This window comes from Corynebacterium sp. HMSC055G02 (assembly GCF_001809065.1).
In the GTDB taxonomy this organism is placed as follows: domain Bacteria; phylum Actinomycetota; class Actinomycetes; order Mycobacteriales; family Mycobacteriaceae; genus Corynebacterium; species Corynebacterium jeikeium_D.
In genome coordinates this window covers 1-57,671 of the sequence record NZ_KV795675.1, presented here as the reverse complement: position 1 = coordinate 57,671, position 57,671 = coordinate 1, and the positions used below count along the sequence as shown (strand labels likewise).

General features: G+C 59.3%; 49 protein-coding genes, 1 tRNA gene and 1 pseudogene (1 of these 51 running past the window's edge). 29 read left to right on the top strand and 22 right to left on the bottom strand.

Features of this window, described 5'->3' with window-relative positions:
• The 4 genes from HMPREF2547_RS10045 to HMPREF2547_RS10030 all read right to left on the bottom strand — a co-directional run.
• Positions 1–877, bottom strand: partial view of an MFS transporter gene (locus HMPREF2547_RS10045; protein ID WP_083296893.1) — the 5' portion only. It extends 296 nt beyond the left edge of the window; the window shows 877 of its 1,173 coding nt (coding positions 1–877); it begins with the start codon at positions 875–877; its stop codon lies off the left edge, out of view.
• 122 nt (positions 878–999) lie between these two features.
• Positions 1,000–1,524 (bottom strand): CBS domain-containing protein, encoded by a 525-nt coding sequence (locus tag HMPREF2547_RS10040; RefSeq protein WP_070605724.1) that lies wholly within the window; start codon positions 1,522–1,524, stop codon positions 1,000–1,002.
• Between the two features lie 296 nt (positions 1,525–1,820).
• Entirely contained in the window at positions 1,821–2,693 is an 873-nt protein-coding gene (locus HMPREF2547_RS10035) for a patatin-like phospholipase family protein (protein ID WP_070605722.1), read from the bottom strand.
• 99 nt (positions 2,694–2,792) lie between these two features.
• On the bottom strand, positions 2,793–4,043 hold the full coding sequence (locus tag HMPREF2547_RS10030; protein ID WP_070605720.1) for a glutaminase: 1,251 nt from the start codon (positions 4,041–4,043) through the stop codon (positions 2,793–2,795).
• A 153-nt stretch (positions 4,044–4,196) separates the two neighbouring features.
• Here HMPREF2547_RS10030 and HMPREF2547_RS10025 point away from each other — a divergent pair.
• Positions 4,197–5,630: pseudogene (locus HMPREF2547_RS10025) on the top strand (GuaB1 family IMP dehydrogenase-related protein).
• A 311-nt stretch (positions 5,631–5,941) separates the two neighbouring features.
• The gene (locus tag HMPREF2547_RS10020; protein ID WP_317196941.1) at positions 5,942–6,247 is read left to right on the top strand and encodes a YchJ family protein; all 306 of its coding nucleotides are present in this window, start codon (positions 5,942–5,944) and stop codon (positions 6,245–6,247) included.
• A 12-nt stretch (positions 6,248–6,259) separates the two neighbouring features.
• Here HMPREF2547_RS10020 and HMPREF2547_RS10015 read toward each other — a convergent pair whose 3' ends face one another.
• On the bottom strand, positions 6,260–7,237 hold the full coding sequence (locus HMPREF2547_RS10015) for a DUF808 domain-containing protein (RefSeq protein ID WP_070605719.1): 978 nt from the start codon (positions 7,235–7,237) through the stop codon (positions 6,260–6,262).
• Between the two features lie 171 nt (positions 7,238–7,408).
• Between HMPREF2547_RS10015 and HMPREF2547_RS10010 the strand changes: the two genes are divergently transcribed.
• Positions 7,409–8,116, top strand: a complete 708-nt coding sequence (locus HMPREF2547_RS10010) for an isochorismatase family protein (RefSeq protein ID WP_070438728.1) — start codon at positions 7,409–7,411, stop codon at positions 8,114–8,116.
• Positions 8,117–8,178: 62 nt separating this feature from the next.
• On the opposite strand, the gene HMPREF2547_RS10005 is transcribed toward HMPREF2547_RS10010, so the two are convergent.
• Positions 8,179–8,733: a gamma carbonic anhydrase family protein gene (locus tag HMPREF2547_RS10005; RefSeq protein ID WP_005510604.1), complete on the bottom strand. Its 555-nt coding sequence runs from the start codon at positions 8,731–8,733 to the stop codon at positions 8,179–8,181.
• Positions 8,734–8,839: 106 nt separating this feature from the next.
• On the opposite strand from HMPREF2547_RS10005, the gene HMPREF2547_RS10000 reads away from it, so the two are divergent.
• The 4 genes from HMPREF2547_RS10000 (at position 8,840) to HMPREF2547_RS09985 (ending at position 12,473) form a co-directional block, all read left to right on the top strand.
• Positions 8,840–9,163, top strand: a complete 324-nt coding sequence (locus tag HMPREF2547_RS10000; RefSeq protein WP_038629105.1) for a putative quinol monooxygenase — start codon at positions 8,840–8,842, stop codon at positions 9,161–9,163.
• Positions 9,163–9,780, top strand: a complete 618-nt coding sequence (locus HMPREF2547_RS09995) for a hypothetical protein (protein ID WP_049189381.1) — start codon at positions 9,163–9,165, stop codon at positions 9,778–9,780. The genes HMPREF2547_RS10000 and HMPREF2547_RS09995 overlap by 1 nt, the downstream gene beginning before the upstream one ends.
• 187 nt (positions 9,781–9,967) lie before the next feature.
• Positions 9,968–10,834 carry a 3-hydroxybutyryl-CoA dehydrogenase gene (locus tag HMPREF2547_RS09990; protein WP_016423138.1) on the top strand — a complete coding sequence of 289 codons (867 nt, stop codon included), beginning with the start codon at positions 9,968–9,970 and terminating at the stop codon, positions 10,832–10,834.
• A gap of 280 nt (positions 10,835–11,114) precedes the next feature.
• Positions 11,115–12,473 carry an acid phosphatase gene (locus HMPREF2547_RS09985; protein ID WP_070605717.1) on the top strand — a complete coding sequence of 453 codons (1,359 nt, stop codon included), beginning with the start codon at positions 11,115–11,117 and terminating at the stop codon, positions 12,471–12,473.
• Positions 12,474–12,481: 8 nt separating this feature from the next.
• On the opposite strand, the gene HMPREF2547_RS09980 is transcribed toward HMPREF2547_RS09985, so the two are convergent.
• From HMPREF2547_RS09980 to HMPREF2547_RS09970, 3 genes are all read right to left on the bottom strand, one after another.
• Positions 12,482–13,633, bottom strand: coding sequence for a MalY/PatB family protein (locus HMPREF2547_RS09980; RefSeq protein ID WP_070605715.1), 1,152 nt, complete (start codon positions 13,631–13,633; stop codon positions 12,482–12,484).
• A gap of 97 nt (positions 13,634–13,730) precedes the next feature.
• A complete protein-coding gene (locus HMPREF2547_RS09975; RefSeq protein ID WP_070605713.1) occupies positions 13,731–15,314 on the bottom strand; it encodes a glycerol-3-phosphate dehydrogenase/oxidase in 1,584 nt (527 codons plus the stop codon).
• Between the two features lie 622 nt (positions 15,315–15,936).
• Positions 15,937–17,631: an FAD-binding oxidoreductase gene (locus HMPREF2547_RS09970; RefSeq protein WP_083296892.1), complete on the bottom strand. Its 1,695-nt coding sequence runs from the start codon at positions 17,629–17,631 to the stop codon at positions 15,937–15,939.
• A gap of 224 nt (positions 17,632–17,855) precedes the next feature.
• On the opposite strand from HMPREF2547_RS09970, the gene HMPREF2547_RS09965 reads away from it, so the two are divergent.
• Positions 17,856–18,815 carry a diacylglycerol kinase gene (locus HMPREF2547_RS09965; protein WP_049170694.1) on the top strand — a complete coding sequence of 320 codons (960 nt, stop codon included), beginning with the start codon at positions 17,856–17,858 and terminating at the stop codon, positions 18,813–18,815.
• 55 nt (positions 18,816–18,870) lie between these two features.
• On the opposite strand, the gene HMPREF2547_RS09960 is transcribed toward HMPREF2547_RS09965, so the two are convergent.
• From HMPREF2547_RS09960 to HMPREF2547_RS09935, 6 genes are all read right to left on the bottom strand, one after another.
• Complete coding sequence (locus tag HMPREF2547_RS09960; protein WP_070605711.1) at positions 18,871–20,787, bottom strand: ABC transporter ATP-binding protein; 1,917 nt, start codon at positions 20,785–20,787, stop codon at positions 18,871–18,873.
• Between the two features lie 59 nt (positions 20,788–20,846).
• Positions 20,847–22,199, bottom strand: coding sequence for a maltokinase N-terminal cap-like domain-containing protein (locus HMPREF2547_RS09955; RefSeq protein WP_070605709.1), 1,353 nt, complete (start codon positions 22,197–22,199; stop codon positions 20,847–20,849).
• A 32-nt stretch (positions 22,200–22,231) separates the two neighbouring features.
• Complete coding sequence (gene treS / locus HMPREF2547_RS09950; protein ID WP_070605707.1) at positions 22,232–24,043, bottom strand: maltose alpha-D-glucosyltransferase; 1,812 nt, start codon at positions 24,041–24,043, stop codon at positions 22,232–22,234.
• Positions 24,044–24,151: 108 nt separating this feature from the next.
• The gene (locus HMPREF2547_RS09945) at positions 24,152–25,471 is read right to left on the bottom strand and encodes a PH domain-containing protein (protein ID WP_070438709.1); all 1,320 of its coding nucleotides are present in this window, start codon (positions 25,469–25,471) and stop codon (positions 24,152–24,154) included.
• A 60-nt stretch (positions 25,472–25,531) separates the two neighbouring features.
• Positions 25,532–26,020, bottom strand: a complete 489-nt coding sequence (locus HMPREF2547_RS09940) for a PH domain-containing protein (protein ID WP_049170706.1) — start codon at positions 26,018–26,020, stop codon at positions 25,532–25,534.
• Positions 26,021–26,251: 231 nt separating this feature from the next.
• Positions 26,252–27,526 (bottom strand): carboxylesterase family protein, encoded by a 1,275-nt coding sequence (locus HMPREF2547_RS09935; RefSeq protein WP_049170708.1) that lies wholly within the window; start codon positions 27,524–27,526, stop codon positions 26,252–26,254.
• Positions 27,527–27,634: 108 nt separating this feature from the next.
• Between HMPREF2547_RS09935 and HMPREF2547_RS09930 the strand changes: the two genes are divergently transcribed.
• Together HMPREF2547_RS09930 and HMPREF2547_RS09925 are read left to right on the top strand one after the other, a co-directional pair.
• A complete protein-coding gene (locus HMPREF2547_RS09930; protein ID WP_016423125.1) occupies positions 27,635–29,689 on the top strand; it encodes a M3 family metallopeptidase in 2,055 nt (684 codons plus the stop codon).
• Positions 29,690–29,764: 75 nt separating this feature from the next.
• The gene (locus tag HMPREF2547_RS09925) at positions 29,765–29,980 is read left to right on the top strand and encodes a hypothetical protein (RefSeq protein ID WP_042388817.1); all 216 of its coding nucleotides are present in this window, start codon (positions 29,765–29,767) and stop codon (positions 29,978–29,980) included.
• A gap of 359 nt (positions 29,981–30,339) precedes the next feature.
• Here HMPREF2547_RS09925 and malQ read toward each other — a convergent pair whose 3' ends face one another.
• The gene (malQ, locus tag HMPREF2547_RS09920) at positions 30,340–32,559 is read right to left on the bottom strand and encodes a 4-alpha-glucanotransferase (RefSeq protein ID WP_070605705.1); all 2,220 of its coding nucleotides are present in this window, start codon (positions 32,557–32,559) and stop codon (positions 30,340–30,342) included.
• 154 nt (positions 32,560–32,713) lie between these two features.
• Between malQ and HMPREF2547_RS09915 the strand changes: the two genes are divergently transcribed.
• From HMPREF2547_RS09915 to HMPREF2547_RS09860, 12 genes are all read left to right on the top strand, one after another.
• Positions 32,714–34,546: an AMP-dependent synthetase/ligase gene (locus HMPREF2547_RS09915; protein ID WP_016423122.1), complete on the top strand. Its 1,833-nt coding sequence runs from the start codon at positions 32,714–32,716 to the stop codon at positions 34,544–34,546.
• Positions 34,547–34,751: 205 nt separating this feature from the next.
• Positions 34,752–35,438 carry a hypothetical protein gene (locus tag HMPREF2547_RS09910; protein WP_016423121.1) on the top strand — a complete coding sequence of 229 codons (687 nt, stop codon included), beginning with the start codon at positions 34,752–34,754 and terminating at the stop codon, positions 35,436–35,438.
• The gene (gene hemW / locus HMPREF2547_RS09905) at positions 35,435–36,598 is read left to right on the top strand and encodes a radical SAM family heme chaperone HemW (RefSeq protein WP_049170714.1); all 1,164 of its coding nucleotides are present in this window, start codon (positions 35,435–35,437) and stop codon (positions 36,596–36,598) included. The genes HMPREF2547_RS09910 and hemW overlap by 4 nt, the downstream gene beginning before the upstream one ends.
• Positions 36,599–36,607: 9 nt before the next feature.
• On the top strand, positions 36,608–37,645 hold the full coding sequence (gene hrcA / locus HMPREF2547_RS09900; RefSeq protein WP_070605704.1) for a heat-inducible transcriptional repressor HrcA: 1,038 nt from the start codon (positions 36,608–36,610) through the stop codon (positions 37,643–37,645).
• A gap of 2 nt (positions 37,646–37,647) precedes the next feature.
• The gene (gene dnaJ, locus HMPREF2547_RS09895) at positions 37,648–38,778 is read left to right on the top strand and encodes a molecular chaperone DnaJ (protein ID WP_070605702.1); all 1,131 of its coding nucleotides are present in this window, start codon (positions 37,648–37,650) and stop codon (positions 38,776–38,778) included.
• Between the two features lie 43 nt (positions 38,779–38,821).
• Positions 38,822–39,601 (top strand): 16S rRNA (uracil(1498)-N(3))-methyltransferase, encoded by a 780-nt coding sequence (locus HMPREF2547_RS09890; protein WP_049189612.1) that lies wholly within the window; start codon positions 38,822–38,824, stop codon positions 39,599–39,601.
• Positions 39,602–39,613: 12 nt separating this feature from the next.
• Positions 39,614–40,642, top strand: a complete 1,029-nt coding sequence (locus HMPREF2547_RS09885) for a PhoH family protein (protein WP_049189611.1) — start codon at positions 39,614–39,616, stop codon at positions 40,640–40,642.
• Between the two features lie 16 nt (positions 40,643–40,658).
• Positions 40,659–41,192, top strand: a complete 534-nt coding sequence (gene ybeY, locus HMPREF2547_RS09880; protein ID WP_005511056.1) for an rRNA maturation RNase YbeY — start codon at positions 40,659–40,661, stop codon at positions 41,190–41,192.
• The gene (locus HMPREF2547_RS09875; RefSeq protein ID WP_016423115.1) at positions 41,189–42,517 is read left to right on the top strand and encodes a hemolysin family protein; all 1,329 of its coding nucleotides are present in this window, start codon (positions 41,189–41,191) and stop codon (positions 42,515–42,517) included. The genes ybeY and HMPREF2547_RS09875 overlap by 4 nt, the downstream gene beginning before the upstream one ends.
• A gap of 4 nt (positions 42,518–42,521) precedes the next feature.
• Positions 42,522–43,463: a GTPase Era gene (era, locus tag HMPREF2547_RS09870; protein WP_042389423.1), complete on the top strand. Its 942-nt coding sequence runs from the start codon at positions 42,522–42,524 to the stop codon at positions 43,461–43,463.
• A 4-nt stretch (positions 43,464–43,467) separates the two neighbouring features.
• On the top strand, positions 43,468–44,217 hold the full coding sequence (gene recO / locus HMPREF2547_RS09865; RefSeq protein ID WP_016423113.1) for a DNA repair protein RecO: 750 nt from the start codon (positions 43,468–43,470) through the stop codon (positions 44,215–44,217).
• A 28-nt stretch (positions 44,218–44,245) separates the two neighbouring features.
• Positions 44,246–44,968, top strand: a complete 723-nt coding sequence (locus HMPREF2547_RS09860; protein ID WP_168161662.1) for an isoprenyl transferase — start codon at positions 44,246–44,248, stop codon at positions 44,966–44,968.
• A gap of 33 nt (positions 44,969–45,001) precedes the next feature.
• Here the strand turns inward: HMPREF2547_RS09860 and HMPREF2547_RS09855 are convergent, their stop codons facing one another.
• Positions 45,002–45,496: a Fur family transcriptional regulator gene (locus HMPREF2547_RS09855; RefSeq protein ID WP_016423111.1), complete on the bottom strand. Its 495-nt coding sequence runs from the start codon at positions 45,494–45,496 to the stop codon at positions 45,002–45,004.
• A gap of 190 nt (positions 45,497–45,686) precedes the next feature.
• Between HMPREF2547_RS09855 and HMPREF2547_RS09850 the strand changes: the two genes are divergently transcribed.
• Genes HMPREF2547_RS09850 through HMPREF2547_RS09840 form a run of 3 tightly spaced genes read left to right on the top strand, consistent with a single transcriptional unit; the run spans position 45,687 to position 48,045 of the window.
• Positions 45,687–47,072: a glycine--tRNA ligase gene (locus HMPREF2547_RS09850; RefSeq protein ID WP_049170727.1), complete on the top strand. Its 1,386-nt coding sequence runs from the start codon at positions 45,687–45,689 to the stop codon at positions 47,070–47,072.
• Positions 47,072–47,641 carry a hypothetical protein gene (locus HMPREF2547_RS09845; protein ID WP_049189625.1) on the top strand — a complete coding sequence of 190 codons (570 nt, stop codon included), beginning with the start codon at positions 47,072–47,074 and terminating at the stop codon, positions 47,639–47,641. Before HMPREF2547_RS09850 ends, HMPREF2547_RS09845 begins: the two co-directional genes overlap by 1 nt.
• The gene (locus tag HMPREF2547_RS09840; RefSeq protein ID WP_049189624.1) at positions 47,629–48,045 is read left to right on the top strand and encodes a hypothetical protein; all 417 of its coding nucleotides are present in this window, start codon (positions 47,629–47,631) and stop codon (positions 48,043–48,045) included. Before HMPREF2547_RS09845 ends, HMPREF2547_RS09840 begins: the two co-directional genes overlap by 13 nt.
• 8 nt (positions 48,046–48,053) lie before the next feature.
• On the opposite strand, the gene HMPREF2547_RS09835 is transcribed toward HMPREF2547_RS09840, so the two are convergent.
• Positions 48,054–50,087 carry a TPM domain-containing protein gene (locus HMPREF2547_RS09835; protein WP_222865373.1) on the bottom strand — a complete coding sequence of 678 codons (2,034 nt, stop codon included), beginning with the start codon at positions 50,085–50,087 and terminating at the stop codon, positions 48,054–48,056.
• A gap of 28 nt (positions 50,088–50,115) precedes the next feature.
• On the opposite strand from HMPREF2547_RS09835, the gene HMPREF2547_RS09830 reads away from it, so the two are divergent.
• Positions 50,116–51,408, top strand: a complete 1,293-nt coding sequence (locus HMPREF2547_RS09830) for a deoxyguanosinetriphosphate triphosphohydrolase (RefSeq protein ID WP_048732682.1) — start codon at positions 50,116–50,118, stop codon at positions 51,406–51,408.
• Positions 51,409–51,423: 15 nt separating this feature from the next.
• On the opposite strand, the gene HMPREF2547_RS09825 is transcribed toward HMPREF2547_RS09830, so the two are convergent.
• On the bottom strand, positions 51,424–51,999 hold the full coding sequence (locus HMPREF2547_RS09825) for a TetR/AcrR family transcriptional regulator (protein ID WP_048732681.1): 576 nt from the start codon (positions 51,997–51,999) through the stop codon (positions 51,424–51,426).
• 84 nt (positions 52,000–52,083) lie between these two features.
• On the opposite strand from HMPREF2547_RS09825, the gene HMPREF2547_RS09820 reads away from it, so the two are divergent.
• Entirely contained in the window at positions 52,084–52,779 is a 696-nt protein-coding gene (locus tag HMPREF2547_RS09820; protein WP_083296895.1) for a GAP family protein, read from the top strand.
• Positions 52,780–52,805: 26 nt separating this feature from the next.
• Here HMPREF2547_RS09820 and HMPREF2547_RS09815 read toward each other — a convergent pair whose 3' ends face one another.
• Positions 52,806–53,309, bottom strand: a complete 504-nt coding sequence (locus HMPREF2547_RS09815; RefSeq protein ID WP_070605697.1) for a guanyl-specific ribonuclease — start codon at positions 53,307–53,309, stop codon at positions 52,806–52,808.
• Between the two features lie 120 nt (positions 53,310–53,429).
• Between HMPREF2547_RS09815 and dnaG the strand changes: the two genes are divergently transcribed.
• Positions 53,430–55,361, top strand: coding sequence for a DNA primase (gene dnaG / locus HMPREF2547_RS09810; RefSeq protein WP_080969560.1), 1,932 nt, complete (start codon positions 53,430–53,432; stop codon positions 55,359–55,361).
• 14 nt (positions 55,362–55,375) lie between these two features.
• Here dnaG and HMPREF2547_RS09805 read toward each other — a convergent pair whose 3' ends face one another.
• Both HMPREF2547_RS09805 and HMPREF2547_RS09800 read right to left on the bottom strand, forming a co-directional pair.
• The gene (locus tag HMPREF2547_RS09805; RefSeq protein ID WP_049170745.1) at positions 55,376–56,008 is read right to left on the bottom strand and encodes an MBL fold metallo-hydrolase; all 633 of its coding nucleotides are present in this window, start codon (positions 56,006–56,008) and stop codon (positions 55,376–55,378) included.
• The gene (locus tag HMPREF2547_RS09800) at positions 56,005–57,162 is read right to left on the bottom strand and encodes an S-(hydroxymethyl)mycothiol dehydrogenase (RefSeq protein WP_049170748.1); all 1,158 of its coding nucleotides are present in this window, start codon (positions 57,160–57,162) and stop codon (positions 56,005–56,007) included. Before HMPREF2547_RS09800 ends, HMPREF2547_RS09805 begins: the two co-directional genes overlap by 4 nt.
• A gap of 276 nt (positions 57,163–57,438) precedes the next feature.
• Here HMPREF2547_RS09800 and HMPREF2547_RS09795 point away from each other — a divergent pair.
• A tRNA-Asn gene (locus tag HMPREF2547_RS09795) sits at positions 57,439–57,510 on the top strand.
• Positions 57,511–57,671 lie beyond the last annotated feature (161 nt).

Genomic DNA, 57,671 nt, shown 5'->3' with positions numbered 1-57,671 from the left:
TCTGGGTGAGTGCGACGATGAGGCTGAGCAACATTCCGACCGTCGTTAAGCCAAGACCGAAAATAGCTGGCGGGATAAAGCTGCTGGAACTGATTCGAGTGACCAGTGGTTGCACCAGAACGCCGGTGCCCATCGTGATGCAGGCGATGAGTCCGGCAAAGGCAATGGGGTAGCTGGATTCGGCGATTGTCGGAAGGACGACGAACGATGTGCACGCGGCACCGAAGACCCACGGTGCCCAAGCGGCGACTGCCCACAGGAATCTCGGGCTTAGGGTGGCAGAGGAGAAGAACCGTTGCGGGGTGTCGCTGTGCGCTGAGGTTGGCAGTCCGCCGGAAGCGTTCCATGTCAGTGGTGTGATGCCAAGCAGCAGTGCGAGATGAACAAGATAGGGGATGACATCAGGGCGGGGAGCAAACTCCGCGACCAACCCGGAAGCCAGGGGGCCGAGGGAGAACCCGGCGGAGAGCGCAACGGTTGCGCGCCGAGCGGAAATTTGAGGTGCGACGGGCGCAATCTCTTTAATCCACGAGGCGCCGGCGGCCATTACCATACCCATCGAAATGCCGACGACAAGGCGTCCTATCAGCAGTGATGGGAAGTGGAACCAGACGCCGGTGAGTAGGACGACGGAGCCGGCGGCAGAGGTTATGAGTGCGGGCCGGATGATGGCGCGACGGCCGAGTCGGTCGGAAAGTGGGCCGCAGATGAGTAGTGCGGGGATGAGCCCTGCGACGTAGATGGCGAAGAGAAAGGTGACCTGGGACTGGTTGAGAGCATCGGTTATTCGATACGCGGGCAGGAGTGGGGCAAAGAGGTTGGCGCCAAATGCAACAGCGAACATGCCCAGGGCTACCCGAATCCAGTCTCGTGCCACGATTTGCCTCCTGTCGACTCTCATCTTTTGGGGATAGAACAGTGTGGTAACAACAATAGGCCAGCTAACAAACGCTAGCTGGCCTATTGAGTTACTCGGGTTGCCTACCCAAGTTAGTCGCTCTAGTTATTGGAGGCACCGAAAAACGCGGTAATCGGTGAGAAGAATCCCTTAGACTTCTTTGCCTTCTTAGCTGCCTTAGTCCTGCCAAGAATACGCTCAGAGATGCGGTCGGTAAGAACCCCTACCAGCTTGCCACTGCTGACGACGGGCAGCTCGCTGCGACGCCCGTCGATAAGCTGGCGAGCCCTGATGGCAGCTGGATCCTCGGGCTTGACGAAGACCTTCACAGGAGCGCCGACGGTGTTCATGTAGGCACCGCGGTCGGCGTATTCGCGGAGTTCCTTCAGTGTAATATCGCTGGTCAGGTAGCCTTCATCGTCGACGAGGAAGACACAGGTATCGTCATCGAGACCAGCAAATTCAGCTGCGTAGGTGCTCAGTGCCTCACCGACAGTGATGTCCTCCGGCAGCGCAATGTAAGAATCCGTCATGTGCATGCTTACGGTGTCGGGCAGGAGGCTGTACGGGCTGATTGAAGACTTCGGCTTGAAGAAGTTGGCGATGGTGTTCTGTGTCTGTGTCATTGTGGATCCTTTTCCAGGTATCCCAGCTCCTTTGCTAGGAGGGAATTTCTGTTGATTGAAAAATTATGGCTCCTTCGCCTATGAGTGTTGGCAATGTAATGCCGTAACTAAAGGTGGCCACTTGAGATGGACCCTTGCCTCGGGAGTCTTTCGAAACTCTCGATAAAGTGCAGGGCAGCGGCCTATGTAGATATAGGAGCCTTACCTAACGAGGTTGTTCGCTACGCAAAGGTTAACACAAGGTTACGTACGCAGTAAAGAGGAATGAACGAAAAGCTTCCTAAAGGTGGCGGAAGCTACAAGCCCATGAACTCTCGAATTGCTGGCCATTCGGCATCGGCTTGCGCCCGGCCGAGCTTGTAGTTGTGTATCAGCTTCGACCGCTTCCGCTCCGCCTTTGTGATGCTCATATTATTGGCGTAGAAAACATATGCTTGGCCTTTTCGTTCAAGCTCAGCAGCCCAATCGAGAGAGGCGTTGTAGCGCTCGTGCCTGGTGATAAGTAGCTCAGCCACCACCGGGTTACTGCGGAAAATCTGTCGCAGCAGCTGTGGGCGCTTAGGGGTGGTGCGGCGGAATCCCTTCGGACGGGTCAGAACGATGAGGAACTTCTTGAAACCATCTGCTTCTGCGGCATCGATTGGGATACCGCCTGATGATCCCAGTGCACCGTCGACGAAGGGAACGCCATCAATATAGGGCATACGCATGACGCCCGGAATCGTCGAACTGGCGCGAGTGTACTTCATCAGCGTGGGTAGATCTGGGATATCGTCCGGCCCCCAGTTGATGGTCTCGCCCGTATCCGCTCGGACAGCAGAAATCCGATAGGGAGTTGGATTGTTCTTAAAAGTCTCGTAATCCAGGGGCATGGCGCCGTCGGGAAGCCCCGCGTCTTCATAGATGTACTCGGCATCGAAATAGCCGCGCCCGCGCAACATTGGGCGCCAGCCGCTGCTGGCCGGCTGTGCAATGAAGTCAGTGAAGCTATTTATAGAGCGCTGGATATCCTGGGAAAGGTAATTGACTACGTGAGAGGCACCGGCGCTTACCCCGCCGACCCAACCGACATCGATGTCCTCGCGAAGTAGCCGTTCGACGAAAGGTGCCGTGTAACTATTGCGAGTCCCTCCGCCCTCGAAGACTAATGCTACATCGCTGACCTGCATTTATATCCCTCCGGTTGCTATCGCGCTGCTGTCTTTCGGGCGTTACGATCGTTCAAGACTACCCGAACGCCATCCATATTAGATTTCGGTTAGCGTAGTTTACGGCGCATCCTGGAGAATGACCGGCAGTAGCCCCTCGCCCATATCTGGGTTCGGCAGTACGCCCTCCGGGTCGTAGAACAAGATCTCCTTGCCCTCGTGGCTCAGACGTCGCATCGCTTCCAGAATCAACGTGCGCCCCACCGGGTTGACAACGCCAACGTGGCTGACGTCGAAGACAGCTTCGCTTTCCGACGGTGTGGAAGTCGCCAACCTGTTGAGAACAATCTCGGCCGCAGTGAAGTTGACTGGCCCCTGAATCTCGATGATCGAGCGGCCATTGCTGACGCGTGTACCGCGCAGCGCACGCGAACCAATCGCATCGGCATCCATGAGATGAAGGCCCAAATCTTCGGAGAGCTTCCGGAAGATGGCAATGCTGCGGACGCTGTTGCCGTGGTCGTTCAATCGCGGTGAAAAGGCTGCGAGACCCGCCTGTCCAGGCAGCGCGCCCAGCAAGCCGCCGGCGACACCGCTCTTGGCGGGAATTCCGACTTCGGTAAACCATTCACCGGCCTCGTCGTACATGCCGGCAATAGCCATCACGGACAAGACTCGGCGAACAACCGAGCGGCCGAGCACAGTCTGGTTGGTAACCGGGTTAACGCCGCCGTTGGCCAACACTGCGGTCATCATGGCGACATCGCGGGTGTTGACCAGCACGGAGCACTGTGCGGTGTAGCCGCGGACAGCATCGTGGGGCGTGGTTTCGATAAAACCGTAAGCTGCCAGCATATGCGCGATGGACATGTTTCGATGCGCGGAGTCCATTTCGCTTTCATAGGCGTCGTAGTCAACGCGGAGCTTGCGGCCAGCCAAAGTTGAGAGAAGCTCCACCATGTGCTTGGTGCGAGTCTTCCAGTTGGCACCTGGCTGGCATACGAACTGGTTGATCGCCAGTGCGCCGACGTTAATCATCGGATTCTTTGGTCGGTGCGTGCCTTGCTCCAGCGACAATTCGTTGAAGGCCTCACCGGAAGGCTCGGTGCCCACAATACTGTCGATTTTGTCTTTGCCGTGCTCAGTGATGGCTGCGGCATAAGCGAAGGGCTTGGACATCGACTGAATCGTGAATTCAGTATCGGTGTCGCCCGCGGTGTAGGTGCGGCCTGACACCGTGGTCATAGCTAGTGCCAGGCGGTCGGGATTAGCTTCAGCAAGGGTGGGAATATAGTCCGCTACCTCACCAGACTCATCGGGGCGGACGGATTCGACGATTTCGGACAAATAATCTTTGATCGGCGTTTTCATCAGATTCTGCTAAGTATCTTTCCTGGGGCTGAAAAATCCCGGTTGAGTCAGTGGAGTCCCGTTCGAACCTACACCAGGCAAGGCCGGCCACTGATGCTCACCTCTGTGCACTCTCACCGTGCGCGCCGGAAAAATCAGCATATCCTGGGGTATGTGAAATTCCTCAACAATCAGTCCGTGCCCTACGAGCTGACCTACAGCGATGTGTTCATGGTGCCGTCGAAGTCATCCGTCGGCTCTCGCATGGGTGTCGATTTGTCCACTAATGATGGCACCGGCACAACCATTCCGATTGTGGTGTCCAATATGACGGCCATCTCCGGGCGCCGGATGGCCGAAACCACCGCCCGCCGAGGCGGAATTGCCATCCTGCCGCAGGACGTTCCAGCTGATATTGCCGCTGAGACTATTCGCAAGGTCAAGTCCGCTGGGCTGGTTTTCGACACCCCGATCGTCGTCAAGCCTCACCACACCGCGGGGTATGCGCGCCATCTTCTGCCGAAGCGCGCGCACGGTGCGGCAGTGGTCGTGGAAGACAACAAACCGGTTGGTCTAATCACCGGCCGTGATCTGGCGGGCGTTGACAACTTTGCGCAGGTGGGGACGCTCATGTCCACTTCGCTATTTACGCTTCCGGCCGATATTGAGCCCCGTGACGCTTTCGACCAGCTCACTGCATCCGGGCGCAAGCTCGCTCCGGTGGTGGACGCCGATGGTGCGCTGGTGGGTATTCTCACGCGTAAGGGCGCGCTGCGTGCGACGCTTTACAAGCCAGCTGTCGACGCGGAGGGCAAGCTGCGCGTCGGTGCGGCGCTCGGCATCAACGGTGATGTTGAAGGGCGCGCGAAGACATTGCTCGACGCAGGTGCCGACGTGCTCGTTGTCGATACCGCACATGGTCATCAGGAATCGATGCTCCGTGCTTTACGACGAGTCCGTGCGCTCAACCCGCCTGTGCCAATTGCCGCTGGCAATGTCGTGACCGCCGATGGTGTTCGCGACCTAGCGGAGGCGGGAGCCGACATTATTAAGGTCGGCGTCGGTCCGGGTGCGATGTGCACAACCCGAATGCAGACCGGTGTTGGGCGTCCACAGTTCTCCGCCGTGCTCGAATGCGCTGCAGCTGCTCGTGAATGCGGCGTGCATATCTGGGCTGACGGTGGAGTGAAGGATCCCCGCGATGTTGCGCTTGCGTTGGCTGCGGGTGCGTCCAACGTGATGATTGGCTCGTGGTTTGCCGGCACTTTCGAGTCCCCAGGAGATGTCCAGAAGGACGTCGACGGGCGCATGTTCAAAGAGTCCTTTGGCATGGCTTCACACCGTGCGGTGGAGAGCCGAAATGCGCAGGTAGAGGCCTTTGAGAAAGCCCGGCGTGAGATGTTCGAAGAGGGCATCTCGACTGCGAAAATCTACCTGGAGCCCGGCCGCGAAGGTGTGGAGGATCAAATCGATCGCATTATCTCGGGTGTACGTTCTTCGTTTACATACGCGGGTTCGGCCACCATCGAGTAGTTCGCTGAGCGGGCAGTGGTGGGAATTCAATCCGCTGCGGGCTTTGCGGAAGGAATGCCGAGGGCGACGCGGTAGCCGTCGTCAAGCCTCTCGGGGCTAAACCGACTAGCGGTGCTGCGGGTCAATTGGTAGGTATGTAAAGACGTTGTTAGGACGCGTTTAGTACCACGTGTGAGATTGGGGAGGGGCAGGCGATTATGGGGCGGCAGGTAAGAGAAAACAGTGCTGTAACGGAGGCCGGATTGGGAGCAGGAAACGGTGCTAGAGCAGGAAGCGGGAACGCATTTTTCGCTCGCGCCTGCGTTATTGATTCCGATTTGTGCCCGTGCGGTGGGGGACTCTACGGGCAGTGCTGTGGCCCGCTGCACCGCGGTGAGCGGGAGGCTTTGACCGCAGCTGAGCTGATGGCAGCGAGGTACAGCGCTTACGCTGCCCACGAGGCGGATTACATCTGGCGGACGTGGCATCCGCGCTACCGCCCGGAAGTTATCAATGTCGATGACGGTGTCGAATGGGAAGGACTCACCATCATCAACACTGTCGATGGTGGCGAGGACGACCGCGAAGGCATCGTGGAATTTGAAGCGGCCTTTCATGACCATGAAGGTGTCGGCACGATGCACGAGCGTTCCCGTTTTGTTCGTCGTGCGCGGCGTTGGGTCTACGTCGACGGTGAGGTCACGTACTCCTAAGCGTCAGCTTTCCTAGGCCGAGGCCTTCGCTGCATTTTCCTGGTCAGACTTGTCGTGCTTGCCGTGGCCGAATGGCAGCACGGCGACAATCGCCACAATGATTGCACCCCAGATGGTGCCGAAAATCAGTGAGCCGGTGGTGTTGGCCAACCAGCCGAGGAAGCCGCCGGTAAACAGCTGCTCAAGGTTGTGGACCAGCTGGTAGGGGAGATGCCAGCCCAGCTCGTCGAGGCCGACCACCATGATGTGTCCACCGACCCACAACATGGCAAACGTGCCAATAATGCCGATCGTGTTCAGAACGATTGGCATGGCTTTGACCAGCGCCGCACCAAACTTGCTGATACCGGCTGACTCCTTGGACTGCAGGTGCAGGCCAATGTCATCAATCTTGACCAAGAAGCCCACCACGCCGTAGACCGCAAGCGTGATGATGAGTGCCACCACGATAAGAATCAGCGCGCGGTTGAGCAGCGGCTGATTAGCGACCTCATTGAGAGAAATCACCATGATTTCCGCAGAGAGAATCAAGTCGGTGAAAATTGCAGACTTCACCAGCGAATCTTCATTCTTCGGTGTGCGGTTGGTCGCCGCCTCCATCCGCTCCTGCTCAGTCTGATCCGGAGAGATTCGGTGTTTAATCTTCTCCCAGACCTTTTCCATGCCCTCAAAGCACAGGTATGAGCCACCGAGCATCAAAATCGGCGTCAGCGCCCAGGGCAGAAACTGACTGAGCAGCAGCGCAATCGGCAGAATAATGACAATTTTATTGACCAAGGAGCCCTTGGTGATACGCCAAATAATCGGCAGCTCGCGTTTCGGCGAGACCCCCTCGACGAATTTAGGCGTCACCGCAGCGTCGTCAACCACGACACCGGCGGCTTTAGCGCTAGCCTTGCCGGCCGCAGCCGCAATATCGTCTGTTGTTGCCGCTGCAGCACGTGCAATCGTGGCAACGTCGTCAAGCAGCGCGACAAGTCCGCCTGCCATAAAAACCTCCCGTATTGGAGGACGCGACCAGGAGCCGTCGTCGTATCAAAGAATTACCGGAGCAATTTTAACCGCTTTCCCGGATTGACTCTGTGTTGTCGCTAGGGCGTCGATATCCTGTCGATAGTTCACGTGCTCCTCTGAACGTGGGCACGTGGCAAGATATAGGCCATGAACGCTTCCTTCTCCGAAATCTACCGACAGGTCAATGCGGACAACTCGGACAACGCTGGCACCGGGGCAGACACCAGCAACGACGCCCACTCCGAGGAACAACAGCGCCCGGCGCGCCCCCGCATGGCACTGGTAGTCGTCGACGCTCAGAATGATTTTTCCGCGGGTGGCGCACTTGCCGTCGACGGTGCTGAGGCAGCGTACACCGCTACATATCTGCATGTTGCGGGCACAGCGAATAAGTACTCGGTTCTTGCGACCACCCGTGACAATCACATCGACCCAGGCACGCACTTCTCTGAAACCCCGGATTTCGTCGATACCTGGCCGAAACACTGTGTTGCAGGTACCCCGGGCGCAGAGATTCACCCCGGCATGCAGCGCGCCATCGCGTTTTTTGAGCAGCTCAACCCCGCTGCTGTGCGTATCGATGTCACAAAAGGGGAGTACGCCGCCGCCTACTCCGGTTTCGAGGGAACAACGGAGGCTGGCGTTTCGCTTGCCGACGCTCTCCGCGCCTCTGACATCGAAGAAATCGATGTGGTGGGAGTTGCGACTGACCACTGCGTCCGCGCCACAGTGCTCGATGGCCTCAAGGAGGGCTTTTCCGTTCGTGTTCTGAGCAATCAGGTCGCGGCGGTGGACCCGGAGCGCGGCAAGGCTGCACTAGCGGAATTGGCCGCGGCGGGCGCGACAGTGGTGTAGTGCTGCGACGTTGACCGTCAAACAATCCGCCTAGCCGCTTAGCTAGGCGCCTCGGCAGCCGCCTAGTTAAAAGTCACCATATCCAGGTCGACCTCGCGGAGGTGGCGGTGGTTGGACGCTGTTTCCACATAACGCCCTGCATGGGCGATGAAGCCCTCTGCTTCCTCGGCGGAGAGTTCACGACGCACCTTGGCGGGAACGCCTGCAGCCAGCGACCTGGGGTCGATAATCTGATCTTCCAACACCACGGCACCTGCAGCAATGAGGCTGCCAGCGCCGATACGGGAACGCGAAAGCAGGGTGGACTTCATGCCGATGAGGCAACCATTTTCAACCGTGGTGCCGTGGACCAAGGCCATGTGTCCGACGGTGACATCATCGCCGAGAATTGTGGGCACACCTCGGTCGACATGGACTGTGGAGTTGTCCTGAATATTGGTGCGCTGGCCGATGCGGATCGGTGCGACGTCTCCTCGGAGAACAGAACCGTAGAACACGGAGCTATCCGCACCGATTTCGACATCACCGATAATGACCGCGCCGGGCGCAATCCAGGCGCTGGAATGAATGCGTGGGGTCTTATCTTGGTAGGTGAGAATGAGCGGAGTGTTCATCATACAAACCAATATAACTGTCACCTGAGGTCAGCGTAAGAAAAATTCTCAGCGAAACTCTATTCGTCGAAGGGTGCAATTCTGCTTGGACGCGCATACAGTGGGCGACATGATTTTTATCGTTGTGAATTACCAAGTTAAGCCGGAGTTTGCCGACGAATGGATGGACCACGTCGCTGAGTTCACCGCTGCCACCCGCGCAGAGGCTGGCAACAAGTGGTTTGAATGGTCCCGCAGCGTAGAAGACCCCAACCAGTACATCCTCGTCGAGGCGTTCGATGATGACGCTGGTGAAGCCCACGTCAATTCCGAGCACTTCGCCAAGGGCCTGGAGGCGATGAAGCCGCTGCTCGCTGAGACCCCGAAGATTGTCTCGCAGGTGCTGCCTGATAAGCAGGACTGGGATCGCATGGGCGAGCTGCAGGTCGACTAATGTCCTCTGACACCATTCGCGATAGCGCAGCCGCTTCCAGCAGCGACACCTATTCTCTGATTGGGCGTGGCCTGCGTATTGGCTCCGCTGTGCTGGCCTCTGCTCTCGTCGTTGGTCTCAGTGCTTGTGGAGATAGCGATGAGGCAGCCCTCGAGGGTAGCCAGAATCAGTCAAGCCAGGAGCAGAGTGCTGTTGCCTCCACTGCCGCCATTCGGGATAACTTGGCTCAGCTGGCGGCAGATACTGCGGCGCTGAAGACAGCATCGCAGACGCTGATTGCAAAGGAATCGGTCTCGGAAGAGACTCGAAAGATTGCGCAGCAGGCGGAGCCAATCTTTGCTGAAGAGGAAGCGCAGCTAGTCAAGACTCTCGGCGTCGATGTTGATCCGTCGGAGACCAAGCTCGACACCGCCACCATGACTCGCCTCGAGAACGAGGAGGGGCCACACGCAGATATGGCTTATCTGACGTTGATGGAAGGCAGCCTGGATAAGATGCTCGGACAGTGGGAAGAGCTGGAAAAGCATGGCGGAAACGACCTGCAAGAGTTGGCACGCTCTTCTCAGCAGCAGCTGGAAGATATTCAGCAGGCGCTGGAAAAACGTATGCAGTACTAGCCGCTGCCCAAAGCTCGTGGGGGGGGAAATTCAAGTAAAAAGTCCTGCAAAGCGTGCCCGGGGAACCGGGGAAGTGAGTAGCGTGTAAATAAAGCCAGTGCGCTGTGATCGTCGTCAAGCGAATGCGCACTCGGATGAAGCACAATGCTGGCTAATAACCCAGAGTAGAAGGTAGGAAAACACGCCAATGGCAAATAGTATCTCGCGAGTAGGTATCGTCGGCGCCGGTCAGATGGGCTCCGGAATTATTGAGGTCTGTGCGAAGGCCGGTAGCGATGTCAAGGTCTGGGAGGCCAAGGAGGAGTTCCTTGAGTCCGGTCGCGCCCGTATTGAAAAGTCGCTGGATAAGGCCGTTTCCCGTGGCAAGCTAGAGCAGTCTGCACGTGATGAGATTCTGGGGCGTATTAGCTTCACCACCAAGCTGGAAGACTTCGCTGACCGTGAGCTGGTCATCGAGGCCATCGTGGAGAACCCAGAAGTAAAGGCCAGCGTATTCTCGCAGCTCGATGAAATTGTTGAGTCAGAAGATGCCATCCTGGCTTCCAACACCTCCTCGCTGCCGATTCAGTCCATTGCTGCAGCTACCAAGCGCCCGGAGCGCGTCATGGGTCTGCACTTCTTCAACCCGGTTCCGGTTCTGCCTCTGGTAGAGCATGTCGTTACTCTGACGACCGGTGATGTTCAGTCGGAGCGTGCGTACGAGTACGCTTCCGAGGCGCTGGGCAAGACCGTCATTCGCGCTAAGGATCGCTCGGGCTTCATTGTTAACGCCCTGCTGGTTCCGTACATCCTCGGCGCTATTCGCATGCTGCAGGACGGCATTGCTACTGCAGAAGACATCGATGCCGGAATGGTCAATGGCTGTGCGCACCCGATGGGTCCGCTGACTCTGGCCGACATGGTTGGTCTGGACACCATCAAGTTCATTGCCGATGCCATGTTCGATGAGTACAAGGAGCCGACTTACGCGGCACCTCCGCTGCTCAAGCGCATGGTTGAGGCGGGTCACTTCGGTCGCAAGTCCGGCCGTGGCTTCTACGACTACTCCAAGTAGTCCACGCTTTTAGCCCCGTTTGGGGCGAGTATTGAATTCTTACCGGTTGACGGGCTTTTGTCCCGCCAACCGGTTTCTTTTATGCATTTATCAGTGAAAACCCGGAGTCTAAGGGGGAAAGTTCCCACGATTGGCCCTAGCATTTTGAAAACTTGTTTCTTTTCAACGCGCCGAAACCTCACAGTGCGCTTAACATAAGTGAAGATTTTGTCAGACCTTGGCTTATAGAGCACTTCACAACTGGTGCCTCCCACGCAGCAATCTGGAAAGGAATGCTTCAGTGTCTTCTTTGAAGCCGCACAAGCGCACTGCAACACGTACTCGCGTCGGCGCTGCTACCGCAGCAATGGCAGTTGTAATGGGGCTTACACCGGCAACGGCCGTGGCAGCTCCGGTCAACCCGTTGGCCGAGCTCGGCAACCGCCTGGACTCTGTTTCTGATTTTCCAGCTAATGTGGCAGCTCCAGATGGAATCAAGCTCCCCGGCGGTGGCTTCGAGGTCCCGGATTCCATCTCGCTGCCGTCATCTTCCGGTGAAAACACCGACCCGAATGCGCCGAAGCCAACCTCGTATCGCCCGGACCAGATTGCACGCGCGTACCCGTCGGATGCCGCCACCGATAACTGGTTCTACTTCTACGTTGTGCATCCTTTCGTGGAGCTGGAGAAGAACCACCCAGAGGTTATGGACCAGAACCTCGAAACGGTCGTCCGCATTAACAACGCTGCCAAGAATGACCCGCAGGCACAGGAACTCGCTCTTGATGACGACTACCTGGACCCACTGGCCAATATTTCCACTGCTTTCGGTGCAAACCTGGGCCAGCACTTCCGTGATGCCTACGACGAGGATCGCCTGCCGAAGGTAAAGGCCCTGCTGTCCGGCAACCTTGCTCGCGGCGGCGGTCTGGTCAGCTCGACCTTCTTCGAGAAGTACGTCTACGGCTACGATCGCCCATTTGTGGTGGCGCCGGAGCGCATCGAGCGCTACTACCGCGAAGGTCAGGACGACCCGTACTCGACCACCCCGTCCTACCCGTCGGGCCACACCAACAAGGCTGCATGGACTTCAACCATGCTGGCTATGATGCTGCCGGAGGTTGCACCGCAGATTCAGGCGCGTGCGTCCGAGGCTGGTCATTCTCGCCTTGTCATGGGCGTCCACTACCCGCTGGACGTTATGGGCGGCCGCATGATGGGCAACCAGGCCGCAGCTGATCGTTGGGCAGACCCAGAGTTCCGCCCACTCATCGAAGAAGCCATGGATGAGCTGCGTACGGAGCTCGAGTACCGCTGTGGCGACACCATCGCCAACTGCGTTGCCAAGGACACTCCGTACATGAGCACCGCAGCTGCCGTTCAGCAGTACACCGAACGCATGACCTACGACTTCAAGCAGGTTGGCCCGGCTAACGAGCCAGTTGTTGTTCCGAAGCGTTACGCAGGTTTGCTGGAGACCCGCTTCCCGCAGCTGACTGAGGAACAGCGCAGCTCCGTCCTCGCTCAGACCGCAATCCCATCCGGCTACCCGCTCGATCGCACTGACGGTGAGGGCCAGCACGTTCGCATGAACCTGGCTCGCGCTCTGGCCGCCAACGTTGTTGTCAACGCCGACGGCAGCGTCACTGTCACCAACTAAAACGTCAACTACAAGCGCAGGGCCGCGTCAAGACGGTCCAGGGCCTCACCGAGGATTTCCGGGGAGGTCGCAAAGTTAAGCCGCACATGCCCAACCCCGCCTTCGCCGAATGCGAAGCCGGGGTTGAGTGCTATTTTGGCGTTTTCAACCAGCCACGCAGCTGGGTCCTCACTGTCAACACCAGGCACGTCACCCAAGTCCAACCACGCCAAAAATGATGCTTGCGGTGGGGTAAAGCGAGCCTGTGGCGCAATAGTGGACAAACGTGTTCGCAGAGTCTCACGGTTGGTGCGCAGGACATCGACAAAATTGTCCAGCCAGGGCACGCCATCGCGGTAGGCGGCGGTGGCCGCGACGACACCAAGAATAGAAGCGCCTTCGCGAACAATGAAGGGCAGCTCCAGCCAGGTTTTGGCATCTTCGTCGTTAAAGATGATTTGCGCACACTTGAGGCCGGCGGTATTCCAGCCCTTCGAGGTAGCAGTCACCGTGATAGTCACGGCCGCCGCGGTATCCGACACCGACGCGGTTGGAGTGTGAGTGCCATCTAGAACAACTGGGCCGTGAATCTCGTCTGAGATAACGCGCGCACCAAAGCGAGCGGCTAAATCGGTAATCTCACGCAGTTTTTCGGGGGAGTAGGTAAAGCCGAGAGGATTATTCGGGTTACACAAGATCAGGCAACCGGCACCGTCGGCGAAGGCGCGTTCGAGGGCGCCGAGATCCGGGCCGTCGGCAAGCGTGGGAATGCACACTGTCTCGCGTCCCAGCGCGGGACCTACCTGGAAAAACGGCATGTAGGCGGGAGTGGGGACGACAATTGCGGAATCGGGGCGGGTGAAGCGTTCAACCGCGAGTGTGACACCGCGGACGACGTCAGCGACGGCAAAGATATTGTCGGGGTTCGGGCGCCATCCGTAGCGTTGTGCAGAAAAGTCCGCGGTTGCGGTCGTAAGCGCGGTGATGTCCTGCGAGAGGTATCCGAATTGTTCGCGCTGACACGCCTCGTCGATTGCGGCACTGACGGCAGGACAGGTTGTGGCATCGGATTCGGCGACCCACAGTGGCAGCACGTCCGGTGAATATGCGGTCCATTTGACTGTCCTGCGGGAGCGGAGTTCATCGAGGGAGGGGAAGGTGACAGCGTTATTTACACTCATAGTTTCCGTGTATACAGAAAAAGCGGGAAGTCCGAAGACTCCCCGCTTTATCCAGTAGCTACGGCCACATCAGAAGCAGCCGCGGCAATGGCCAGCGCTAGGCTAGCCTCAGTGCCTCCTCAGCAGCTGGCAGGGCAGCTTCGCGATCAGCTTTGACCAGCCCCAACCGTGTGCGGCGATCGAGAATATCGTCGACGCTGAGAGCTCCCTCGTGCGTCACATGCCAGGCGAACTCGGCGCGGGTGACATCGAGACCCTCCGCTACCGGGTCAAGCGCTCGGTCGAGCGGGCAGGATTCGATGACCTCGAAGGATTCGGCACCGTAGCGATTAAACAGCGGCATCGGGATACGGCCAGCAGCGGCGGCGGTGCGAGCGCGGTCGAGCTCCTCTGGCTCGGAGCCCAGCACAGGGATGGTGCGGGTGGAGCACGGAGCAAGCGAAACACCAAGCTTTTCCGCAACCTTGTCCACGGTTTGCTCAGCCATAAGACGGTACTCGGTGAGCTTGCCACCAGTAATGGAAATCAGGCCGTTCGGGGCCTCCAACAAGGCGTGCTCGCGGGAGAGGTCAGCGGTGTGTGCCTCGCCGGCGTCGATGAGCGGACGCAGGCCGGCGAAAGCACCGATGACATCGTCACGAGTGAGCGGAACCTCGAGTGCCTGGTTGATGACATCGAGCAGAAAAACGATGTCATCCTCCGGCACTTCCGGCTCGTCCGGAATCGGGCCCGGTGCATCCTCGTCGGTCAGGCCAATGTAGACGCGGTTGTGCTCTGCGGGCAGGACAAAACAGAAACGGTTGGTGTGACCAGGAACCGGTACCGTCAGAGAGCCGGTAGGGTTGCCTAGCTTCGCGGCGTCAAGAACCAGGTGCGTGCCGCGAGATGGGCGAATCTTGATGTTCGTCGCTAGGTCTGCGGCCCACACACCAGTGGCATTGACCACAGCGTGAGCCGGCAGCTCGAAGGAATCGCCAGTGAGCTCGTCGATTAGCGTGGCGCTCGTTCCAGAGGCGTTCTCGCAGCGCACCCGGGTCAGAATAGTTGCACCGTAGCTAGCGGCGGTTCGAGCGATAGTGGTGACCAAGCGTGCGTCGTCACGCAGCTGACCGTCGTAGTTGACGTAGCCGAATTTCACGTCGCGCTTACGGACGGTCGGCGAAAGCTGGCTGACTCGGCGGGAACTGACAGTGCGGGACAACGGCAGGGTAGTGGCGGAGGTACCAGCGATAATGCGTAGAAAGTCACCGGCCAAGAAGCCTAAACGCGGCAAAACCCGGGTCAACGGTGCGAATTTGTCCATCACCGGTACAACCTGTGGCAGGTTATGCACCAGGTGCGGAGCGGTGACGTCGAGCAGCGCACCACGTTCAATAGCTGAGCGGCGAGCGATACCGACATTGCCACTGGCAAGGTAGCGCAAGCCCCCGTGGGCGAGCTTCGATGACCAACGAGAGGTGCCGAAAGCGAGGTCCTTCGATTCGACGAGAACGGTTTTCAAACCCCTCGACGCCGCATCTAAAGCGATGCCGACACCAGTAATACCGGCGCCGATGACCAGCAGATCTGGGATGTCGCCCTTAACGGTCTCTTCGCGTAGACGATTCAAGTCCGCTTGCCGACGAGCCTTGTTCAAAACCGCAGCTGAGCGATCGCGCTGAGGAGCGTGCGTGGCAGTCATAGTCTTTCTTCCTCGACTTTCCCGAAGACGGTAATAGTGATGAAACTATCTGGCGTAAGTGATGAAGTTGTGGAGTGCGTAGTGAGTGTGAACTATTTCGGGCGTACCCCATTGCAAGGCGCTTAGAAATAGACTAAGTTGTTCATTATCAACGACCGGCACGGATATTGATTCAAGAAATCTTTCTTAGTTGCGAATCATTTCCCGGGATTACAAGGAAGGAGACACCTCGATGGCTATGCACCCAGCGTCCAACCGCTCTGAGTCCATGAACCGAGCTTTCGCTGCTATTGCACCATCGCTGCAGATGTGTTGCTGCTGTCTCCAGTCCGTGCCACCCCAGACAGGTCGTAACTAGAAAAGCACGCTTAGGTATTTAAAACGCCACGCTGTTTGCGGTCGCACGGACGAAATCGCACCGATTGAGCCGACCATCCCACTATCCGGGCATCTTCGCTTGGGATCCCAGGAAGAAGCGACAGCGACAATGACCGCAGCACTTGAATCTTTTACCCTTGACGATTACGTTTCACTGTTTATTTATGACGGCCCAACGTCGCCGGAAATCTACGCCAGCGAACTGGTCAGTCTAGCTCGCTAGCCGAAGCCGGCGGCAACAGGGTTAAATCATGTTGCCGTCGTAACGCTCTTCCAAGGAGCGCGGACCGGTAGCCAACTTGCCCGGGTTGAGGATGCCAGCAGGGTCGAGTTCGTCCTTAATTGCACGCATGACCTTGGCGAACAACTCGGTGTTCTCCTCGTAGTACTGCGGGCTGTGATCCTGGCCAATGCCATGGTGGTGCGTGATGGTGCCGCCAAAGTTCATCATGGCCTCCGACGCCGCGGTCTTGATGTCCATCCACTGCTGGAGAATCTCGCCCTCGGTCTCGCGGAAGAAGTACGTGAAGTACAGCGAGCAGCCGGATTCGTACATGTGCGAGATGTGGCAGAAGACGTACACCGGGGTGCCGTGCTTCTCGCCAGCGGCTTCCATTGCGGAGGCGATTTCGCGGCGCAGTGTAGCGGCGTTATCCCAGGTGGTGGCGGTCTCCAGGGTGTCGACGCCGACGCGGCGAGTCATCATGACATCGCGCAGGTACGGCGAGGAGAAGCGGTGGTTAACCCAAGCCATGCCCGGGATGGAGCCCATGCGGACGCACTTCTTGGTCAGCAGGCGGGCGGCCAGGCGCTCACGGGTGACGCGGGCGCCGACCGGATCAGTCTGTGCGAAGCCAAAAATCACCATGCATGGGGTGTCGATTCCACGTAGCTTCAGGTACTTTGTGACCTTCTCAGACATGCTGGCGGAGCCCAGCTGAGTGAGGCCGAACAGCGTCTCCTTCTCGTCGGAGATGCGCGCTAGGTGCGGGATATTGCCGCTCTGCTCCAGCTTGCGCAGCTCCTCGGCGGCTTCCTCAAAGGAGTTGAAGAAGTAGGTGTCGAAGAGCATCTCCTTTTGTGGACGCTGATTCAGGGCAATCGTCACATGCGTGATGATGCCCAGGGTGCCCTCCGAACCCAGGAAAAGCTCACGCGGGTTCGGGCCGGATGCCGACGACGGCATGTCGCGGAATTCCATGGTGCCGGCTGGCGTGACGACGCGCATGCCAATCACGTTGCGGTCGATACGACCGTAACCAGAGGATTCTTGGCCTGCCGAGCGGCAGGAAACCCAACCGCCGACAGTGGAGTACTCGAAGGACTGCGGGAAGTGACCAGCGGTGAAGCCGGCCTTGGACAGCTCCTTTTCCAAGTCGGGGCCGAAAACGCCGGTCTGGGCGGTGACAGTGCCAGCGACCTTGTCGATGTCGATGATCTTGTTAAAAGCGGTCATGGACACCGCGATGGCCTTACCCATGCCTCCGTCAACAGCCTCCACGCCGCCGACGACCGAGGTGCCACCACCGAAGGGGACGACTGCAATCTTGCGCTCAGCGCATACCTTGAACAGGTCCTCGATGTGCTTTTCAGTTGTCGGTAGTACAACAGCATCTGGGGCGACATCGAGCTTGGCTGCGCGAAGGCGAACCAGGTCGGGGTAGGAGCGTCCGACCGCGTGCTTGACGCGGGTGTCGTGGTCGGTGGCGACGGCATCCGCGCCGACAACAGCGCCCAGGGCTTCGATATCCTCGGCGCTGAGGCGGCTATTGGGGATGGTGACGTCGGCGATGTTGCGCGGCGGGTTGTTTGCGTCCAACGACATACCGATTTCGCGCTGCAGTAGCTTCTCGCTGGCCGTGGTGATTGGCTTGTCGTTGCCGTCAACACCCCAGCCCCACCAGCGCATGCGGTACGGAATCGTGAGCTTGTTAGACATCCTGAGCTTCTCCTTGGGCATCGGTGCTGCGAGTCTGAACTGCGGAATTATATGTAACTTGCACGGAAGCACATCTTTACATCTTTTATTATAGCGGTATTACGTTACGTTTTATCAAAAAATGTCAATCAATCTTGGTAAGCTTTAGTTAGATGCATTAACGCACTCCCATAAAGGCCAGTATTGACCGGTCAAAAGCCCACGTAAAAGTAGGTATTTCTTCGATGAACGCTAACGACAAGGATCTCAACTACCCGCTGGGAACAACTGAGATTCGTACCCTTGCTCTGGTCACTAACCCCCACGCGGGTCATGGCGCCTCGCAGATTGCGTCCGCCCGGGCGAGCCGGGTGTTCGCGGATCGCGGCATCGATGTCATCGCTCTCCAAGGTGCTAACCCCGACGACGCCCGCAAGCTCATTCGTGAGGTCATCGCCGACGGCCGAATTGATGCCCTGGCAGTCTGTGGTGGCGACGGCATGATTAACCTCGCACTGCAGGAGCAGGCACAGACCGGCATCCCCCTCGGTATTATCCCGGCCGGCACCGGAAACGACCACGGTCGCGAATACAATCTGCCGCGTGGCAATGCTCGCGATGCCGCTCACGTTATCGCCGATGGCTTCTGGACGACCACTGACCTCGGCCGCATCACCAATGAGGCAGGGGAGCAGCGCTGGTTCGGCACTATCATGTGTGCCGGCTTCGACTCGATTGTCTCCGACCGCGTCAATCAGATGACCTGGCCGCATGGCCGTAACCGCTACAACCTGGCCATCGTCCGCGAGTTCTTGGCTTTCCACTCGCTGCCATTCCGCATCACGCTCGATGACAATCGGGTTCTCGAAGATCCAATCACGCTGGCCGCCTTCGGTAACACCCGTTCTTATGGCGGTGGTATGAAGATTTGCCCGTCCGCAGACCACTCCGACGGACTGATGGATATCACTGTCATCGGCAAGGCCGGGCGCATCAAGGCCGCCCTGGCCTTCAAGTCCGTGTTCGACGGCACCGTTGAAAAAATCGGGGAGGTCAGCACCTACCGCGCCAAGAAGGCTTACGTGGAATACATCGGCCCGCCACGCCAGATGAACGCCTACGCTGACGGCGACCTCATGTTCCCGATGCCGGTCACCGTCGAAATTGTTCCGGGCGCTGGCCGCTACATCGTTCCCCGTCCGTAAAAGGGCGCAGGAGTGCCCGTCGTCAAGCGTTTCCTGCATGCTTGACGACGGCGCGTTACCCCTTGATGCCGTATTTCTTCAGGCGCAGACGATCCGCCGCCGAGGCCGAAGCCGTCAGGCGTAGCAACTCGGCGTAGATACCGTCAGTCTGCGCCAATTCTGCGGGTGCGCCCACCTCGTCGACGTGACCGTCACGCAGCGTCACGATGGTGTCCACATCGGAAATTGTGGACAGGCGGTGGGCGATGATAACCGTTGTGCGTCCCTCCATCAGCTTGTCCAAGCCTCGCTGAACTTCGCGTTCGGCCTTGGTGTCTAGCGCCGAAGTGGCTTCGTCCAGGATGAGCAGGGGAGCGTCCTTCAAAATAGCGCGCGCGATGGCGATGCGCTGCTTCTGGCCACCCGAGAGCTTCAGACCTCGCTCGCCGATAGTGGTGTCGTAGCCTTCGGCGAAGCTGCGGATGAAGTCGTCGGCGTTGGCCTTCTTCGCGGCGGCAATGATTTCTTCGTCGGTGGCGTTGGGTTTGCCGTAGGCGATGTTTTCCCGAATCGTGCCGGAGAATAGTGACGAGTCCTGGAACACGACGGCAGAGCCAGCACGCAGAGTGGAACCGGAAACCTCGGAGACATCCGACCCCAGCACGCTCAAGCGGCCTGCGGTCGGGGCGTAGAAGCCGAGCAGCAAGTTGACGATGGTGGACTTGCCGCCACCCGACTCGCCGACCAGGGCGATTTTCTGGCCCGAGTACGCCTGGAAGCTGACATTGGAGAGCACCGTCTTGTCCTCTTCGTAGGCAAAATCCACTGCGTCGAAGTCGACAATGGGAGCGCCAATTGCCTCCTGTTCGGCTGCGCGTTCCAGGGAGGAACGGTGGGCGCTGTCGACGGACTCTGCGTCTGCGGTGGAACTAACGGACGCGGAGTCGAAGTCGCCGTTATTCGCGGTCGCTGCACTGAGCAGCTCCGGCTGCGTGCGGGTCTCTGGAGTAAGCTCCATGACCTTGAAGTAATCGCGCGAACCGGCGACTGCGCGTTGGGCAGCGTCGACCAGGAAGCTCATCATGGTCACTGGTTGGCGCGCCATGTTAATCAGCTGAATGAGCATGACCATGGTGCCGATGGAGAATTCTCCCGACAGCGTACGCAGGAAAAGCAGCAGGTAAATGCCTGCGAAGATGATGTTCAAAATACCCCCGCGAAGGGCATCCATGCGGTGCCACCACGTTGACTGATCGCGGGTCAGGGAGATGGTGCGGCGGAAGCGGGAACCAAAGAAAGCGATTTCGCGCAGCTCTGCAGTGAAGGAGCGGACAACCTTGACTTGGCCGATGACCTCGGCAAAACGGCCACCGGTGATATCGATTTGTTCGTTCTTTTTCGCTTCAATCTTCTGCCAGCGCTTCGAGGTCAGCGCGGTCAGCAGGGTGTAGACCGGGAAAACGATAATCAACAGCACCGCCAGTGGCCAGTAGTGCCAGGCGGTGATGCCCAGTACCGCGCCGACGGTCAACAGCATTGGGAAGAAGTTGTTGGAAAACGCCTGGAGGAACTGCGTGATATTGGTAATCGAGCGTTCCAGGCGGGAGATAATTGTGCCGGTGACCTGACTGTCGAAATAGCGTTGCGGCAGCGACAGCAGCTTTGCATAGTAGCGGGTCGACAGAATCTCGCGCATGCGCGCAGTCATCACATCGCCCAGGTAACCACCGATGTTATGCACGATGGTTTGCGTCAGATCTGCGATTAGCAGCCCGATGACCAGCCAGATTACCGTGCGAGTGGTATCGGACATCGCCGCCTGGCTCAAGCCTTCATCGCTGGACACCGCGCCGACGATGGCGTCGGTGGCATCGCGGATGAGGAAGGGGCTAATCAACGACGCGGCGGCGGTGGCCAGCGAACAGATGATGACCCCGATATAGAAAGGCCAGAGCACTCGTGTAGTGGACAGGATTCTGCTGAGCAGACGCACGAAAGACCTCTATCTTGCGGGAGGATCACTCCCGCTATGAAATTACTGCGACAAAAGCCCTATCCTAACAGCGAGCGCACAGCACCAAGCGGCAGCGGCAGCCAGTTGGGGCGGTTCTGAGCTTCGTAAAGGCACTCGTAAATGGCTTTATCCAGCACAAACGCCTCCAGTAGTGCCGGGTCGCTGGCGTCGCCATAGCCTTCCAGGAAGGCATCGATATTGCGGCGAGCCCACTGCTCAACACGCTCGGTAGCCGCCTCGGTGTCTTCACGTCCGGTCAGCAGCGGGTAGTGAGCGGCGTAATCGAAGGAGCGAATCATGCCGGCGATATCGCGTAGGCGGTGATCCGGCAGCCGGCGCTCCTCCCACGGGCGCGACGGCTCGCCTTCGAAGTCAATCAAGCGCCAAGAGCTCGGCGTGCGCAATACCTGCCCCAAGTGCAGATCACCGTGGATTCGCTGGACGACGGCGCCACCTTCCGGAACCGCAGCCTCCGCGCGATCGAAGATAGCCTGAGCCTTATCCTTGACCTCAGCAATTTGTGGCACAACACCAGCGACGAAATCCAGGCGAGCTCGCAGTGGGGCTACCAGCTCCGCACCGGTCAGGCGCTCCTTTACCGCAACAGCGGCAGCGAGGCTGCTGTGTACCGAGGCTACTGCTTCGCCGAGCGCACGTGCTTCGGATGTAAAGTCGGTGCCCAAATCTTCCAGCGGGGTCTGACTGTCGCGGATGGCATCGCGAACTGCGCCAAGAGCCAACTCCCAGCCATCGACCGAGTTCGGTGCGAATTCCTGCAGCATGGCGGTGGTGTAGGTGTCTTCGCCAATGGTGGTCTCTACCCAGGAGTAGAGCTCAGGGACGAACTTGCAATCTGCCTGCGCGAGAGCGGCCAGCAGCTCCACATCGGCATTAGTGCCGGGGTAGAGGCGACGGAAGAACTTGCACATCACGCGGTCGTCGAAAATGACCGAGGTGTTCGACTGCTCGACTCCCATGGGGCGGCCGGATTCCGGTCGGAGCTGCTCAGAGCCCGGCACACGCCGCAGTTCCATGCGGCCGAGCTTGCCTTCGTCGGAAAGCTTCTGGCCGAGTGCTGTGATGGCATCCGAATCGATCAGAGCGTCGTAGCCGACGATGCCCTCGGCGCGAACCAGCAGGGACTGCTCGTGGCCATCGGGGACGTCCTCCGCCCAAGCGATGGGCAGCTGATAGGTCGGTGCAGAATGTGCGGTGTGCACCCTCACCAATGCGATATCGACATCGGGACTGTCGGGATTGTCGCGCAGTACGGGGTCAAGCGCGAGGATCTCGACGTGGTCGATGTCAGAGACCTTGTCAGCGAAAAAGCGCATCTTGACCAGTGTTTCTGCCAGCTCTTCGGCAATGAATTCGACGGTGGGAATAGTCATTTTAGTTCTTTCGCCTTTCGGGACTTAAAAGATCACTCTTTATTATCGGCGTTTGTGACGGCATCGGCGGCGGCATCGGCGGCCGTGCCGGAGTGCTCGCGTGATGACGTCACCGGCGCGTCCGATATCGCCTGCGCAACCGGGATTGTCGGCGCCGACATCGAGGCGCTCGATTCGAGGTTTGTCTCTGGCGGCAACTGGATTTCGAACCAGTAGAAACCGTGGCCAGGAAGCGTGATCTGGTAGGAATCAGTGCCAATCGTGGGGATTGGAACCGAACCCGTGAGCTCTACCGGGGTGGCTCCGGCGAACTCGGACAGATCCAGCGAGACGGCCGCGGGGTAGGAGGACAGGTTGTTGACGCACAGCAGCACTTCGTCGCCGTATGTGCGCAGATAGGTCAGAACAGAGGCGGTGTCGCTATTCAGCTCGCGGAAGTCACCGAGGCCAAAAGCCTCATAGCGCTTGCGGACCTGGATCAGTCGACGCACCCAATTCAACAGCGAATTGGAGTAGCTCGCTTGGTTCTCGACATTGACCGCCTGGTAACCGTAGGTCGCATCCTGAATGGTCGGCAGATAGAGCCGACCGGGGTCGGCCTTGGAGAACCCGGCGTTGCGGTCGGGCGACCACTGCATCGGTGTGCGCACGCCATCGCGGTCGCCGAGCCAAATGTTGTCGCCCATACCAATTTCGTCCCCGTAGTAGAGCACCGGCGAACCCGGCAGGGAGAGTAGCAGGGCATTGAAAAGCTCGAGCTGAGTGCGGTCATTTTGCAGCAGTGGCGCTAGACGACGGCGAATGCCGATGTTGGCCTTCATTCGCGGATCGTGCGCATACTCGGCGTACATGTAGTCGCGCTCGGCATCGGTGACCATTTCCAGCGTCAGCTCATCGTGGTTGCGCAGGAAGATTCCCCACTGAGCCGAAGACGGAATCTCTGGCGTAGACTCCAGGATCTCCGAGATGGGGAAGCGGGACTGCTTTCGCACCGCCATGAAAATGCGTGGCATGAGCGGGAAGTGGAAAGCCATGTGGCATTCGTCGCCGCCGACCTCCGGGTCGCCGAAGTATTCCACCACATCGGAGGGCCACTGGTTGGCCTCCGCCAGCAGGACGCGACCCGGGTATTCCTCATCCATGACCTTGCGGCAGCGCTTCAGAAAAGCGTGGGTCTCGGGCAGGTTCTCGCAGTTAGTGCCTTCGCGCTCGAAGAGGTAGGGCACAGCGTCGAGGCGGAAGCCATCGATGCCGAGATCGGACCAGAAGCGCAGCACATCGAGCATCGCTTCCTGCACCGCCGGATTGTCATAGTTCAAATCCGGCTGGTGGGAGAAGAAGCGGTGCCAGTAGTACTGGCCACGCACCGGGTCATAGGTCCAGTTGGAGTCCTCGGTATCGACGAAGATAATGCGTGCGCCCGAGTAGGTGTCCGGGTCGTCAGTCCAGACATAAAAATCGCCGTAGGGGCCATCGGGGTCAGTGCGCGACTGCTGGAACCACTCATGGCTATCGGAGGTGTGGTTCATCACCAGGTCAGTAATAACGCGGATACCGCGCGCATGGGCCTCGTCGAGAAGCACCTTAAAATCCTCGACCGTGCCAAACTCGTCGAGCACGGCGCGGAAGTCGCGGATATCGTAACCGCCGTCGCGCAGCGGGGAGTCGTAGAAAGGCGGCAGCCAGAGGCAGTCAACGCCCAGCCATTGCAGATAATCGAGCTTCTCCGTCAGCCCTTTGAGGTCGCCGGAGCCGTTGTTGTCGGAGTCGAAGAAGGCCCGGACGAGCACCTCATAGAACACCGCGCTGCGGTACCACTCGTAATCTTCCTTGGCGATAGTCATGCATCCCAGCGTAATGACTATGCCACTAGCCTGCAGAGAGAGTTTTCCTGCGAGATCCCACAAGACCGTGCGAGATGGCCGTCCTGGGAGACCTCATTAAACAGCATTCTAAACAGCCTTGTGTTCCTGAATTAACGCAGCGAGCTGGTACGCATCATCCAACTTCAACTCCGTTGCCACCGGAGTGACCGCTCCCGGCACCATGTCGATCCGCACGTTCGCCACTCCCGCCGCTTTCTTCAGCGGAGAAATGGTTAGTGTATGCCCCTGGATGCGCTGCCAGGGGACCATGAACCGCGTATGCCAGAACCGACCCTTGGTCACTAACAGCCCCCGCTTCGTGGCCTGCACCTTTTGAAATTTCCAGTCAATTGGGCTGAGCCACCATGCCGTGCGTGGAGTCTGCCAGGAGCCCAGCAGGTCATCGGTAGAGGCCGGTCCCGCAATCTCAGTCATCAGGTAATCGACAATCGTGTCCGTCTCCGGTGTCGGCGCCACTGGCACCAGTGTGTTGTTCGACTGTGCACTGTCCAGGCCATAGCCCGCCACGGAGACATCCGCACGGGACCACCTCCACGGACGCCACCAGAGCGGTTGCACCACTTTAAAGCCATGAATGCGATCGATCGGAATGGTCTGAGCGCGCGTCGACAACAGTCCGGCGGTAATCGCCAGACGCCTGCTTTCCGACGACACCTTCAGCGTGAAATCCCACGACTGATTTAGTACTCCGAAAAGGCCGAGCGCGAAACTGCCAATCACAATCAGAGTAGTGATGGTTACTCCGCTGAGGATTTCCACGATGAAGTCGGTGAACAGCGCAGAGACAACGGCGAGGAGGATAAGAGCTATGCCGACGAAAAGACCGGGTCCAATGGCCACGGATGCAATCAGCCGTCCGACATTGACCGGGCCAAAGATGGTCTTCGCGTCGGACATGCGGGAGGACATGTGGGCGCTGGAGTCTTGAGCAGCGGCGGGGCTGTCGCCGTCGTAAAGCGAATGTGCCAGTTCGGTGTCCAGCTTTTCTACCTCACCCAACACGTCGGCGCGGAACTGTTCGCACTGCGGGGGAGTGAGGTATTTGATTGTGAAGTGCGAATCGGAGCCGCCGGCTGTTTCAATGACAATTTCGGCGAGCCCGAAAATGCGCGCCAACAATGGTTGGTTGATATCCACCGCCTGCACGCGGTCGAGCCGTGCCGCGCGTCGAGAACGCAGTAGCCATCCGGAGCCGTAGCGAACCTCATCGTCGGTGAGTTCGTAGAACGTATACCGCCAGGATAGCCACGAGAAAAATGCAATCAGACCAATAATTATGGCGACCGCACCGGTACCGACAAGGAGACCGAGCCATGCCCAGTCGTAGAGCTGAGTCACGACAGCAACGGCCAACTGCCACTGATTCGCGACTGCGAATGCAATCACCGCAGCGATTGTGGCGAAGCTTTTGAGCAGCGGAGATAGGGGATGAACTCTATGCCTCATTTAAAGACCCGCCATCCGGTCGTGGGCGCGCTGAGATAGACGAGCGCGCAGGGCGAGCGCTTCTTCGCGTGGCAAACCGTGGACGGCTGCATCCGAGCTCGCCGATGCTGTGTTGAGCTTCAGCGTTGCCAGTCCGAATAGTCGAAGGAGAGGTCCTTCATCGATGTCAATGAACTGGATTCGTCCGTAAGGGACAACAGTGACCGAGCGCCACCAACGTCCGGACGCAACGATGAAGTCGTTGTCCTCTTCGAGGTATCGGTGGGCACGAACTCGTCGACCGATGAGCCAGTAGATATATGCGAAGTAGAGCACGCAGGCGAGGACGCCCAACCACATCCACGGAGTCCACATCACAGCGGCGACGACGGATGCAATCGTGATAACTAGCAGGGGAGCGGCGTGCGCGACTCGCTTCACCTTAGCCAGCGCGGGGTCGACCGGCTGCAGCGCGGAATTCTCGGGGACTAATAAATCAAGCGGCTCCATAGTTGACAGTTAACCACAGAGGGTAAAGCTTGCGTCTGGCCTGGTGCTTCGGTAAGAACGGTGGCTATGGATCGCAGGAAACTCATAGCAGTACTTATCACGCTGATCACCATTTTGGTCTGCGTCGAGATTTATCGGTACATGCAGACTTTGCCAGCTTAAGTCGCTGGGCTCAGTTGTTGAGCACAACAGCACAGCGCTAACCAGCGCAAGCCTCACCCGCCTTATGCCTTATGCGCCAAAGAGCTGGCGCGGAGCCGCCCACGCATCGATGGCAATGTCCTCGACTGCCTGGGCGTCAGCGCCAGCAAAGGTGGTCACCTTGCGGTCATTGTTGTAGCGGGGCATGTGTGAGGTGCCTTCGCGGATGAACTCGACCGCCACTTGGTGGAATGGATGGTTGGGTTCCTTCATACCGAAGAAGCGTGCAATGTCGATGCAGTGCGGAGCACCACTGGTGCGGCCAGCAGGTGCATAGCCCAACCCTTCTCCCGGTTCGAACTGTGCCGCCCACACATCCAGCTCAGCCGCCACGGACCGTTCGGCGACTTTAACAGCGTATGAGCGAATCGCTGAGTCAGAAATGACATTCCCCATCGGACGTTCGGCATAGGCGGTGGCCGGAAATTCGCCGTGGCCGCGATGCCCCTTGGCGTAGCGCCGAGCCATCCACTCCCGCATGGGCAACTTGTCCATCGCCACAACCGGCGGTTCTGAGAAGAACTCTTCGCTGGTGGCAGTCACCATCGTTGGCAGTGTGGGAGCAAAGCTGTCAAAGCGAGGCCCAATTGCCGGATCCGAAGGTGAGGATGCCGACACCAATTTCTGGGCTCGAGCGACCCTGCGTTCGTCGGCACGCGAAAAGACGTCGGTGGACGGCGCACGTCCCACACCGATGCCCGCCAACGTGCGGCGGAGACGCGAGCCCGACAGCAGCGAGAAGGCCGGCGACATGGCGATGGTGCGCTGGATCTGGCCGCGAGTGCGTTCGTCGGCAGCGAGAGTGAGCGCCAGCGCCGCACCCGCCGATTGCCCCGAGATAGTGATGTTGTCGATATCGCCGCCGAAGGCAGGCGCGTTACGACGAGCCCACTGCAGCCCCAGATACAGGTCATCAATGGCCCGGTAGGTCTCTGTTTCACTGTCGCGCCAGAATCCCTCGAGGCCCTTGCGGTATCCGAGCGAAACGGTGACGATGCCTGCCTGTGCGAAGGCCGTCGCGTCCGTCCAGGGCTCGGAGGGATGCCCAAACTCGTAGCTACCACCGTGGATCCACAGCAATACGGGATAGGAAGCGTCCGCGGGCTCAGCCGGTGCGGTGACGGTGAGAACTAATTCGCGCTCGGGTTCACAGCGCCGAGTGCCTGACTGTGGCCCGTCAGCCACCGGTGCCGACGCGGCGAACGGAGCAGCATCTGCGTAATCGATATTGAAAACTTGTATTGCGTCATCGTGAATACGGCCGGTTAGCCTCCCACAGGGAGCGGAAATAGTCGTCTCTGTCATGGCGGAAAACGCCTCCTCGTCACGGTTGGTCCTGCCAGAACGGCGGGGAGCCTGTTTCAGACGGTAGGCGCACTCTGGTTTTTCGAGCACGCTACAGTTGAATTCACTATGACCAATGATGCACGAAATCCACTGTTGACACCGTCAGAATTGTTCTGCGAATTGCCAGATTTTGCGGCAATCGATGACAGCCACGTCCGCGAGGCCTTTAGCGAAGCAATGCGCAGCCATGCACGCGAGATCGACGCCATCGCCACGTCGTCGGAGGCGCCGACCTTTGTTAATACCATCGAGGCAATGGAAAAGGCGGGCCAGGATCTGGACCGCGTCGCTGCTTATTTCTTCAACGTTGCCGGCACGGACGCCACCGATGTCCGCATGGAAATTGAAGCCGAGATTGCCCCGCAGCTCACTGCACACCTGGATCAGATTCGCATGCGCAGTGACCTGTGGCAGCGCATCAATGCCATCGACAGCGTTGAGGATGCCGCCAATCCGGAAGAGGCGAAGCTGCTGCTGAAGAAAGTCCGCGAAGACTTCCAGCGCGCCGGTGCGGACCTCAGCGACGAGGACAAAGCCGAGCTCAGCCGCATCAATTCCCGTCTCTCTGAGCTCTCCACGGCTTTCGGTGAAAACCTACTGAAGGACACCGTCGCGCGCGCCGTGGAGATCTACGACCGCGAGGAACTCGCCGGGCTTTCCGACGACGCCATTGCGTCCTTCGCCGCCTACGCGAAAAAGGCCGACACCGATGCGCCGTGGCTGATTCCGCTGGACCTACCGTCAACTCCGGCACAGCTGGCTGACCTGGATAATCCGGCTACTCGCGCCAAGCTCTATGAAGCCTCACTGGGGCGTGCGGGTGCTGCCTCCGGCACGTTCGACAACTCCGGCATTGTGCTGGAAATGGCGCGCCTGCGTGCCCGCCGTGCCAAGCTGCTCGGCTACGACACGCATGCGGATTACGTCATTGCCAAGGAGACGGCAACCACCGCAGAGGCTGCTCGGAAGCTCATTGCAGACCTGGCGCCAGCTGCCATTGCCAATGCTGAAGGCGAGTACAAGCGGGTCGCTGATCTGGCTGGCGGTGAGACGGTCACGGGCGCTGACTGGCCGTATTGGGAGCGCCGTCGTAAAGCGGAAGAATTCGCAGTCGACACGGAGGAACTCAAGAACTACTTCGAGCTGCACCGTGTCATCGAAGACGGCGTGTTCTACGCTGCCCGCAAGCTCTACGGCATCGAGGTAGTCAAGCGCGAGGACCTGCAGGGATACGCGCCGGGCACGACCGTGTGGGAGGTACGCCAGGGCGGAGGCGAGACCATCGGCCTGATTATTACGGACTACTTCTCGCGCCCGACTAAGCGCGGTGGTGCATGGATGAGCTCGTTTAGGGACCAGTCCCGTCTGCTGGGGCGCCTGCCAGTCGTGGTCAACGTGATGAACATCGCCGAAACCGAGCCGGGAACCCCGGTGCTACTGACGCTCGACGAGGTCACCACTGCTTTCCACGAGTTCGGGCACGCCCTCCACGGTCTGCTTTCCGACGTCACGTACCCGACCTTCTCGGGCACTAACGTCCCGCGCGACTTCGTGGAATTCCCCTCCCAGATTAACGAGAACTGGGCACTTGAGCCATCCATTCTGGCCAATTACGCCGTCCACGTTCGTACCGGTGAGCCGATCCCGGCCGAGCTAGTCGAGTCTGTGAAGAAGGCCCGCACCGCTGGTGAGGGATTCGCCACGGTTGAGTACCTCGCCGCGTGCGCCATCGATCTGGCCTGGCACAGCCTCACCGAGGAGGAAGCAGCTCAGGTCACTGATGTTGATGCCTTCGAAGCGGAAGCACTCGCTGAACTCGGCCTCGACGTTCCCCACCTGGCTCCGCGTTACCGCTCCCGCTACTTCAACCACATCTTCGCCGGCGGTTACTCGGCGGGCTATTACTCCTACCTGTGGGCAGAGGTGCTCGACGCGGACGGTTTCGGTTGGTTCACCGACAACGGCGGTGCCACAATCAGCGGCGGCAGCCACTTCCGCGAGGAGATTCTCTCCCGTGGTGGCGCCATCGACTTCATGGCCGCCTACCGTGCCTTCCGAGGTCGCGATAAGGACATCCAGCCGCTCCTCGAACGCCGCGGGCTGTCGGGCACTGATGCCTAGCTTCACGCTTTACGACGAGCCCCGCGACCGCCGCCCACTGGTTATTCCGGTCACCGGCAGGGTAGGTTGACACTCATGGCAGAAGCATTCGACAGAGTAGGGCAGTGGCTTATCCAATTGCCACTGCTTGCGCAGGTCAGCGTGCTATGCGTGGTTCTCCTGGTAGTCGGAGGGTTTCTTGCTTTCGTTCTCGTTGGCGCAATCGATGTTGTCAGCGGACGTCTGTGGCAGAGGTCGGTGCATCGGCGGGAGCGTTCGCAGGAGCGTCGAGGAGCGGGCAGCGAGAGCTAGCCGAAGAGGTAGTGGCCTTGCGGATAGCTCACCGAGAGACCCGATGAATTGAGCTGGGAGAAGCCCCCTTTAAGTGTTGGGTCGCTATCGCTGCCCTAAGGTATGTCTTAAAGTATTAGGAAATTTGCCCAACAGGCTAGAGTTGGGTAGTTCGCAAATATTTCGCAGTAGGGAGCTGAGTTAGCATGCATCGGTCGAGGCACTCGAAGGTCCTACTTGCCCTAATCGTTTTGCTTCTTCTCATCCTCATCGCTGGTGCAGTCACCGATTTCCAGTTTTAGCCTCGGTTTTAGTGCCGGGCATATAACCTGAAAGATCGGTGAACAGCAAAAATGAGGGATTAGTCGCTCACGAACCAATTAACGCTTGAATCCGGGGAAGCGAGGCAGGTCCTCGACAAGCACGGCCTTGCCCTCGGCATCGGTTAGCGGAATGCACCAGTTCGGGTACTGGTCGTGGCTCGTGCCCGGCTGGTTCTGAGTACGACGATCGCCGACCATGTCCACCAAGGCCTCACACTTCAGCGCGGATGGCGTCTGGTCGAGGAAGCGGTGCAGCCCCGTGACCAGTGCGTCAATTGTTGGCAGATTATCGCGGGTAAGGGAATGAACATCCATGTCCGCCGCAGCCGTGTCACCAAAGCAGCCGGCTTCCTTGGCCGCACCCAAAACCTTTCGAATCCACTCGAAGTCCCGGCGGTCTTCCTCCGCGACGTCGGAAAGCAATAGTCTCAGGCGTTCCCGTAGCTTGATGTGCTCGCCTGCGAGGTAGCCTGCCGTCGGCGGCAGATCGTGCGTGGTGACGGAGGACAGGCACAGGCTGCGGTAAGCGCTTGGTGGTTTCGGCTGGTCGCCCTCGGATTCAAACCACACGATCGAGGTGCCCATGATGCCCCGCGAGGCCAGGTAGTCCTGCACCCACGGCTCGAAAGTGCCCAGGTCTTCGCCTACGACGACGGCCCCAGCGAGCTCGGCCTCAAGTGCGAGAATGCCGACCATTGCCTCGTGGTCGAAGTACAGGTAGGTGCCATTGACGGGGGACTCCATCCGCGGCATGACCCAGAGGCGGAACATACCCAGCACGTGGTCAACACGAATGCCACCTGCGTGGCGAAGGATTGTGCGCAGCATGTCGCGCCAGGGGCGGTAGCCGGCCTCGGCTAGCTTGTGCGGGTTCCACGGCGGCTGCGACCAGTCTTGGCCGCGCTGGTTAAAACCGTCTGGCGGTGCGCCAACAGAGATAGCAGGAGCGAGCCAATCCGCAAGGTTCTCGGCATCCGCGCCGCCAGGGTGCACGCCGACGGCAAGGTCGGCCATGATGCCGATGCGCATACCCGCATCCAGGGCTGCCTCTTGTGCCTGGCCGAGCTGCTGATCGAGAATCCACTGCACCCAGAGGTGGAACTGGAAGATTTCCTCCCGCAGAGATTCGACACTGGCGTGGTTACCCAACGGTGGAACCAACTCGATATCGTTCTCGGTTACGGCACCAGAATCGGAAGTGGCAGCGCGTGCAGCATCGCGGGCAGCAGCGCGATCCGCGAGCTCGCGCTCGGTGCACCACGACGCGTAGTCGTATATGCCACGGCCCTCGGCCTCCAGCCAACGGTCAAATTCCGCCTGGCGTGCGCTGGACAGGGGAATCTTGTGAATTGCCCGCAATACCTTGAGCTTTGCAGCGTAGATGGGGTTGCGGTCAATCTCATCAGGGCTGTGATTGAGCTGGTGGAAAGAGTTCGCTAGCGCACGGGCTTCATCGGCCTCGTCCTTGTCCAGGTACCCGAACTCGTCGATAAGCTCTGGGCGCGCGTACAGCGGATTGACATAGCGGCGCGTGGTGGGCAGGTACGGCGAGTCTTCTACCGGAGGCAGTGGCTCTGCGGCGTGCAACGGATTGATGAGGACGAAATCAGAGCCCGCGTGCTCTGCACTGACCTGTGCCAAGTCGCCGAGGGTAGCGAAATCGCCAATACCCCAGCTGCGGCTGGAGCGTACCGAGTACAGCTGTGCCATGACACCATGCGCAGGATTCTGCACGTACTTGTCGGCAGTGGCGAGACGGTTGGGGGTTACGGCCACATCGCACTCAGCGACGTTGTCATCGTTGACTGCGCGCAAGCGATGCCAACCAAGTGGCAGATCCTCTGGAATTGCGAAGGCGGCTTCACCCATCAACACATCGCCGACCTGGCGTGGCGGTACCAAGTGGTGCACCTGAGCGCAGGGCCATTCTGCGCCGTCCTCCAGTTTCACAGTCACGCTGACATTGCTGCCGTGCGGTACGTGAACCAGAACTCGGTGGAAGATGCCCTGGCGGGTAACTACCACGGGCGGGAGAAGGCGAGACCACTGCGTGTCTGCCCACTCACGACGGGCGTCGTTGATGTCGGCATCGCTGGGATCTGGGCCCAGATCGATGTCGAGAGCAGCGAGAGTTTTTAGCACTGTCTCACGAGAGACGTGCACGAGTTGGCCCTCGGTGGAGTAGTAGGAAACCCCAACTCCGACATCTTTAGCGAGGTCGGCGAGTGGAGAGGAAAGGGGAGGATTGGAAGCTGCCTGTGTCACCCTTTCCATCATGCCAGTTTAGAAAAACTTTGCCAGTAGTAAGGTAAATCACTTCGTTATCGAAATATTTACTGAAATCACAACGGCGCAGGGTTTGATGTTCTAAGTTGATTCCTAACGAAACCAACGACGGACAGAACTACCGAAAGTAGGGGTTTGTAACTCGATGCGTGAATATACTACCGAGGCGAAATACGTCATCGGCGAGGACGAAACGATTATTACCTCGCTGCAGGAGCTGGTGCAGAAGCGCCCGAAGCTGGTGCTTTTCACTCGCCCCAAGAACTTTGAGTGGGTAAATGTCACTGCTCAGGAGTTCTATGACGAGGCAAAGGGCGTCGCTAAGGGGCTAATTGCCAACGGTGTTCAGCCGGGCGACCGCGTAGCGCTGCTCAGTGAGACTCGCTACGAGTGGAACCTGATCAATACCGCTATCTGGATGGCAGGCGCTGCTGTTGTCCCGATTTACGGCTCTTCTTCGTCTGGCCAGATTCGTTGGATTATTGAAAACTCCGGTGCTGTTTTCGCATTTACCGAGTCGCGTGAGCACACCGACCGCATGAAGCCTCTGCTGGTCGAAAAGGGCACCGAGAACCCGGAGGGCGAGTCTCAGCTGCGTCGTGTACTGGAGATTAACGCTTCCGCTACTGACACCATTAGCTACGAAGGCCGTGACATTGACGGCGACGAGGTCGAGCGCCGCATCAAGGACACCAAGGCCGACGACCTGGCAACCGTGATTTACACCTCCGGTACCACTGGTCGTCCGAAGGGCTGCGTGCTCCTGCACAGCAACTGGCTGGCGGAGGCCCGCGCCATCCTCACCAACGAGATTGGCCTGATTGCCCGTCCGGGGAACCGCATTCTGACCTTCCTGCCGTTGGCGCACGTGTTGGCTCACGCAGTGTCCCTGGCTTCGATGATTTCCGGTGCTACCCAGTCTCACTGGGCCGATACCAAGACCGTCACCCTGGAGTTCCAGCGTTCCCGTCCGCACATGATTCTCGGTGTGCCGCGCGTGTTCGAGAAGGTTCGTGACTCCGCCTACGCCTCCGCTAAGGAGAAGGGCGCATTCGGTCTGGCCATGTTCGAGCGTGCTGAGGCCACCGCCATCGAGTACTCCAAGGCGCTGGATACTCCGGCAGGTCCGTCGCGTGTCTTGAAGCTGCGTCGCCAGCTCTACGATCGCCTGCTGTTCTCGAAAATTCGCGCAGCTATGGGTGAGGCCGTGCAGTACACCATTTCCGGTGGTTCGGCTCTGTCCTCTGACCTCGGGCACTTCTTCCGTGGTCTCGGTGTGCCTGTCTACGAAGGCTACGGTCTGACTGAGTCCACGGCTGCCGTCACCGTGAACAACCCGAGCGAGCAGATTATTGGTACCGTTGGTCGTCCGGTCGGTGGTTGCTCCGCCGCTATCGCTGATGACGGCGAAGTTCTGCTCCGTGGTCCGGTTGTGTTCGACCGCTACTGGAAGAACGAAGAGGCAACCAAGGAAGCCTTCATCGACGGCGAATGGTTTAAGACTGGTGACCTCGGTGAGCTGACCGAAGAAGGCCACCTGAAGATCACCGGCCGCAAGAAGGACCTCATTGTCACCGCTGGTGGTAAGAATGTCGCGCCGGGCCCGATGGAAGACCGCATGCGTGCGCACCCGCTGGTGTCCCAGGCAGTCGTCATCGGCGATGGTCGTCCGTTCGTCTCCGTGTTGGTCACTCTCGATGAGGAGGCACTGGAGAAGTGGAAGATTGAGCACTCCGTCCCCGAGCACACCTCGATCCGTGAACTCGCTGCCTCCAGCGCAGTTTTGCGCGCCGAGATTCAGGACGCCGTCAACTCCGCTAACGAGCTGGTTTCTCACGCAGAGGCCATTAAGAAGTTCCATATTCTGGACAGTGACTTCACCGAGGAAAGCGGCGAGCTGACCCCGACCATGAAGGTCAAGCGCAACATTGTCATGGACAACTACTCGCGTGACATTGAGGCTCTCTACCAGCGTTAATTCACGGTCTACCCGCTGCCGATAGAAAACGGCAGCGTGTTGTTACCGCGCTAGCGCCCCTCACCCCATTAAGGTGAGGGGCGCTAGAAATTTTTAAGGAGTTTTCAGTTTTCGAAAGTCGGCATTCGTCAATGTTCGTCGATATTCGAAAGCGGAAGACTGCAATGATGTCACCGGCGCCGAAGATGTCGTGGGAGGGCGGGCAATGATTAACCACTTCGATGCTCGGCTACGCCTGCGCGAAGTGACCCAAGAGCTCTACGACATTGGTGACGAAGTTGCCGAACACATCGAGCACCTTGCTCAGGCGGTTGCTGATGTAGATCGTGAGCTGGTGGACGAATGTGTCCTCGAGCTCGCTGACATCGTCGACGAGGCCGTTGAGGACTGCCGCCCTCTGATTGGTGAGCTTGATGGTCTACGCCAAGCGTTTACCTCCGGCATTCGCTCGGGGCGCATCGGTACTCTTTCCTCCGCTTCGACACCGCGGCGACACCCACATCCGGCACCGAAGTCGCCGGATGTGCAGTCACTGTCGCTCATTCCGGCTCCTTTGAAGCATCCGGTTGCAGTCCCTACGGTCACGCAGGCAATGATTGCTCGCTCCGATGCCGTGGCTTCTTACCTGGAGGAACTCGCCGACTGGGTTTCCGCCGAAAACATCCGAGGCGTGGAAAAGCTCGGTAGTGTGGTGCTTCCGCAGCTTTACGCACAGTCTGGCCGCCGTGCACTGTCCGCTGCCGCCGCTTGGTGTGTTGCTGTTCCCGAGACTCATCCGGCAGTTGCCAATGCGCTGCGCGGCCGTAGGCCTCCGGAGTTCCTGATGGAACGTGCCCGCATCGATGAAATTGTCCGCCGCGTCAAGCAACGTCGAGCCAAGGAGCATGCGTGAGCGAAGCCTCCGCACACACCGATTCCTTCGGTGTCTACTTACACGTCCCATTCTGTGCCACCCGTTGTGGCTACTGTGATTTCAACACGTACACGCCAGGTCAGCTGGGCAGTGGCGCAACGCAGGGAGACTACCTCGATGCCATCGTGGCTGAGCTCGAGATGGCCGTCGTAAAGCACCCCGAACTAGCGCGTGGCGCCGATACCGTATTCGTCGGCGGTGGTACGCCGTCGATGTTGGGGGCGAGTGGTCTTCGTCGCCTGCTCGACGGTGTGCGCAACAGCTTTGGGCTTGCCGACGACGCCGAGGTCACCACCGAGTCGAATCCCGAGTCGACCTCCCCGGAGTTTTTCGAAGGCTTGGCCGAGGCAGGGTTTACCCGGGTGAGTCTGGGCATGCAGTCGGCTGTGCCGCATGTGCTGGCCACTCTGGATCGTACGCACACGCCGGGGCGTCCTGCGGCGGCAGTGGCGGAGGCACGCGCGGCCGGCTTTGAGCACATCAACCTCGACGTTATCTATGGCACGCCAGGGGAGTCGATGGCGAACCTCGATACGACGTTGGAGGCAGTCCTGGCCACGGACGTCGATCATGTTTCGGCGTACTCACTGATCGTCGAGCCGGGTACCGCGATGGCGCGTAAGGTCCGTCGTGGTGAGCTGCCGATGCCTGACGACGACGATCTCGCCGACCGCTACGAGCGCATCGATGCCGCACTGAGTCAAGCCGGTTTTTCCTGGTACGAGGTGTCCAACTGGGCAAAACCGGGCGGCCAATGTCGTCACAATATGCTCTACTGGCGCGATGGAAATTGGTGGGGTGCGGGCCCCGGTGCACATTCGCACCTGGATGGCACGAGGTTTTACAACGTCAAGCATCCGGCTCGCTACGCGGCGACCATTTCCGGCGGAGAATTGCCGATTAAGGATTCAGAAGGGCTAACGGCCGAGGATCGGCACACTGAGAAGATTATGCTGGGCCTCCGCTTGGCCGAGGGTATCGATGCCAATCTGCTCGGTGAGGATGAGCTGGGCAAGGCACGTCGGCAAGCGGAAGCGGGCATGGTGGAGTTTGTTTCCGTCGATGGCGGCCAGCGGATTCAGCTGACCAATCGCGGTCGTTTGCTGGCCGACGCCATAATTGTTGACATCCTTAGTTAAACTATCTGCATGTCATCTCAGACGGATAAGCGCAGGCAGGAAGTTCTTCGGGCAATTGTCTCGGATTACGTAGCTTCCCAGGAGCCCGTTGGCTCGAAGGCTCTGGTGGAGCGCCACAATCTGGGTGTGTCCTCGGCGACCATCAGAAATGACATGGCGGTGCTGGAGGCTGAAGGTTATATCCAGCAGGAACATGCATCGTCCGGGCGTATCCCGACTGAGAAGGGCTACCGCCTTTTTGTGGACAATCTTTCGCAGATTAAGCCGCTGTCCCGGGCCGAGCGCCGAGCTATCCTCGAGTTCCTCGAAGGCGGCGTCGATTTGGAGGACGTTCTGCGTCGCAGTGTGCAGCTGCTGGCTCAGCTAACCCGCCAGGTTGCAGTGGTGCAGGTGCCGACGCTGGAGGTCTCCCGCGTCCGGCACTGCGAGGTCGTACAGCTCGCCGACGCGCGATTGTTGCTGGTAGTCATCACTGACACCGGGCGCGTGGAGCAGCGCAATGTTGAGCTGCCAGCACCGATGGATCCCGATCTCGTGCCGCTCTTGCGTGAGCATTTCAACCGCGCAATGTCGGGGCACACGCTTGCCGACGCGTCGATTGCGATCTCCGATCTTGCGGCTAACGCCCCGCGTGATTTGCGGGATGTGCTTATTCGCTGCTCGACGGTGCTGGTGGAGTCGTTGATTGAGAAGCCGAATGACAGACTCATCCTGGCCGGAGCGTCGAATTTGACCCGTGGTAATATGGCCGGTCGCTTACCTTCTACGTTGCCCATGGTTCTTGAAGCTCTCGAAGAACAGGTGGTCGTGCTGAAACTGCTGTCGGCCGCGCAGGATTTGCACCACGTTCGCGTTTCTATCGGTGAGGAAAACGAGGACGAGGAGCTGCGCGCTACCTCAGTTGTTTCAACCGGCTATGGCACCGGCACCGAAATTTTGGGTGGCATGGGCGTAGTTGGCCCCACATTTATGGATTATCCGGAAACAATTTCCTCGGTTGCTGCTGTTGCACAGTACGTTGGCCGGGTATTGAAAGGAAGTAGCTAAAGTTGGCACGCGACTATTACGGCATCCTCGGAGTGGAGAAGGACGCTACGGACGCTGAGATTAAAAAGGCGTACCGAAAGCTGGCGCTCAAGTACCACCCAGACCGTAATCCGGGTGATGAAGAAGCTGCGGAGAAGTTCCGTGAGGCCTCTGAGGCGAACGAGGTCCTGCTGGATCCTGAAAAGCGCCGGATTGTGGATATGGGAGGAGATCCTCTCAATCCGCAGGGCGGTATGCCAGGCGGTGGCTTCGGCGGTTTCGGTGGCGGCGGAGTCGGCGATATCTTCGAGGCATTCTTCGGCGGTGCCGGTGGTACCCGCCAGCGCCGCTCGCGTGTGCAGCCAGGTGCAGATGCGCTGCTGCGTATTTCGCTGGGCCTCGATGAGGCATTCACCGGTGTCCGCAAGCCCATCACGGTGGACACCGCGGTGCTGTGTGAGCAGTGCGAGGGAACTGGCTCGAAGTCCAAGTCCAAGCCGAAGATGTGTACCAGCTGTGATGGTACTGGCGAGATTCAGCAGGTCCAGCGTTCCTTCCTGGGCAATGTGATGACCTCGCGGCCGTGCCCGACTTGTGAGGGCACCGGCGAAATTATCCCCGATCCGTGTAACAACTGCGGTGGCGATGGCCGCGTCCGTGCTCGCCGTGATCTGACGGTCAACGTTCCGGCAGGTATCTCTGATGGCATGCGTATTCGCATGGCAGGGCAGGGCGAGGTCGGCCCGGGCGGCGGCCCGGCGGGTGACCTCTACGTGGAAGTTGCCATGGACCCGCACCCGGTATTCGAGCGTGAGGGCGATGATTTGCACTTTAACGTGCAGGTGCCCATGGCTGATGCCGCACTTGGTACCGAGTTTGAGGTCGACGACCTGCTCGGCGAGCCAATGACCATCAAGGTTGATTCAGGCACCCAGCCGGCAGAGCAGATTCGCCTGTCGGGCAAGGGTATGCCACATCTGCGCGGCGAGGGCAACGGCGACGTGGTCGCACACGTCGATGTCACGGTGCCGACGAAGCTGGACCGTAAGTCCCGCGAGCTGCTGGAGAAGCTGCGCGAGCACCGCGATGATGATGCCAAGGTGGCTAATTCCAGCGAGCGACACGGATTCTTCTCCCGTTTCCGTCGCCGTTGAACACGCCATCCCCCCATAGCCCCACAGTGAGTGTGAAGCACGCATGAGTTTGCCCGTATTCCTCGGTGATTTCGCCGAGCTGCCGCACCCGGAGGAAATCATTCGGATCCTCGGGCCTGAGGCAAAGCACATCAGCGTTCGCAGGTTGAAGGAAGGCTCGGAGATTCTCCTGGCCAATGGCGCGGACATGGTGGTGCGGGCACAGCTTATGCATGTTGACCCGCGCGAGGTTCACGTCCGCGTAATCGCTGCCGAGAAGCGTGCACGTCCAACGCCGCACGTCACGGTAGTGCAGGCGTTGCCGAAGTCGGATCGTGCCGAGCTCGCTGTTGACTTGATGACCGAGGCTGGGGTTGACGAGATTATCCCGTGGGCGGCAGTGAACTGTGTGGCCCGTTGGCAGGGTGCAGCAAAGGTCACCAAGGCGCGCGCAAAGTGGCAGTCGGCTGCACGCGAGGCAGCGAAGCAGTCTCGCCGTGCATGGATTCCGCCGGTTGCAGATCTGCATAGCTCCGCTGATATCGAGCAACTCATCCGGGAAACTACGTCAGCAGGTGGTGCGGCAGCAGTTTTGCACGAGGAGGAAACAACTCCATTCGTGGACTTCGCCGCACAAACAGCAAACGCTGACAAGGTTCTTTTCATCGTCGGCCCAGAAGGGGGAGTCAGCCCCGAGGAACTCGAGGCCTTCCGCGCCGCCGGCGCGAGTTCGGTGGTGCTCGGCCCGACGGTTCTCCGTAGCGCCCTGGCTGGAGCTGCTGCTCTCAGTGCGCTGGGCCCGCTGACGAAGCGGTGGGGCGGCACGCCCAAGAGTGGTCAGTAGGATAGACGCATAATGACAAAATATTCAGTAACTGCTCGTACCACGGCCGTCGTCGAGCTCGATGATAATCTCGCGCCGATTGTGGTCGGTCACGCGGATCAGAATCTCCGTCTGCTGGAATCCCTACTGGCAGCGGATATTCATGTCCGCGGCGGGGTTGTAACAATCAAGGGTGCGCCGGCGGATGTCTCTTTGGCTGTCCGCGCATTCAAGGAGCTTGAGGCAATGGCCCGTCGTGGCCATGAGCTCTCCCCGGAATCAGTGCGGCACGCGGTGGGCATCGTCGATCGCGGTGAAAAGTCCGCCAGTGAGGTGCTCGGTGGCGGAATTGTGACGCACCGCGGCAAGACCGTGCGTCCGAAGACCGAGGGGCAGAAGAACTATGTCGATGCCATCGACCGCTTCAACGTTGTGTTCGGCATTGGCCCCGCCGGTACTGGCAAGACCTTCCTGGCTATGGCAAAGGCTGTTGCCGCACTGAAGGATAAGCAGGTTGAGCGCATTATTCTGACTCGTCCGGCGGTGGAGGCCGGGGAGAACCTGGGCTTTTTGCCGGGTACTTTGCACGAGAAGATTGACCCCTACCTGCGCCCGCTGCACGATGCGATGCGCGAGATGCTTGAACCGGAGCTAATTCCAAAGCTGATGGAAACCGGGGTAGTGGAGGTTGCACCACTGGCTTATATGCGTGGTCGCACCTTGAACAATGCGTTCATCATTCTCGATGAGGCGCAGAACACCACTCCAGCACAGATGAAGATGTTCCTCACGCGTTTGGGCTTCGGATCGAAGATGGTCATCACAGGTGATGCCAGCCAGGTTGACCTGCCCCGTGGGCAGAAGTCCGGTCTGGCAGTTGCCCGTGAGGTGTTGCGTGGCGTGCCGGGAATCGCGTTTCCGGCGTTGGCCGCGGCCGATGTGGTGCGAAACCCCTTGGTCACCGCAATTGTCGAGGCCTACGATGACTACGATGCCTATAACGAGGGCATTGCGCAGGGCGCCGAGTCCTCACCCAAGCGACAGTCCGCCACCAAGCGATAAAGGACGCTGAAATTACATGAGCATTGAAGTTTTCAACGAGTCCGGTCAGGGCGTCAATGAAGAATCGCTTATCGACGTTGCCCGTTATGCGTTGGGTCGCCTGGACGTGCATCCGGCAGCTGAGCTGAGCATTCACATTGTCGACTTGAAGACGATTGAAGATCTCCACGTGCGCTGGCTGGACCTGCCGGGGCCGACGGATGTGATGAGCTTCCCGATGGATGAGCTCACTCCCGGCTCTGGTCGCCCCGATGCTGCCAGCCCAGGACCTGCCATGCTTGGCGACATCGTGTTGTGCCCCGAGTTTGCCGCGGGGCAGGCGGAGCGTGCAGGTCATCCGCTGAGCCACGAGTTGGTTCTGCTCACCGTGCACGGCGTACTGCACCTGTTGGGTTATGACCATGTCACGGCGGAGGAAGAGCGCCAGATGTTCTCCCTGCAGAATGGCCTGTTGGCGGATTGGTACGACGACATCGATCGTCGTGGCGTGAGCTTTTCCGAAAAACCAATTAACCCCAATGCGTTCCCGGAGCGTTCTAACGAGCGATGATCACTTTGATAATTGTCGCCGTTGTGGCGATGATCTGCGCTGGCGGACTTAACACAGTCGAAACTGCGGTCGCAGGCATTTCCCGTGCGCGCGTGGCAGAGCTGCAGCGTGACGAGGTCGCGGGTGCTAATGCGCTTCTCAAGGTCGTAGAAAATCGCGCTCGGCACGTCAATGTGCTGGTGATTTTGCGGACGCTGTGCGAGTCAATCGGTGCAGTGACGCTTGCGGCAGTTTGTCTTAAGCTTTTCGAGCCGGAGCGCTGGGCCATTGTGGCTGCAGTGGTGTTGTTGGCTCTGTTCACCTTCCTGGTCCTCGGGGTGTTTTCCCGCACGATGGGTCGGAAGAATCCGTACTCGATTTCCCTCGCCACCGCGGTCGTTCTGAGTTTTATGGCCAAGGTGTTGGGGCCACTGGAAAAGTTGCTGATTTGGTTCGGCAACATCATCACCCCTGGTGGTGGCTTCCGCGATGGCCCGTTCGCCACTGAAGTCGAGTTGCGCGAGATGGTCGATATCGCCCAGGAGCGCGGCATTGTGGAGCACGATGAGCGCCGCATGATTCAGTCTGTGTTCGATCTCGCGGAAACGTCGGCACGCGTTGTTATGGTTCCGCGCCCAGAGATGGTGTGGATTGAGGCGGATAAGCACTGTGGTCAGGCAGTGGCCCTATGCGTGAAGTCGGGTCACTCGCGACTGCCGGTGATTGGCGAGAGCGTTGAGGACATCGTCGGCGTCATTTACTTGAAGGACATTGTCCAGCAGACGTACTCGCGTACTGATGGCGGCCGCGGTGTTCGCGTCTCCGAGGTCATGCGTGACTGCGTTTTTGTGCCCGATTCCAAGCCACTGGATGACCTGCTCGATGAAATGCAGCGCACCCGCAATCACATCGCCATCCTCATCGATGAATACGGATCGGTCGCCGGCCTTATCTCTATTGAGGACATCCTCGAGGAGATTGTCGGTGAGATCGCCGACGAATACGACGAGGCCGAGCAGGCCCCCATCGAACCACTGGGGGATGCCTCCTACCGCGTGCAGGCGCGCCTCAGCTTGGGCGAGCTCATAGAGCTTTACGACGAAGCCCACGGGCGCCAACTCGTCTTCGATGACGAGGTCACCGATGAGGTGGATACGGTCTCCGGTCTGTTGGCATATGAGCTTGGACGTGTGCCACTGCCCGGTTCGTACGTAGAATATGCAGGACTGAAGTTTACCGCCGAGGGCTCGCGTGACCGTCGTGGTCGTATGCGAGTACGCACTGTGGTGGTGGAGCCGACTGCGGAGTTTTACTCCGAGGAAGAAGATACTGATGGGCAATCTTGATGACATGCTGGCCAATGCTGGACTTGGCGGAGATGCTGATGATTACAGCGCGCCGGAGGGCTTTCGCTCTGGGTTCGTTTCCATTGTGGGGCGTCCGAATACCGGTAAGTCCACGCTGACCAATTCCCTGGTGGGCGAGAAGATCGCTATTACCGCTAACCAGCCGGAAACCACGCGTCATCCAGTCCGAGGTGTAGTCCACCGCGAGAACTGTCAGATTGTTGTCGTGGATACGCCAGGTCTGCACAAGCCACGCACGCTGCTCGGTGAGCGCCTGAATGACATGGTTCAGGAGACCTACTCCGATGTGGACTTGGTCGCGATGGTCGTGCCTGCCGACGAGAAAATTGGCCCCGGTGACCGCTGGATTTACGAGAACGTCTCCAAAGGTTGCAAGAACATCATGGGCATTGTGTCCAAGGTGGATAAGGTCTCGCGCGACACCATTATTGAGCGCCTGATCGAGCTGCAGGAGTTGCTCGGTCCGGATGCCGAGCTGGTGCCACTTTCGTCGAAGTCCGGCGAGAACATCAACACGCTGATTGATGTCATGGCTTCCCAGTTGCCGGAGGGACCGCGCCTGTACCCGAAGGGGCACATCACCGATGAGGATCTGCACACCCGGATGGCGGAGCTCATTCGCGAGGCGGCCCTCGGCGGTCTGCGCGATGAGTTGCCGCACTCCGTGGCAGTCCAGATTGATGAGGTGCTGCCGAACCAGGATCGCGAAGGCGTCCTGGATGTCCACGCCGTTATCTATGTCGAGCGTTCGGGGCAGAAGTCCATCCTCATGGGGCGCGACGGTCGACGCATGGGCACCACCATTCACAAGGCTCGTAAGGAACTCATTGCGCTGCTCGGTCAGAATGTTTACCTCGACCTGCGCGTGAAGGTGCTGAAGGACTGGCAGTCGGACCCGAAGCAGCTGGGCAAGTTGGGATTCTAAAAAGTTGGTCGAGCCGTATCGCGACCGTGCGCTGGTCGTACGCCGCTACGACCTCGGCGAAGCCGACCGCATCATCGTCCTTTTCACCCGCGACCACGGCCTAGTCCGCGGTGTCGCCAAAGGCGTGCGCCGCGCGAAGAGCCGCTTCGGCTCCCGCCTCTCACCATTCGTCGACGTGGATGTCAACATCTACCCACGCCGAGGACTGTCCACTATCGCAGGCGCAGATACCGTGCGCACGTGGGCAGCACCGCTTGTCGACGACTATGCGCGCTACACCTGTGCGTGTGCAGTCCTGGACGTCGCCGAACGCATTGTCGGCGAGGAGCAAGTGCCGGCTCCCGAATTGTGGGATCTCACCACCCAATCGCTCGACGACGTTGCGGCCGGTCGCCATCGCCCCGATTTGTTGCTGACCTCCTACATCCTGCGAGCAATGGCGCAGGCAGGTTGGCAGCCAAGCCTCTTTGAATGCGCAGGCTGCGGCAAAGCCGGGCCTCATCATGCGTTTTCTCCCGCATTAGGTGGAGCAGTGTGCACCAACTGCAGGCCACCGGGTGCAGATACTCCGCCGACCGAGGTTCTGCATCTGATGTGGCAGCTTGCTCATGAGCAATGGGCGGGCATCGATACGTCGTCAAGCGAATTCGAGGGACGGATGGCGACGGCGCGTACCCTAACGGCGAAGTACCTGCAGTACTACCTGGGCCGCCGGGTGCCGGCGCTGGAACATGTGGATGCTTTTTGGCAGTAAACAGTAGCGGTGGGGCACAATAGGAAGCGTGTTGAATCCTCCTGTACCGCAGCAATTCGTGCCCAATCACATCGCGCTCGTGATGGACGGCAATGGTAGATGGGCCGAACAGCGTGGGCTCAAACGCACCGAAGGGCACAAGCGTGGCGAGGCCGTGCTGATGGAGTGCGTCGATGCTTGTTTGGAGATGGGCGTCAAGCACCTGTCGGCCTACGCATTTTCCACTGAGAATTGGCGTCGTTCGGTCGATGAGGTCCGATTCCTCATGGGCTTTAATCGCGATGTGCTGCGTCGACGTCGTGATGAGCTGGATTCGAAGAACGTTCGCGTGCGTTGGGCAGGGCGTCGTCCGCGACTGTGGCGCTCGGTGATTAAGGAACTTGAGATTGCCGAGGAGCAGACGAAGGACAATGACGCGCTAACTCTGTATATGTGCGTCAACTACGGTGGTCGCGCTGAAATTGTTGATGCTGCTAGAGAGATTGCTCGTCAGGCAGCAGCGGGGGAGCTCAGCGAATATGACTTGACCGAGAAAACTTTCGCACAGTTCCTGGATGAGCCGACTATGCCGGATGTTGATCTGTTCCTGCGTCCATCGGGCGAGCAGCGCACGTCCAACTTCTTAATCTGGCAGTCCGCCTATGCGGAGATGGTCTATCAGGACAAGCTTTTCCCGGATTTCGGTCGGGATGACATGCGCGCCGCAGTGGTGGAGTACGCCAAGCGCGACCGTAGGTTCGGCAAGGCCTAGAGCCGGTATTTTTTTTGGGGGGGGGAGCCCAGGCTACTTCTTCTGGCAGTCCCTGCACAGGCCGAAGACCTCAGCAGTGTGCCCGGTCAGATTAAAACCGTGCTCCTCCGCAAGGCTGTGAGCCCACTGCTCGACTGGTCCGCCAGCGACTTCAACGGTGCTGCCGCAATCGGTGCAGACCAGGTGATGATGGTGGTGGTCACCGCACAGCCGGTAGAGAGCCTCTCCGGAGGCATTGTGCAGAACATCGACAATGTCCATTTCTGCAAGGGACTGGAGCGTCCGATAGACCGTCGTCAAGCCGACCTTGTCCCCACGTTCCGTCAGCGACTTATGAATGTCAGCAGCGGAGCGAAAATTAGGGGCCTCACTCATAATCGACACGACGGCGCGGCGTTGGCGAGTACTGCGCTGGCCGATGCGGGTTGCGGCCGGCCGCGCGGAGGCGTGTGCCCCGGTGCTAGCGGGGGAGCCCGTACCACGTGGGTTTTCGCCAGAACTAACTTCGTGCATATCTTCGCCAGCCATGTAACCGACACTACCCGGTATCGGTTGGACAAGATGCGCTAGAGTATAGGGGAACTTTTAACTGGCCTGTTGGGGTCAGTACATTTTGCTTTTCATTATGTCGTTCGCCGCACGGAACGGGCTGAATTGTGTGCCCGGAAAAGGCGTGTGGTGTGCGATGCGAAGCCATTTATAAGGAGTGGTCTAGACCGTGGCACCTAAGTCAGTTGTCGATACCGTCGCCAACCTGTGTAAGCGCAGGGGGTTCGTTTACCCGTGTGGTGAAATTTACGGCGGTACCCGCTCGGCATGGGATTACGGTCCCCTGGGTGTGGAGCTGAAGGAAAACATCAAGCGCCAGTGGTGGAAGACCTTCGTCACCGGCCGTAAGGATGTCGTCGGCCTGGATTCCTCCATTATCCTGCCGCGCCAGGTCTGGGAAGCTTCCGGCCACGTCGCTACCTTCACCGACCCGCTGGTGGAGTCCCTGCACACCCACAAGCGCTACCGCGCTGACCACCTGCTGGAGGCCTACGAGGCCAAGCACGGTCACCCGCCGGCCAATGGTTTGGCAGACGTTCCGGACCCGGAGACCGGTCAGCCGGGCAACTGGACCGAGCCGCAGATGTTCTCCGGTCTGATGAAGACCTTCCTCGGCCCGGTCGACAATGAGCAGGGCCTGCACTACATGCGCCCGGAGACCGCTCAGGGTATCTTCGTCAACTTCAAGAACGTTATGACCACGGCTCGCCTGAAGCCACCGTTCGGTATCGGCCAGACCGGTAAGGCATTCCGCAACGAGATCACCCCGGGTAACTTCATCTTCCGTACCCGCGAGTTCGAACAGATGGAGATCGAGTACTTCGTCGCACCGGACCAGGCGGAAGAGAAGTTCGATGAGTGGGTCGACGCCTGCTGGAACTGGTTCATTGACCTGGGCGTTAACCCGGAGAACATGCGTCAGTTCGACGTTCCGAAGGACGAGCGCGCTCACTACTCTGCACGCACGATTGACTTCGAGTACCGCTTCCACTTCCAGGGCAACGAGTGGGGCGAGCTGATGGGTGTCGCCAACCGTACGGACTACGACCTCGGCTGCCACATCGAGCACTCCAAGGAAGACCTGCGTTACCACGACCAGGTCACCGGCGAAAAGTACGTTCCGTACGTCATTGAGCCGTCCTTCGGTCTGACCCGCGCCTTGATGGCCTTCCTGTGTGATGCCTACACCGAGGAAGAGGTGCCGAACGCAAAGGGCGGCACCGACACCCGTACCGTGCTGAAGCTAGACCCGCGTCTGTCGCCGGTTAAGGTTGCTGTTCTGCCGCTGTCGAAGAAGGACACCCTGACTCCGACCGCTGAGGCTGTCGCGGACAAGCTGCGCCAGTACTGGGCCGTCGATTACGACACCTCCGGTGCTATCGGCCGTCGTTACCGTCGCCAGGATGAGATCGGTACTCCGTTCTGTGTCACCGTTGACTTCGATACTCTCGAGGACAACGCTGTGACCGTCCGTGACCGCGACACCATGGAGCAGGAGCGCGTCAAGATTGACGAGCTGGAAGGCTACCTCGCAGCTCGCCTGGTGGGCTGCTAATGGCCGAAGAAGTTTTTTGGGAATCCTATAGTCTCGGCGACGGCTCTCGGGAAAAATCCGAGCAAACCTGGCCGATTCTGAAGGAAAGCACCGAAGTCGGCACGTACATCCGTGATGAGCAGGGCGATCGCCTCAACACCCCGGAAGGGGAGTGGGTCATTGACGCCTCTGCTAATCACCGTGTTTCCGCCACGCTTCCCGACGGCCGCGTGTTCTCGACCGTTGCTGCTGACCGTGACAAGATTTCGCGAGCCAAGCAGCTTTCAGTGACCTTTGGGCCGGTTCGTCCTGAAGGCAAGCTGGTGTGCGAGGGATCGACGAACTACGTCATCGAGAATGCGAAGACCGGCGAGAAGTGGGGCCAGTTTACCGGTGCGTCCCGTGGCGTGCGCCACGCAGAGGTGCAGTTCGACACCGATGAGGGCCGTGCGCTGCCGGAAGAGGAGAAGATCTTCCTGGTCTACAGTGCTCGTCGAGTGCTGGAGTCCCGCATGGTTTCCTCTACCTGGATTCTCACTGTCTGCTTGCTCTTGCTGATTGCCTATATGATTTGGGTGTGGATCGTGTAGCAACTATTGCAGACAGCGTCGTTTACGACGAGAACCAAAAGACCCTGTCCGACGGCTGGAGCTGTCAGGACGGGGTCTTTAGTGCTTTCTGGATCACCTCGCCACAAGGGCGTGGCTGGCAGGTGAAAGCCCGCTTTTTTAGCACGAACGCGCTAGTGATGACGAATCCGGATGAGGGGGATTCTTTTGTCCTAAACAGAGAAGGACGGGGAATTCGCACGGTCTTCGACATCGAACGGCCAGGCTATGAGCTCGCCCGAATCGTCAGAGAGGACAGCCTAGGCCGAGGGGTATTTGGTGTCTATGCCCAGAAAGGAGACTTCCGGGGGAGTTTCGAAGACTGGCTGATTGCCGCCTCTCTGGCGACGTGGTCTGTGGATGGACCACGCCAGATGCGAATTTAGGCGGGAATCTAGAAGCCCATTGTGCTGCCGGAGCCGCCTGGTCGGCTCGAACCCCCGCCGAAACCGCCGAATCCGCCGATACTGCCACCAAAGCCGCTGTTGTTGCTGAGCATGCTGCCTAGCACCATGCCGGCGACCATCGAACCGTTGCTGCCGCCACCGCGGCGCTGATCCTGGTAGCGGCGGATGTCACGGCGGGCCAAGTCAGCGGCCTCAGCCGCGAGCTTGCGCGCACGACGTGCGTAGGCCAAAGCCTTTCGCGGATCGTCGTTGGCCAAGCCCTGAGCAGAGCCGTAAGCACGCTGCGCCTCCGCGAGGCGAGTGCGAGCCTCAGCACCAACCACACGGCGGCGGGTAGCAATTAAGTCAGCCGCGGCGCGAATGTGATTGTCGGCATCCTGCATGCTGTGCTGCAAAGTAGCGGTAGCGCGGGCGAACGATGCGGCCTTGTCTCGAGCGGAGTCGAGGGCTTCGTCGAGTAGCTCATCGGCATCGGTCAGTGCGGTCCAGGAACTCAGTGGATCCACTTCGGACTTATTGGCTGCCACACCGAGTGCTTCACGGCCTGCTTCGATGGCCGCATTGAGACGCTCGCGGTTGATGTTGGCGCCTTGCGGTGCCGACATCAGGTGCGAGGCCTCATCGATTTCACCGCGGACCTCGGCGATAAGGGAAGCCAGTCCAGCGACTGCAGCGTGAATATCGCTATCGGCGTGTTCAATGGCCTCCAGAAGACTCTCTGCCTGTGTGAGCGCAAAGTCGGTGGCCGACAGCGCATCAATCAGACCACCTTGCTCACCGGCAGGTAGGTCCGCGATGCGGCGGGCCTCAGACATTGACTGGTCAGCCTGATTCAGGTGCTCCGTGGCCATGTCGATATTGTCGGTCACAGAGCTGAGCATCTGCTCTTCGTAACGTGCGCGCAGACCATCGAGAATTTCGCCGGCACGCGGCATACGTGAACGCAGCTCGACACTTCGCTGAGTGAGCTTCGAAATCGTCGCTTCAGCATTCATCAACTCCTGGCGGAGTTTCTGGAAGTTTGCGGCCTCGCCGTCGAGCTGGTCATCCGCAACACCACAGGTGGAGATAATCTCCAGCAGGACACTGCGGCGCTCGATTTCGTCGGACACGGAGCCGTCGTCAAGCTGTTGGCGAAGTGCAAACGCACGCTCGAGCGTGGACTGAGAGTGCTTCAGTGCGTTGTCGAAGCTGCGGATGCGTTCGGTGCCGAACTCAGCGCGGGCGAGGTCGAGCTCGGTGCGGGCTTTGCGAATGGACTCATCGGTACTGACAATCTCATCGTGCGCAAGAACATCGAGCGAGCTGGTGCTCAGCGAGTCCAGCGAAGAGACATCCTTGGGGTCGATGTTGCGGCCACGAGCGATCTCCTCCTCATCGCGCTTCTTCTTATTGCGGCGGCCCACGGCCCAGGTGGCGCCACCGACAACGGCGGCACCACCGAGGCCGGCGCCGAGTGCCCACCCACCGGCGGAGCCGCTGCCACCGCCTGCCTCGGCGATGGCAGCTTCACCCGCAGCTGCCCAGTTGTCATCCTCTAACAACTGCCCTTGAGCTGCTCTGTTGATGGCCTCCGCGTTGCGGGGGAAGGAGTCTCCGACGAAAGCGCCGAGGTTTCGGTCTTCCACGGCGACGACCAGGACACCGCGGTTGTCGGCAGCTCCGAGGTGCTCCCAGGCCTGCTGCGCCCACTGTTCGCCCTGAATGCCGTCGAAGCTCTTGATGTAAAACACCGAGAACAGGAGTCGCTTCTCTGTCTTGAGCTGCTGAATCTGCTCCTTCAGACGAGCTTCATCGCCGCCGCTCAGCACACCTGCGAGATCAGCCACCTCGCCCGACACATCCGCCGGTGCCTCGGCGTGCGCCAGGGATGCTGACGGCGCGAGTGCCAGCAGCGAAGCAGGTGCGTGAACCGGTGGCTGTGCCGGTAGTGCGGCAGTAATTAGCGGCATGCTCAGGCCGAGAAAAGCACCCGATGCGGCAAGGTAAAGGGGGCGAAACACGCGATTCCTGTCAGACATATCTACAAGGATACGTAACAATAATCACGTGGCCGGTAAATTTTCGTATTCATCTTTTGAACTCGCTCGTATTGTCGAGGAGTCTCCGAAGCAGTCATTGCTGCCCGGGGTGCAGTCCTTGGAAACCCACCGGGCAGCGTTTGCACGAGATCGCGCCCGCGTCCTGCACTCCGCAGCGCTGCGCAGGCTGGCTGACAAAACCCAGGTTGTGGGGCCAGGGGAGGGTGATACTCCGCGCACGCGCCTGACTCACTCGCTGGAGGTCGCGCAGATTTCCCGCGGAATCGCCAGCGAGTTGGGTGCAGATGAGGATCTCGCAGAGCTGGCCGGCCTGACCCATGACATCGGGCATCCGCCGTATGGCCACAACGGCGAGCGTGCCCTCAACGAGATTGCCGCTGGTTGCGGCGGGTTCGAGGGCAACGCGCAGACGCTGCGTATTCTCACTCGCCTCGAGCCGAAGGTGCTCGATGGTACAGGTGAGCCCTGTGGACTCAATCTCACTCGGGCGGCGCTCGATGCGGCTTGTAAGTACCCGTGGACACCGATCGGTCCCGATGGTCAGCTCCGCCACAAGTACGGCGCCTACCAGGAAGATGCTGCGATCCTGCAGTGGATTCGCCAGGGCGTTCCGCACGGCAAGCAGTGTCTTGAGGCGCAGATCATGGACTGGTCTGACGATGTCGCCTATTCCGTCCACGATGTCGAGGATGGCATCGTCTCTGGCCGCGTTGACCTGGGTGTTCTGTGGGACACGGTGGAACTGGCCGCGCTCGCTGACAAGGGTGCTGCCGCATTTGGTGGCGATCCAGCGGAGCTCGTCGAGGCTGCCGGGCGTCTTGCCAGCTTGCCGGTGGTATCAGCTGCGGCGTCCTATGATGGTTCGCTGCGCTCGCTGGTCGCGCTGAAACGGATGACCTCGGAGCTGGTCGGCCGTTTCGTCACGGCTTCCGTCGCGGGTACGCGTGCTGCCTCCGGGTCGACGCTTCCGCTCGGGCGTTACGACGCGGACCTCGCCGTGCCCAGCTCGATTCTGGCGGAGGTCACCATGCTGAAGACCATCGCCGTGCTGTATGTGATGGATCTTCCGCGTCATATTCGCCGTCAGGAGCGTGAACGCGATCGTCTTTTCCGGGTGGCCGAGTATCTGCAGGAAGGTGCTCCAGGGACGCTTGATCCGATGTTCCAGTGGCTCTATTCCCGGGCGGAGAGTGACCAAGCGCGGCTGCGGGTTATCGTTGATCAGCTAGCGTCGATGACGGAATCGCGTGTAGAGCGGCTTGATCGCCAGATTGCTGGTGTGGCTGCGGCGTGGGGGTAGTGCTGTCAGCGATTACTATTTTTGAAGTATCCGCTGAAGGCTACTACTGAGGTCATCGGAAAGCGCCTTCGTAGTCTCTGCGTCGGGCTTCGCATGCATGTAATCGAGGGCTAGTCCATTTACGATAGCTGTGATGAGCCGGGCCGTCTGAGCTATATCTCCAGGGACGTCTGCGGCGGACAGTGCTGAAATGAGATGGTCCTGGAATCTACTGAGTTCGTTCTGGTACTCCTGGGCCAGAACTTTGCGTGTTGATGCAGCGGCACCGAGGATAACCCACAGTGCTGCGTCTTCGCGCTGTATTGGGCCGATGGGGAGTAGTTCGAGCAGGGAGCGGTGGAGCTGTTCTAGCGGCGAGGTATTCGATTGAAAGCGTAACGACGAGACTCTTTCATGCTGTCGTGCTGCCGAGCGCAGAAGTGCCCTGCTGAGTAGTTCGTCTTTCGTGCCCATAAAATACTGCACTGTTCCAGGGGCTACGCCCGCCTGTTGAGCCACTTTTCGAACGCTGACAACGTCGAACCCCTGGTTAACAATTACTTTGATTGCTGCATCGGAAATGGCTTTTTCTTGAGGTGACATCATGCTCATATCCTAAAACTCCTTTGGGGTTTCATTCGCGCCACTTCCCGTACGACTGTATGATAGTTTACTATACGAATGTACGAGGGAGTGATGGAGATGGACTATCTTGTTCTTGTGGGGCTTGCGCTTCTTGACAGTCTCAGTGCTGGAACCCTGCTGATTCCAGTAGTGCTGCTCATCGTCTGGCGGAGGATGAGGGGTGCCGAATACGTTACTTATTTAGGGATAATTGTCTTGTCCTACTTTGCGGTTGGCATCGCGCTCTTTTTCGGCCTGCGTCAGGCTTTAGACGCAGTCTCGGGCATTGCATCCAACACTTGGTTCAGTTGGGTGATGATGGTGTTGGGTATTTTGTTAGCTGCTTACGGAATCCTGGCACCGAATCCCAAGAAACGGACCGTCGAAGAGGTAATTGAATCTCGGTCGGAGGACACTAAGAAAGGTTCTGCCGGCCTCCCCGCGATGGTGGGTTTAGCCTTAGCAGCAGCAGTTGTCGAGGTCGGTACGATGTTGCCGTACTTGGCGGCAATCGGAATCATTGAATCGATGGCAGTGCCTTTCGCAGTGCAACTGCTTATCCTCGCGCTCTACTGTGTAGTGATGATTTCGCCCGCAGTCATCGTTGGAGTGCTCTTCGCGGCCTTCGGAGATAAGGTCTACAACCGGGTAGTGAACGTTATCCCCCGGTTGGAATATGAAACAAAGGTCACTGTTTTGTGGGTGGCAGCAATAATTGGCATCGTTCTTGTTGCCCGGAGCGAAAATCAACTCGGTTTTATCGGGTAGCGCTGATTCCGCAGTAATACTTTGGCTCAGTCCTCCGCGTCAGGAATTTCGCAGAAGCTCTCGTAGTGGTCGTCGGTGTAGTACCAGACATCCGGATCGTTTTCGGAACCGCCGCCGACAACGATGCGGCGTGCACCGCGGCTGGAATTGCCCGGGGTGGTCACGGTGTATTCGCGGTAGTAGTCACCGCGCTCCTTCGGCAGGCGTCCCTCGTAGTTGCCGAAGTGCTTGCCGTCGTGCTGCGAATAGATGTGGTCCTGGTCGGTCAGGATGCGGTCGATAACATCGTCGGCCTCCTGCGGCAGGGTATCTACTGCGCAGGTGGCACCCTTTGTGCCAGCCTTGTTGCTGCCCGAGTTGGGGCCAGGTTTAGGGCCTGGTTTCGCGCTAGAGGCAGCGGAATCCTGCGACCCCTGTGAGTCCTCCGACCCCGATGCGTTCTGATCTCCGCCATCGAGCCCGAAATAACTACCAGCCAGCACCAGGGCGGCAGCGCCTACGCCGCTCGCAATCTTCTTCCACTCAGCCATGGCTAGTATCTTTCCATATCTGTCACCGCCGGCACGTTTTTGGGTTGGGCGCGGGCGGCTCGTCGGCATGCGAAACCTCTACGGCGGAGTCGATTGGACGGTTTGGGTAAGGTTATTTTCATGGCTAGGGGAAGAATTCCGGACTCCGATATCGCGGCAATCCGCGAACGGACTCCGATTGAGGAGATCGTTGCAGAATACGTGAACCTCAAACCGGCTGGCGCGGATTCTCTGAAAGGGCTTTCGCCTTTTAAAGACGAGCGCACGCCGTCGTTCCACGTACGCCCCAATCATGGCTACTACCACTGCTTTTCCACCGGCAAGGGCGGTGATGTATTCAGCTTCCTCATGGAGATGGAACACCTGTCTTTCCCGGAGGCTGTCGAAGCCTGTGCGGAGAAAATTGGCTTCCACATTAACTATGAGGGCGGCGGCACGGGCCGTCGCGAGGAACCGGGAACTCGCCAGCGTCTCATCGCCGCAAACCGCGAGGCACAGAAGTTCTACCGCGAACAGTTCTCCACTCCAGCGGCAGCGCCCGCGCGCGAGTTTCTGGAAAACCGCGGCTTCACCGCCGAGCACGCGGCCCAGTTCGGCTGTGGCTACTCGCCGGCCGGCTGGGACACTCTAACCAAGCACCTGCAGCGCCTGGGCTTTAGCTTCGAGGAGTTGGACAAGGCGGGTCTTTCCAAGATGGGGCGCATGGGGCCGATCGATCGTTTTCACCGTCGTCTCATGTGGCCGATCCGCAATATGTCCGGCGATGTCATCGGCTTTGGTGCCCGCAAGCTTTTCGACGATGACAATCTGGGCAAGTACATGAACACGCCCGAGACCATGCTGTACAAGAAGTCCAAGGTCCTCTTCGGCCTGGATCTGGCAAAGAAGGATATTGCCGCTGGTCATCAGGCTGTAATCGTGGAGGGCTACACCGACGTCATGGCCATGCACGCCTCGGGCGTGACCACAGCCGTCGCGTCCTGTGGCACCGCTTTCGGCGAGGAGCACCTCCAGCTGCTGCGTCGTCTCATGCTCGACGACAACTTCTTCCGCGGCGAACTCATCTACACCTTCGACGGCGACGAGGCAGGGCAAAAGGCCGCCATGCGCGCCTTCGAGGGGGAGCAGAACTTCACCGGCCAGTCCTACGTCGCGGTCGCGCCGGACGGCATGGATCCGTGTGATCTGCGCCAGAAGAAGGGCGAGGCCGCAGTCCGCGATCTCGTTGCTTCACGACGGCCATTGATCGAATTTGTCCTCCGCACACTTCTGGCCGACTATGACCTGACCACCGCTAATGGCAGGGTCTCCGGGCTGCGCCGAGTGGTGCCTGTCCTGGCCCAGCTCAAGGACGCGGCGTTGCGCGATGAGTATGCCCGCGAAGTTGCCGGCTGGATTGGCTGGAATGATGAAGCCGAGCTGGTGCAGCGCGTCCGCGAGGAGGCCAGTCGGCCACAGAATGAAAAGCGCACTCCCTACCAGCGTCGCCAAGAAGAGGCCCGTGCCCGCGAAGAGGCAGAGGAAGCGCGGCGCCGGCGCAACCCGGCACTGCCGTATCCAAACCCGCGGGACCCTGTGCTCTATGCGCAGCGTGAGGCTCTCAAGTTGGCAATTCAAGAGCCCGCCACCACCGGCCCGGTATTCGATGCGCTCGCACCCGAGACCTTTGGGCATCCGACCTACCGGGCGGTATTCGATGCCATCATGGCTGCAGGTGGTGCCTGCGGGGAAGCGGCCACACAGCCACATAGTTGGGCGACCGCAATTATGGATCAGGCGCGGGAGGACGTCGTCAAGCATCTCGTGACTGAGCTGGGCGTGGAGCAAATCGCCGTCGATGCAGAGACGCTGCGCCCGTATGCGCAGGCGATTCTGGCGCGGTTGCAGGAGGTGTGGGTCGGTGACCAAATTGCACAGCTGAAGGCGATGCTCTCACGAATGCGCCCCTCAGACGACGAAACCGCCTACAACTCGCTGTTCGCGGACCTGCTCGCGATGGAGCAGTACCGCCGCGAACTGCAAGCAGAGGCGGTCAAGGTCGTGTTTGAGTAGCTAGTGGCTAGCGACTAGTAGCCGCGGCGAATCCACTCTTCCAAGTGCGGAGCCTCGCGGCCAATCGTCGTGTGGTCGCCATGACCCGTGCGGACAGTCGTTTCCGCAGGCAGAGTCAGCAGATTGTCGCGGATGGAGTTAATAATCGTGTCGAAATCCGAGTAGGACCGACCGGTCGCCCCCGGACCGCCGGAAAACAGCGTGTCACCAGAGAACAGCTCCGCGGCCTCCGGTACGTACAGACAGCACGAGCCAGGGGAGTGGCCCGGAGTGTTAATAATGACAACCTCCGTGCCTGCAATCTCCAGGCGCTGACCGTGCGCGAGGTCCTCGTGCGCCAGGTCCGGCCAGGACTGCTCCCACAGCATCTGGTCGCCCGGGTGGACGAGCAGGGGAGCGTCGAGCTTCTCCTGCAGTTCAGGGGCCACAGTGATGTGGTCGTTGTGCGCGTGGGTGCATACAATCGCCTTTACCTTGCGGCCATCCACCGCGTCAATAATCGGCTGCGCCTCATGCGCCGCATCGATGACAATGACCTCACGGTCATCGCCGAGCACCCATACGTTGTTGTCTACGTCCCACGTGCCACCATCGAGCGAGAACGTGCCCGACGTGAGAACGTGGTCGACCCTCAAACCCTTGTTCACAGCGTCACCACCGATCGCAGTACCTTACCGGCCTTCATGGTTTCGAAGGCCTCGTCAACATCCTCAATGCCAATGCGCTCCGTCACGAAGCCCTCTAATGGCAGGCGGTTCTGCAACGACAGATCCACCAGCATCGGGAAGTCGCGCTCTGGTAGGCAGTCGCCGTACCAGGACGACTTCAACGCACCACCGCGGCTAAACACATCCGCCAGCGGGATGTCCAGCTCCATTGTCGGCGCCGGAACACCGACCAGAACAACGCGTCCAGCCAGGTCACGGGCGTAGAACGCCTGCTTGTAGGTTTCCGGACGGCCGACCGCATCAATCACGACATCAGCACCGAAACCGTCGGTCAGCTCACGCACTCGCTTAACGACGGGATCCTCTTCCCCGGTGCCCTTATCGCTCTTAGCCAGCTCCGCAGAGTTAATGGTCTCGGTCGCGCCGAATTCGCGGGCGGTATCCAGCTTCTCGTCCGAGATGTCGATGGCAATAATCTTGCTAGCGCCGGCCAGCTTGGCACCGGCGATAGCGGCCGTACCAACGCCACCGCAGCCGATGACGGCTACCGATTCACCGCGCTTAACCTCGCCGGTGTTAATAGCCGCACCGATGCCGGCCATGACACCGCAGCCCAGCAGGCCCGCAACGGCCGGATCGGCTGCCGAATCGACCTTGGTGCACTGGCCCTCGTGGACGAGGGTGGCATCCGCAAAAGCGCCGATTCCAAGTGCCGGGGTGAGGACGGTGCCGTCGGCAAGCGTCATGGGCTTGGAGGCGTTGAAAGTGCTAAAGCAGTACTGTGGCTCACCGCGCTTGCAGGCGCGGCACTCGCCACAGACGGCGCGCCAATTGAGGACAACGAAATCGCCGACGGCAACATGCGTGACCTCTTCGCCAATCTCGGAGACCACGCCTGCGGCCTCGTGGCCGAGGAAGAACGGGTACTCGTCGGTGATATCGCCGTCGCGGTAAGCCAGGTCTGTATGGCAGACGCCGCAGGCCTGGATGTCGACAATGACATCGTTCGGGCCCGGGGACGGGATGTGGATATCAGTAAGTTCTACAGGTGCGCCTTTTTCGCGGGCGATAACGCCGCGCACAACGCGTGCGGTTTGCTCGGTGTTTTCGGTTCCGTTGGTTTGTTCAGACATAAGCCCCATCGTATGAGCGCGGTATGAAAAGTGCATGATGGAAAGCATTTTCAGTACTGGTAGGAGCTTTGTGGGCGCTGTGTGAGGTTGCGTGGATTGTGTGGATTGCGTGGCTCTGAGAACTCACAACGGTGTCATGACGTGTGGGAAAAGAAGGTATAAATTGACCTTTGACCTGGCGATTTGTGAGTTTCAAGGGGTCTGGGTAAAGTATCTATCCGTCGCAAGGAACGGCATGGCCGAAGTTCGGTTTAGCCGGTTCTGTGCGGTGGATATTCCTCCATAGCTCAATGGCAGAGCATTCGACTGTTAATCGAAGGGTTGCTGGTTCGAGTCCAGCTGGAGGAGCAATTAAGCCAGGTCAGAGAGTTTTTCTCTGGCCTGGTTTTCGTTTAAGAAGACGAAGAAGACAAAAACAGACAGAAAATAATCCAAGCCCTAGGAAAGTCGGAAAAGCGTGTCTGGGCGGTGCGTCGCCGGGTTAAGTAAAGAAAAGTGTGTCTTTTCCG

Bases quoted from the DNA above. Each gene is read 5' to 3' on its own strand.
- HMPREF2547_RS10040 (WP_070605724.1), bottom strand. From the start codon at position 1,524: ATGACACAGACACAGAACACCATCGCCAACTTCTTCAAGCCGAAGTCT.
- HMPREF2547_RS10035 (WP_070605722.1), bottom strand. From the start codon at position 2,693: ATGCAGGTCAGCGATGTAGCATTAGTCTTCGAGGGCGGAGGGACTCGC.
- HMPREF2547_RS10030 (WP_070605720.1), bottom strand. From the start codon at position 4,043: ATGAAAACGCCGATCAAAGATTATTTGTCCGAAATCGTCGAATCCGTC.
- HMPREF2547_RS10015 (WP_070605719.1), bottom strand. From the start codon at position 7,237: ATGGCAGGCGGACTTGTCGCGCTGCTTGACGACGTTGCCACGATTGCA.
- HMPREF2547_RS10010 (WP_070438728.1), top strand. From the start codon at position 7,409: ATGAACGCTTCCTTCTCCGAAATCTACCGACAGGTCAATGCGGACAAC.
- HMPREF2547_RS10005 (WP_005510604.1), bottom strand. From the start codon at position 8,733: ATGATGAACACTCCGCTCATTCTCACCTACCAAGATAAGACCCCACGC.
- HMPREF2547_RS10000 (WP_038629105.1), top strand. From the start codon at position 8,840: ATGATTTTTATCGTTGTGAATTACCAAGTTAAGCCGGAGTTTGCCGAC.
- HMPREF2547_RS09995 (WP_049189381.1), top strand. From the start codon at position 9,163: ATGTCCTCTGACACCATTCGCGATAGCGCAGCCGCTTCCAGCAGCGAC.
- HMPREF2547_RS09990 (WP_016423138.1), top strand. From the start codon at position 9,968: ATGGCAAATAGTATCTCGCGAGTAGGTATCGTCGGCGCCGGTCAGATG.
- HMPREF2547_RS09980 (WP_070605715.1), bottom strand. From the start codon at position 13,633: ATGAGTGTAAATAACGCTGTCACCTTCCCCTCCCTCGATGAACTCCGC.
- HMPREF2547_RS09975 (WP_070605713.1), bottom strand. From the start codon at position 15,314: ATGACTGCCACGCACGCTCCTCAGCGCGATCGCTCAGCTGCGGTTTTG.
- HMPREF2547_RS09970 (WP_083296892.1), bottom strand. From the start codon at position 17,631: ATGTCTAACAAGCTCACGATTCCGTACCGCATGCGCTGGTGGGGCTGG.
- HMPREF2547_RS09965 (WP_049170694.1), top strand. From the start codon at position 17,856: ATGAACGCTAACGACAAGGATCTCAACTACCCGCTGGGAACAACTGAG.
- HMPREF2547_RS09955 (WP_070605709.1), bottom strand. From the start codon at position 22,199: ATGACTATTCCCACCGTCGAATTCATTGCCGAAGAGCTGGCAGAAACA.
- treS (WP_070605707.1), bottom strand. From the start codon at position 24,043: ATGACTATCGCCAAGGAAGATTACGAGTGGTACCGCAGCGCGGTGTTC.
- HMPREF2547_RS09940 (WP_049170706.1), bottom strand. From the start codon at position 26,020: ATGGAGCCGCTTGATTTATTAGTCCCCGAGAATTCCGCGCTGCAGCCG.
- HMPREF2547_RS09935 (WP_049170708.1), bottom strand. From the start codon at position 27,526: ATGACAGAGACGACTATTTCCGCTCCCTGTGGGAGGCTAACCGGCCGT.
- HMPREF2547_RS09930 (WP_016423125.1), top strand. From the start codon at position 27,635: ATGACCAATGATGCACGAAATCCACTGTTGACACCGTCAGAATTGTTC.
- HMPREF2547_RS09925 (WP_042388817.1), top strand. From the start codon at position 29,765: ATGGCAGAAGCATTCGACAGAGTAGGGCAGTGGCTTATCCAATTGCCA.
- malQ (WP_070605705.1), bottom strand. From the start codon at position 32,559: ATGATGGAAAGGGTGACACAGGCAGCTTCCAATCCTCCCCTTTCCTCT.
- HMPREF2547_RS09915 (WP_016423122.1), top strand. From the start codon at position 32,714: ATGCGTGAATATACTACCGAGGCGAAATACGTCATCGGCGAGGACGAA.
- HMPREF2547_RS09910 (WP_016423121.1), top strand. From the start codon at position 34,752: ATGATTAACCACTTCGATGCTCGGCTACGCCTGCGCGAAGTGACCCAA.
- hrcA (WP_070605704.1), top strand. From the start codon at position 36,608: ATGTCATCTCAGACGGATAAGCGCAGGCAGGAAGTTCTTCGGGCAATT.
- HMPREF2547_RS09890 (WP_049189612.1), top strand. From the start codon at position 38,822: ATGAGTTTGCCCGTATTCCTCGGTGATTTCGCCGAGCTGCCGCACCCG.
- HMPREF2547_RS09885 (WP_049189611.1), top strand. From the start codon at position 39,614: ATGACAAAATATTCAGTAACTGCTCGTACCACGGCCGTCGTCGAGCTC.
- ybeY (WP_005511056.1), top strand. From the start codon at position 40,659: ATGAGCATTGAAGTTTTCAACGAGTCCGGTCAGGGCGTCAATGAAGAA.
- HMPREF2547_RS09875 (WP_016423115.1), top strand. From the start codon at position 41,189: ATGATCACTTTGATAATTGTCGCCGTTGTGGCGATGATCTGCGCTGGC.
- era (WP_042389423.1), top strand. From the start codon at position 42,522: ATGCTGGCCAATGCTGGACTTGGCGGAGATGCTGATGATTACAGCGCG.
- HMPREF2547_RS09855 (WP_016423111.1), bottom strand. From the start codon at position 45,496: ATGGCTGGCGAAGATATGCACGAAGTTAGTTCTGGCGAAAACCCACGT.
- HMPREF2547_RS09845 (WP_049189625.1), top strand. From the start codon at position 47,072: ATGGCCGAAGAAGTTTTTTGGGAATCCTATAGTCTCGGCGACGGCTCT.
- HMPREF2547_RS09835 (WP_222865373.1), bottom strand. From the start codon at position 50,087: ATGTCTGACAGGAATCGCGTGTTTCGCCCCCTTTACCTTGCCGCATCG.
- HMPREF2547_RS09825 (WP_048732681.1), bottom strand. From the start codon at position 51,999: ATGAGCATGATGTCACCTCAAGAAAAAGCCATTTCCGATGCAGCAATC.
- HMPREF2547_RS09820 (WP_083296895.1), top strand. From the start codon at position 52,084: ATGGAGATGGACTATCTTGTTCTTGTGGGGCTTGCGCTTCTTGACAGT.
- HMPREF2547_RS09815 (WP_070605697.1), bottom strand. From the start codon at position 53,309: ATGGCTGAGTGGAAGAAGATTGCGAGCGGCGTAGGCGCTGCCGCCCTG.
- dnaG (WP_080969560.1), top strand. From the start codon at position 53,430: ATGGCTAGGGGAAGAATTCCGGACTCCGATATCGCGGCAATCCGCGAA.
- HMPREF2547_RS09800 (WP_049170748.1), bottom strand. From the start codon at position 57,162: ATGTCTGAACAAACCAACGGAACCGAAAACACCGAGCAAACCGCACGC.